The organism is Streptomyces sp. NPDC039430 (assembly GCF_055639435.1).
The window spans coordinates 778253-835250 of the sequence record NZ_JBVKAK010000001.1 but is presented as its reverse complement, the minus strand read 5'-3'; the positions used below and the strand labels follow the sequence as shown (position 1 = coordinate 835250).

At 71.4% G+C, this 56998-nt stretch carries 49 protein-coding genes and 1 tRNA gene (1 of these 50 only partly in view); 24 read left to right on the top strand and 26 right to left on the bottom strand.

Going from position 1 to position 56998, the window contains the following annotated elements; genetic code table 11:
• A protein-coding gene (locus tag ACZ7LS_RS03575) for an enoyl-CoA hydratase/isomerase family protein (protein WP_382521525.1) crosses the window boundary here: on the bottom strand, positions 1-330 show its start. It extends 531 nt beyond the left edge of the window; the window shows 330 of its 861 coding nt (coding positions 1-330); it begins with the start codon at positions 328-330; the stop codon falls past the left edge of the window.
• 155 nt (positions 331-485) lie between these two features.
• Here ACZ7LS_RS03575 and ACZ7LS_RS03570 point away from each other — a divergent pair, with 155 nt between their 5' ends.
• Positions 486-1103, top strand: coding sequence for a TetR/AcrR family transcriptional regulator (locus tag ACZ7LS_RS03570; RefSeq protein ID WP_385136320.1), 618 nt, complete (start codon positions 486-488; stop codon positions 1101-1103).
• A gap of 148 nt (positions 1104-1251) precedes the next feature.
• On the opposite strand, the gene ACZ7LS_RS03565 is transcribed toward ACZ7LS_RS03570, so the two are convergent.
• Entirely contained in the window at positions 1252-1962 is a 711-nt protein-coding gene (locus ACZ7LS_RS03565; protein WP_240045880.1) for a helix-turn-helix domain-containing protein, read from the bottom strand.
• A gap of 294 nt (positions 1963-2256) precedes the next feature.
• Between ACZ7LS_RS03565 and ACZ7LS_RS03560 the strand changes: the two genes are divergently transcribed.
• Positions 2257-2718 (top strand): anthrone oxygenase family protein, encoded by a 462-nt coding sequence (locus ACZ7LS_RS03560; RefSeq protein WP_382521533.1) that lies wholly within the window; start codon positions 2257-2259, stop codon positions 2716-2718.
• A 122-nt stretch (positions 2719-2840) separates the two neighbouring features.
• Here the strand turns inward: ACZ7LS_RS03560 and ACZ7LS_RS03555 are convergent, their stop codons facing one another.
• Positions 2841-3536 (bottom strand): ATP-binding protein, encoded by a 696-nt coding sequence (locus ACZ7LS_RS03555; protein WP_385136324.1) that lies wholly within the window; start codon positions 3534-3536, stop codon positions 2841-2843.
• Between the two features lie 136 nt (positions 3537-3672).
• Between ACZ7LS_RS03555 and ACZ7LS_RS03550 the strand changes: the two genes are divergently transcribed.
• The 3 genes from ACZ7LS_RS03550 to ACZ7LS_RS03540 all read left to right on the top strand — a co-directional run bounded on the left by ACZ7LS_RS03550 (position 3673) and on the right by ACZ7LS_RS03540 (position 5737).
• Positions 3673-4533, top strand: a complete 861-nt coding sequence (locus tag ACZ7LS_RS03550; protein ID WP_382521539.1) for a helix-turn-helix domain-containing protein — start codon at positions 3673-3675, stop codon at positions 4531-4533.
• A complete protein-coding gene (locus tag ACZ7LS_RS03545; protein ID WP_382521542.1) occupies positions 4533-4766 on the top strand; it encodes a DUF397 domain-containing protein in 234 nt (77 codons plus the stop codon). Before ACZ7LS_RS03550 ends, ACZ7LS_RS03545 begins: the two co-directional genes overlap by 1 nt.
• A gap of 152 nt (positions 4767-4918) precedes the next feature.
• The gene (locus ACZ7LS_RS03540; protein WP_385136327.1) at positions 4919-5737 is read left to right on the top strand and encodes an SAM-dependent methyltransferase; all 819 of its coding nucleotides are present in this window, start codon (positions 4919-4921) and stop codon (positions 5735-5737) included.
• Between the two features lie 73 nt (positions 5738-5810).
• Here the strand turns inward: ACZ7LS_RS03540 and ACZ7LS_RS03535 are convergent, their stop codons facing one another.
• Positions 5811-6827, bottom strand: a complete 1017-nt coding sequence (locus ACZ7LS_RS03535) for a phosphotransferase enzyme family protein (RefSeq protein ID WP_385136330.1) — start codon at positions 6825-6827, stop codon at positions 5811-5813.
• 387 nt (positions 6828-7214) lie between these two features.
• Here ACZ7LS_RS03535 and ACZ7LS_RS03530 point away from each other — a divergent pair, with 387 nt between their 5' ends.
• The gene (locus ACZ7LS_RS03530) at positions 7215-7703 is read left to right on the top strand and encodes a hypothetical protein (RefSeq protein WP_382666178.1); all 489 of its coding nucleotides are present in this window, start codon (positions 7215-7217) and stop codon (positions 7701-7703) included.
• A 122-nt stretch (positions 7704-7825) separates the two neighbouring features.
• Here ACZ7LS_RS03530 and ACZ7LS_RS03525 read toward each other — a convergent pair whose 3' ends face one another.
• Both ACZ7LS_RS03525 and ACZ7LS_RS03520 read right to left on the bottom strand, forming a co-directional pair.
• A complete protein-coding gene (locus tag ACZ7LS_RS03525; protein ID WP_382521551.1) occupies positions 7826-7996 on the bottom strand; it encodes a hydrophobic protein in 171 nt (56 codons plus the stop codon).
• Positions 7997-8146: 150 nt separating this feature from the next.
• Positions 8147-8557 carry a fasciclin domain-containing protein gene (locus ACZ7LS_RS03520; RefSeq protein ID WP_382521554.1) on the bottom strand — a complete coding sequence of 137 codons (411 nt, stop codon included), beginning with the start codon at positions 8555-8557 and terminating at the stop codon, positions 8147-8149.
• Between ACZ7LS_RS03520 and ACZ7LS_RS03515 the strand changes: the two genes are divergently transcribed.
• Entirely contained in the window at positions 8529-8879 is a 351-nt protein-coding gene (locus ACZ7LS_RS03515; RefSeq protein WP_385136333.1) for a hypothetical protein, read from the top strand. The two genes, ACZ7LS_RS03520 and ACZ7LS_RS03515, sit on opposite strands and share 29 nt — an antisense overlap.
• 234 nt (positions 8880-9113) lie before the next feature.
• Here the strand turns inward: ACZ7LS_RS03515 and ACZ7LS_RS03510 are convergent, their stop codons facing one another.
• Together ACZ7LS_RS03510 and ACZ7LS_RS03505 are read right to left on the bottom strand one after the other, a co-directional pair.
• Positions 9114-10271, bottom strand: a complete 1158-nt coding sequence (locus ACZ7LS_RS03510) for a lysylphosphatidylglycerol synthase transmembrane domain-containing protein (RefSeq protein ID WP_385136336.1) — start codon at positions 10269-10271, stop codon at positions 9114-9116.
• Between the two features lie 203 nt (positions 10272-10474).
• Entirely contained in the window at positions 10475-11464 is a 990-nt protein-coding gene (locus ACZ7LS_RS03505) for a DUF4158 domain-containing protein (protein ID WP_385136339.1), read from the bottom strand.
• A 186-nt stretch (positions 11465-11650) separates the two neighbouring features.
• On the opposite strand from ACZ7LS_RS03505, the gene ACZ7LS_RS03500 reads away from it, so the two are divergent.
• The 4 genes from ACZ7LS_RS03500 (at position 11651) to ACZ7LS_RS03485 (ending at position 15319) form a co-directional block, all read left to right on the top strand.
• Positions 11651-12178, top strand: a complete 528-nt coding sequence (locus ACZ7LS_RS03500) for a hypothetical protein (protein WP_385136340.1) — start codon at positions 11651-11653, stop codon at positions 12176-12178.
• Positions 12179-12555: 377 nt separating this feature from the next.
• Positions 12556-12885, top strand: a complete 330-nt coding sequence (locus ACZ7LS_RS03495) for a chaplin family protein (RefSeq protein WP_382970051.1) — start codon at positions 12556-12558, stop codon at positions 12883-12885.
• 21 nt (positions 12886-12906) lie between these two features.
• The gene (locus ACZ7LS_RS03490; protein WP_385136343.1) at positions 12907-14250 is read left to right on the top strand and encodes a tetratricopeptide repeat protein; all 1344 of its coding nucleotides are present in this window, start codon (positions 12907-12909) and stop codon (positions 14248-14250) included.
• Between the two features lie 34 nt (positions 14251-14284).
• Positions 14285-15319 carry a hypothetical protein gene (locus tag ACZ7LS_RS03485; protein ID WP_385136346.1) on the top strand — a complete coding sequence of 345 codons (1035 nt, stop codon included), beginning with the start codon at positions 14285-14287 and terminating at the stop codon, positions 15317-15319.
• 190 nt (positions 15320-15509) lie between these two features.
• On the opposite strand, the gene ACZ7LS_RS03480 is transcribed toward ACZ7LS_RS03485, so the two are convergent.
• Positions 15510-15582, bottom strand: a tRNA-Arg gene (locus tag ACZ7LS_RS03480).
• Positions 15583-15898: 316 nt separating this feature from the next.
• Here ACZ7LS_RS03480 and ACZ7LS_RS03475 point away from each other — a divergent pair.
• From ACZ7LS_RS03475 to ACZ7LS_RS03445, 7 genes are all read left to right on the top strand, one after another.
• Positions 15899-17500 (top strand): dynamin family protein, encoded by a 1602-nt coding sequence (locus tag ACZ7LS_RS03475; RefSeq protein ID WP_382666592.1) that lies wholly within the window; start codon positions 15899-15901, stop codon positions 17498-17500.
• 500 nt (positions 17501-18000) lie between these two features.
• Positions 18001-19629, top strand: coding sequence for a YfjP family GTPase (locus ACZ7LS_RS03470; RefSeq protein WP_469448787.1), 1629 nt, complete (start codon positions 18001-18003; stop codon positions 19627-19629).
• Between the two features lie 111 nt (positions 19630-19740).
• Positions 19741-20322: a single-stranded DNA-binding protein gene (locus ACZ7LS_RS03465; RefSeq protein WP_385136349.1), complete on the top strand. Its 582-nt coding sequence runs from the start codon at positions 19741-19743 to the stop codon at positions 20320-20322.
• Between the two features lie 223 nt (positions 20323-20545).
• A complete protein-coding gene (locus tag ACZ7LS_RS03460; RefSeq protein ID WP_385136352.1) occupies positions 20546-21970 on the top strand; it encodes a Cys-Gln thioester bond-forming surface protein in 1425 nt (474 codons plus the stop codon).
• A 210-nt stretch (positions 21971-22180) separates the two neighbouring features.
• Entirely contained in the window at positions 22181-23845 is a 1665-nt protein-coding gene (ettA, locus tag ACZ7LS_RS03455; protein ID WP_382521581.1) for an energy-dependent translational throttle protein EttA, read from the top strand.
• A gap of 1 nt (position 23846) precedes the next feature.
• Complete coding sequence (locus ACZ7LS_RS03450; protein WP_382521584.1) at positions 23847-24317, top strand: acyl-CoA thioesterase; 471 nt, start codon at positions 23847-23849, stop codon at positions 24315-24317.
• Entirely contained in the window at positions 24314-25012 is a 699-nt protein-coding gene (locus ACZ7LS_RS03445; protein ID WP_382521587.1) for a DUF8010 domain-containing protein, read from the top strand. The genes ACZ7LS_RS03450 and ACZ7LS_RS03445 overlap by 4 nt, the downstream gene beginning before the upstream one ends.
• 52 nt (positions 25013-25064) lie before the next feature.
• Here ACZ7LS_RS03445 and ACZ7LS_RS03440 read toward each other — a convergent pair whose 3' ends face one another.
• Complete coding sequence (locus ACZ7LS_RS03440; RefSeq protein ID WP_382521589.1) at positions 25065-25469, bottom strand: globin; 405 nt, start codon at positions 25467-25469, stop codon at positions 25065-25067.
• A gap of 140 nt (positions 25470-25609) precedes the next feature.
• On the opposite strand from ACZ7LS_RS03440, the gene ACZ7LS_RS03435 reads away from it, so the two are divergent.
• Positions 25610-26680, top strand: coding sequence for a methyltransferase domain-containing protein (locus ACZ7LS_RS03435; RefSeq protein WP_382521592.1), 1071 nt, complete (start codon positions 25610-25612; stop codon positions 26678-26680).
• Here ACZ7LS_RS03435 and ACZ7LS_RS03430 read toward each other — a convergent pair.
• The 14 genes from ACZ7LS_RS03430 to ACZ7LS_RS03365 all read right to left on the bottom strand — a co-directional run bounded on the left by ACZ7LS_RS03430 (position 26661) and on the right by ACZ7LS_RS03365 (position 46281).
• Positions 26661-27881 carry an FHA domain-containing protein gene (locus ACZ7LS_RS03430; protein WP_385136356.1) on the bottom strand — a complete coding sequence of 407 codons (1221 nt, stop codon included), beginning with the start codon at positions 27879-27881 and terminating at the stop codon, positions 26661-26663. The genes ACZ7LS_RS03435 and ACZ7LS_RS03430 overlap by 20 nt on opposite strands.
• Positions 27882-27999: 118 nt before the next feature.
• Positions 28000-29358 carry a vWA domain-containing protein gene (locus ACZ7LS_RS03425; protein ID WP_385136359.1) on the bottom strand — a complete coding sequence of 453 codons (1359 nt, stop codon included), beginning with the start codon at positions 29356-29358 and terminating at the stop codon, positions 28000-28002.
• Between the two features lie 127 nt (positions 29359-29485).
• The gene (locus tag ACZ7LS_RS03420; RefSeq protein ID WP_385136362.1) at positions 29486-31000 is read right to left on the bottom strand and encodes a PP2C family protein-serine/threonine phosphatase; all 1515 of its coding nucleotides are present in this window, start codon (positions 30998-31000) and stop codon (positions 29486-29488) included.
• 3 nt (positions 31001-31003) lie between these two features.
• Positions 31004-33787: a serine/threonine-protein kinase gene (locus ACZ7LS_RS03415; RefSeq protein WP_385136365.1), complete on the bottom strand. Its 2784-nt coding sequence runs from the start codon at positions 33785-33787 to the stop codon at positions 31004-31006.
• Positions 33788-33902: 115 nt separating this feature from the next.
• Entirely contained in the window at positions 33903-35237 is a 1335-nt protein-coding gene (locus ACZ7LS_RS03410; RefSeq protein ID WP_382521605.1) for a hypothetical protein, read from the bottom strand.
• A 134-nt stretch (positions 35238-35371) separates the two neighbouring features.
• On the bottom strand, positions 35372-36430 hold the full coding sequence (locus tag ACZ7LS_RS03405; RefSeq protein WP_385136368.1) for a glutamate ABC transporter substrate-binding protein: 1059 nt from the start codon (positions 36428-36430) through the stop codon (positions 35372-35374).
• Positions 36431-36441: 11 nt separating this feature from the next.
• Positions 36442-37878, bottom strand: a complete 1437-nt coding sequence (locus tag ACZ7LS_RS03400; RefSeq protein ID WP_385341578.1) for a hypothetical protein — start codon at positions 37876-37878, stop codon at positions 36442-36444.
• 295 nt (positions 37879-38173) lie between these two features.
• Positions 38174-39184 (bottom strand): N-acetylglucosamine kinase, encoded by a 1011-nt coding sequence (locus ACZ7LS_RS03395; protein WP_385341575.1) that lies wholly within the window; start codon positions 39182-39184, stop codon positions 38174-38176.
• A 2-nt stretch (positions 39185-39186) separates the two neighbouring features.
• Positions 39187-40452, bottom strand: coding sequence for a 6-phospho-beta-glucosidase (locus tag ACZ7LS_RS03390; protein ID WP_382521615.1), 1266 nt, complete (start codon positions 40450-40452; stop codon positions 39187-39189).
• Between the two features lie 5 nt (positions 40453-40457).
• Positions 40458-41369 (bottom strand): carbohydrate ABC transporter permease, encoded by a 912-nt coding sequence (locus ACZ7LS_RS03385; RefSeq protein WP_382521618.1) that lies wholly within the window; start codon positions 41367-41369, stop codon positions 40458-40460.
• Position 41370: 1 nt separating this feature from the next.
• Positions 41371-42312 carry a carbohydrate ABC transporter permease gene (locus ACZ7LS_RS03380; protein ID WP_382521620.1) on the bottom strand — a complete coding sequence of 314 codons (942 nt, stop codon included), beginning with the start codon at positions 42310-42312 and terminating at the stop codon, positions 41371-41373.
• Positions 42313-42330: 18 nt separating this feature from the next.
• Positions 42331-43665 (bottom strand): ABC transporter substrate-binding protein, encoded by a 1335-nt coding sequence (locus tag ACZ7LS_RS03375; protein ID WP_382521623.1) that lies wholly within the window; start codon positions 43663-43665, stop codon positions 42331-42333.
• A gap of 154 nt (positions 43666-43819) precedes the next feature.
• Positions 43820-44983: an ROK family transcriptional regulator gene (locus tag ACZ7LS_RS03370; RefSeq protein ID WP_382666586.1), complete on the bottom strand. Its 1164-nt coding sequence runs from the start codon at positions 44981-44983 to the stop codon at positions 43820-43822.
• A 230-nt stretch (positions 44984-45213) separates the two neighbouring features.
• Positions 45214-46281, bottom strand: a complete 1068-nt coding sequence (locus ACZ7LS_RS03365; protein ID WP_382521626.1) for a mechanosensitive ion channel family protein — start codon at positions 46279-46281, stop codon at positions 45214-45216.
• A gap of 284 nt (positions 46282-46565) precedes the next feature.
• Between ACZ7LS_RS03365 and ACZ7LS_RS03360 the strand changes: the two genes are divergently transcribed.
• Entirely contained in the window at positions 46566-47105 is a 540-nt protein-coding gene (locus tag ACZ7LS_RS03360) for an HNH endonuclease (protein WP_356508355.1), read from the top strand.
• Positions 47106-47420: 315 nt separating this feature from the next.
• Here the strand turns inward: ACZ7LS_RS03360 and ACZ7LS_RS03355 are convergent, their stop codons facing one another.
• Entirely contained in the window at positions 47421-50465 is a 3045-nt protein-coding gene (locus tag ACZ7LS_RS03355; protein ID WP_385137250.1) for a beta-N-acetylglucosaminidase domain-containing protein, read from the bottom strand.
• 288 nt (positions 50466-50753) lie between these two features.
• Between ACZ7LS_RS03355 and ACZ7LS_RS03350 the strand changes: the two genes are divergently transcribed.
• Genes ACZ7LS_RS03350 through ACZ7LS_RS03340 form a run of 3 tightly spaced genes read left to right on the top strand, consistent with a single transcriptional unit; the run spans position 50754 to position 53496 of the window.
• Complete coding sequence (locus tag ACZ7LS_RS03350) at positions 50754-50987, top strand: hypothetical protein (protein ID WP_129771146.1); 234 nt, start codon at positions 50754-50756, stop codon at positions 50985-50987.
• A gap of 19 nt (positions 50988-51006) precedes the next feature.
• A complete protein-coding gene (gene malQ / locus ACZ7LS_RS03345; protein WP_385137248.1) occupies positions 51007-53208 on the top strand; it encodes a 4-alpha-glucanotransferase in 2202 nt (733 codons plus the stop codon).
• Between the two features lie 57 nt (positions 53209-53265).
• Positions 53266-53496, top strand: coding sequence for a hypothetical protein (locus ACZ7LS_RS03340; RefSeq protein ID WP_129771144.1), 231 nt, complete (start codon positions 53266-53268; stop codon positions 53494-53496).
• Positions 53497-53656: 160 nt separating this feature from the next.
• On the opposite strand, the gene pepN is transcribed toward ACZ7LS_RS03340, so the two are convergent.
• Positions 53657-56233 (bottom strand): aminopeptidase N, encoded by a 2577-nt coding sequence (pepN, locus tag ACZ7LS_RS03335; RefSeq protein ID WP_385137246.1) that lies wholly within the window; start codon positions 56231-56233, stop codon positions 53657-53659.
• A 148-nt stretch (positions 56234-56381) separates the two neighbouring features.
• Between pepN and ACZ7LS_RS03330 the strand changes: the two genes are divergently transcribed.
• A complete protein-coding gene (locus ACZ7LS_RS03330) occupies positions 56382-56891 on the top strand; it encodes a DUF1203 domain-containing protein (protein WP_385137244.1) in 510 nt (169 codons plus the stop codon).
• Positions 56892-56998: the final 107 nt, after the last annotated feature.

The following is a 56998-nucleotide window of genomic DNA, read 5'->3' as shown; positions in this document are numbered from 1 at the left end:
GCGGACCTCCTCGCTCATCGCCTGGAGGATGTTCAGGCCTTCCGGGACGGTCGAGCCCGGCGCGGCCGCGATCGCGGCGCGAGTGGCTGCAGGCAGCGCGTCAGGGTCGGTGAGGTAGGCCATGTCACCGTGCGCAACGAAGAACTCCGGGTCAGCGCTCTCGAAGACAATGACGCGGACGTCGGCGTCGTCCCGCACACGCGCGACGAATGCCCGGAGTGACGGCAGGAGGACCGCGTCCATCAGATTGAGCGGCGGGTGATCGATGGTCACCGTCGCGACCCCGTCCGAGACGTCGATCGTCAGGGCGGGAAGGTCTTCGTAGCTCATGAGGTGGCTCCATATCGCGGTAAGGGGACGGCCCGTGACCGGGCAGCCGACTGGGGACAGTGTCGCGAATCTCAGCATCGTGACTGACACTGAGTATCAGATTAGAAACCTGTATCCGAAGAAGCAAACGAGTGTGTCGGAGTACACTCGTCCCCATGAGCGCAGCGCGAGTCGGTACCCGTGAGATCAGCCGCCACGCGGTGCGAGCAGAGCTGGCCCGCGTCGCGTTCAACCGGTTCTGCCTCACCGGCTTTAACCAGGTCACCTTCGCCGACCTCTCCGAAGCCGCCGGAGTGTCGCGGAGCACCTTCCTGCGCTACTTCGGCACCAAGGAAGACGTGGTCCTGTTCGTCTTCGACCCTGTCGGTGACGTCATCACTGACGCGCTCGATACCGAGCGGGCCAACCAGGACGACTGGAGCACACTGCGCAACGCCCTGGAGTCAGCCGTGAGGTTTCTCGTGCGCGACGTCCAGGAACTCGTGACGATCCTCGGCCTCATCGAGCAGACCCCAGCCCTGTGCGCACGCCTCCGCGAGAAGCAGGCTGAATGGCGACCAGAGATCGTCGCCCGACTGCAGAAGACAACCTCCCCGACCGACGGGTCATCGATCATCGCCAACGTTCGCGTAGCGGCGGCGCTCGAAATCTTGTGGATCGTCCTCGGGCAATGGAGTGCGAGCGACGGCCAGGAGGACCTCGGCAAACTGCTGGACGCCGCGTTCGCCGCCTTCTCGACTCCGGCATGCCAGGAGACGGACGCTCCGTTGTAAAGGGCCGAAGCGGACGGTGTCCACGCTCAGCCGTGCGGGGCCGCCGAGGCCCCCACAGCACCTATCTGCGCGACCTCTGAATCGTCCGGGTCCGCCCCCTCCACCTTCGTCCCCGTCCAGGTCCGCCCCCGTCCAGGTCCAATCCTCTCTAGATCCACCCCCGTCGAGCCGCTTCCGCACCCGCCCGGAAGCGGCTCGTCGTGCCGAGGGCGGTGAGCAGATCGCCCACCCGGCGGCTATACGTACGGCTCGACATGCCCAGCCGCGTCGCCGCCGTCTCGTCGGTCAGCCCGGCGAGCAGCGCCTCCAGAACGGGCCGCAGATGTCCCGGCAGGCCCCCGGGCGAGGGGACCGCGGCCGTCGGCAGTTCCTCGCCCGTGTCCCACCACGTCTGGTGCGTACGGACAAGGGCCTGCACGACCACCGGATCGCGGATCAACAGCAGCCCGTGGTAGTGGAGTTGGAGATCGAGCGGGACCGCGGCGACCGAGCGGTCCACCAGGATCATCTTGAACGGGATGGAGTCCGTCTGCCTGGCCCGGCCGGGCAGATCGCGGGGGAGTGGGTAGGAGAGCCCGGCGAGCCCGTGGCGCGGCACGATCCTGCGGACGCCGACCGCGCTCGACCTCCCCCGCGCTCTGCCTCCCGGGCCGCTGTCATGCCAGCTCTGCTCACCCGCCGCTCGCACACAGGCGCCGGCGAACTCAAGGAACTGCTCCGGGATGCACTGCCCCAGACAACTGCCCGGATCATCGAAGATCAACAACTCTCTGCGGGCGGAACGGACCAGGGCGGTCAGCGTCGCCGTCACCTCCCGCACTCCCTGGATCGGCCGGCCGGGCGGATGGGGCGTGTCCACCACGTCCTCCCGCGCTCCGCCCACCGGCAATGTCGACCTGTTGAGCACAGAACCCGAAACCTCTGCCACGGCTGACCACCCCCGCCATCCCCTCGGAGCCGTACGCCACTCCATGTACGCACATCATTGCTCACCGTGACAAGTGTCAGTACGGAGAGTGGCGACTCCATGCCAGAGCCTCCACAACCGGCCCATATTCGCGCAGTCTGGGTGATCGGCGGCGATCGATGGGTGTGATCGAGAACCGTTCAAGAACCGTGCCCTGTCAGCCATTCCGTGCGCCATGATGTGCGCATGGCCACTCTGCTGCTCGCTCTCGCCGCGATCTCCACCGGTCTGTTCGCGGGGTACTTCCTGATCTTCCAGACCGGCATCATGCCCGCCCTGGGCCGGCTGAGCGACGAGCAGTTCGTCGCGGCCATGCGCCGGGTGAATGAGTACGTGCCCCGCCCCGTCTTCCTGCTGACCTTCCTGGCCGTGGTGGCGTTCCCGGCCGCCGCGCTCGCCGTACCCGTCGACGGGCGCTCGGACACCCAGCGCTGGCTCCTGGTGGCCGGACTGGTCTGCGCCGTCCTCAACCATCTGGTCACCATCGGCGGCAACGTCCCGCTCAACAACGCGCTGGCATCCGCCACTTCCTCACCCGACAGTGTGGCGCGCGCCGCTTTTGAGTCCCGGTGGAACACGCTCCACCTCATCCGCACGCTCTTCTCCGTCGCGGCCTTCGCGCTGGTGGTCGCCGCCGCTCTGGCCTGACGGGCCCGCGCCGCTCTCGCGTGCGGGTCGGCCGAGCCGACCCGGGGTGGCTGAGCCGACCCGAACGGCAGACCCCTGTACTGCCGGTCGGGCCGGCGACAGCCCTCGGCCCGACCGGCCGTTCAGATGCCGGACCTGTGACCGAGCGGGAGCATCGCCCAAACCGTGCGCCCCACCCCGCCCTCGCGGGATCCGACGCCCCACGCCTCGGCCAGACTCTCCACCAGCAGCAGCCCGCGCCCGTTCTCCGCGCGGGAGTCGGGGTTGCGGGGGCTGGGCGCGCCGTCGCGCGCGCCCTGGTCGTGGACGTCGAGCCGTACGTGCTCGGTCAGGAGCCGCACCTCACAGCTGACCAGAGCGCTGGCCGTGTGGAGCACGGCGTTGGTGAACAGCTCGGAGAGGACGAGGACCGCGACATCGCACAGGTCCGTGTGCAGTCTCCATCGCTGAAGCTCATCACGGAGCCAGTGCCGCGCTCTGGCGACGGAGTCCCGTCTGCTGGGAAGCGTGAAAGCGCTTCTGTGCGCGACGTACCGGCCGTGATCGCGTACGTCGTGATCGCGTACGTCGTGCCCGTGCGCGTCGTGTGCGTACGCGTCGCGTCCGTAGGGCTCGCGCCCGCACGTCTCGTGTCCGTACGCGTCATGACCATTGCTGTCGTGACAGTGCGTACGTGCGCGGAGGCCGGAGTCGGTTTCTTCGTCCAGTCGGCCGACCGAGGCACACCAGGCGCCCCAGGGGTGCCGAGCACGCGCCTGTAACTCCCCGGCGAGGGGCTGGGGTTGCTTGTGTGCACGGTGATCCGTGATGTGAGTCACGCGTTCACTATGAGCGCTGACGCTGACAGGCCGCAACTGATCGTTCTGATAATTTCACAATGCTCCACATCTCTCTGGATAGACCGCCGGTCACCTGTCAGACTTTGTGAGATGAGTCGACGTCAGGAGACCCCGCATGAGTGAGGCTCGTCCGGGTACCGCGCCCACCGTCCTGCGTATCGTTCTGGGCAAGCGGCTCGGGGCGCTTCGCGAGAAGGCGGGGGTGTCCCGGGAGGCGGCGGCGAAAGTCCTGGACGTCGCTCCGCTGACCATTCGGCGTATGGAGAATTCCGAGGTCAGCCTCAAACTCCCCTACGTCCTGCTGCTGTTGCAGGCGTACGGCGTCACGGAGAGCGAGGCCGAGGAGTTCACCGAGCTGGTCAAGGTCGCCAACAAGCCCGGCTGGTGGCATCGCTATCGCGACGCGCTGCCCGGCTGGTTCAGCGCGTACATCAGCCTGGAGGACCAGGCGAGCCTGATCAGGACGTACGAACCCCACTACGTGCCGGGCCTGTTGCAGACCGAGGAGTACGCACGCGGCGTGCTGCGGGTGGGCGCACACCGCAACGCCGAGGAGCTGGAACGGCGCGTCGCGCTGCGCATCAAGCGTCAGCAACTGCTCACCAAGGCCGACGCGCCTTTTCTGTGGATCCTGATGGAAGAAGCGGTCCTGCGCAGACCCGTCGGCGATCCGGAGGTGATGCGGGCGCAGGTCGACCGGCTGCTGGAAGCCACCGCGTTCCCCAACCTCACCCTGCAGATCATGCCGTTCGCGATCGGGCCGCATCTCGGGGCATTCGGACCGTTCCATCTCTTCCGCTTCGACATGCCCGAACTGCCCGATGTCGTCTATACCGAGAATCTCACCGGCGCCGTCTATATGGATCAGCGCCCCGATATCGCCGCCTATCTGGAAGTCCTGGACAATATGTCTGCCCGGGCGGCGCCCGTTGACGAAACCAGAGCTTTTCTCCAAGGGATACGCAAGGAGCTCTAATGCGGGAGATTTTCAACGGTATGCCGGCCGACGAACTGGGGACCGACGGCTGGGAGAAGCCATGGAGCGGTCCCAACGGCGGCAGTTGCGTCGAGACGAAGAAGGTCGACGGAGAGCGGGTCGCGATCCGTCAGTCCGCGGACCCGTCGGGGCCGACCCTGATCTGCACCGCGGCCGCGATGGCCGACTTCGTCGCCGGCGCCAAGAACGGCCTCGCCGACTTCCTCCTGTAGCCACCGCCTCTGTAGCCACCGCCCTCCGCCGTAGCCCCCCGCCGTAGCCACCGCCCCCTGTGGCCACCACCTCCCTCCGGACCCCCCCGACCCCCCTTCGGACACCCAGCCCCCCGATAAACCCCCCACGAGCAAGAAATGGACGGCCCCGCATGACGGACCTCGACCACCCGTCGGTAGACGAGATCGACACCAGCAAGCCCCACCCCGCCCGGATGTACGACTTCTACCTCAATGGCAAGGACTACTACGAGGCCGACCAAGCGGCCGCGGCCTCCGTCGAGTCGGTCTTCCCCACGGTCAAGATCTGCGCGCAGACGAATCGTCACTTCATGCACCGGGCGACCCGCTGGCTCGCGTCCGAGGCCGGCATCCGGCAGTTCCTGGACATCGGTACGGGTATCCCGACCCGGCCCAATCTCCACCAGATAGCGCAGGCGGCCGCCCCGGACTCCCGTGTCGTCTATGTCGACAACGACCCGATCGTCCTCCGGCACGCCGAGGCCCTGATGCGCAGCACGCCCGAGGGCCGTACCGCGTACATCCAGGCCGATGTCCGGGACCCGAAGACCATCATCGAGTCGGAGCGGCTGCGGCAGACGATCGATCTGACGCGCCCGGTCGCGCTGTCCCTCAACGCGCTGCTGCACTTCGTGCCGGACGAGTTCCGTCCGTACGAGACCGTCGGGTTTCTGCTGGACGCGCTGCCCTCCGGGAGCCACCTGGTCCTCTCCCACTGCACTCCGGACTTCGCCCCGGAGATGTGGGAGCGGGTGATCGGTGTCTACCACCGCGGTGGTATCCCCGCGCAGGTGCGCTCCCGGAGTGAAGTCCTCCGTTTCTTTGAGGGGCTGGATCTCGTCGAGCCCGGCCTCGCGGTGCCGCACCACTGGCGCCCGGACGGCGACCCGGAGGAGGGCGTCACCGACGAGGCGGTCTCGATCTACGCGGGCGTGGCGCGCAAGCCGTAGCGGTGGCGGGCGCCATGTGCCCGCGGTCGGGCCGTACGCGCGCGCCGTCCAGCCGTACATGCGCGCCGTCCGGTCATACGAATGTCCCCCAGGCGCTGTTCTCCAGGCGGGCCAGCGTACGGAGCCCCCGGGCCGTGACGTCGTGTTCGCCGTGGTCCGGGCCGTACGCGAGACAGCTCGCGGCGTCGAGCGCCGCCAGACATGGCAGCGCCTGGCGCTCCGCGTCGGTCAGCGGGCGGCCGTACCCGTGGAAGAACGCGGCGCGCAGATCGCCGCGGTCCTGCCAGGGGCCACAGGCCAGCCGGACGAAGTCCTGTACGGCGGGGGCGTAACGGGAGCGCTCGAAGTCGATGACCGCCAGCTGTCCCGATGGCAGCTGTCCCGATGCCGGCCGTGGCGCCTGCCGTCCCGACGCCTGTTGCCCCGATGTCCGCTGTTCCAGGGGCCGTTGCCCCGGAGTCCGCTGTTCCGGTAGCGCCTGGCCGGTCCACAGGGCGTTGCGCTCCTGGGCGTCGCCGTGGATATGGGCGGGGGCGAGCAGATCGGTCAGTTTCCGTACGTGGCCGGCCGCGCGGCGGACGAGCGCGCGCCGGCTCTCGGACATCAGGTCGGTGGCGCGCGCGAGATGGGTCTCGGCGTCGTCGGCCAGCCCCTCCAGCGCGGCCCTGGCCTCGCGCCGTCCGGCGCCCGGCATCTTGTCCGTGCCGTGCAGACGGCGCAGCAGGGCCCCGAACTGCCGGTGCGCGGAGCGGTGTGCCGGTCCGGGGAGAGTGAGTCGCGACACAGGGGTGCCCGGTACGGCGGTCAGCAGCAGGGCGAGCTGCCGGGCGTCGGTCTCGACGAGCCGCGGGGCGCGGCCGAACCCGAGGGCGGGCACCGCGGACTGGTATCCGAAGGTCTCCCGTTCGTAGAACGAGGCGCTCGCCGACTGCTTGATGAAGAAGCGCAGGCCGCGACTGTCGGTGACATCCCAGACGCGTGAGGACGCGCGCGGATGTGACGCGTCCTGTACGGCGGAGAGTGGCCCGACGACGCGTTCCGCCCATTCCCGCAGCGACGGCGGCAGGGGCTTGACGTGACCGTGACTCATGCGCCCCACCTCGGTGACGGTCGTGATGACAGGTCCGCGGGGGCCACAAAGGGAAGGACGGGAAGGACGGGAAGCGTGGGGAGGGCGGGAAGCACGGGGGGCGCGGGAAGAGGGACAGGAGCGAGGCGGGCGGGGGCGGGAACAGGTCGCATGATTCCTCCGGAGCGCAGGGCGTTGGGATGGGCGCCCGGACAACGGCCCTGATCAAGGGCGTGTAACGGGGTGCGCCGGGGGAATCATAGAACAGGCGTTCGACCTGGCGCGGACCGCCACGCGGCTTGATCTGCGCCGTTGACGGCCCGGGGGCGAAACGGGAGGCTCGGCGCGACAGCGTCCGGCGAGGGCCAATTCGGACCTCGGGTCGGCTGCAGGGGAGAGGCGGAGAAGATGGTTGAGCGAAGATTGTCCCGGTGGACGTCGGCGGTGGCGTTGCTCGCCGCCGGGGCGGTCCTGGCCGTCGGTACGGCGGGAGCGGCCCACGCGGCGGCAGGGACGGCCGAGGCACCGGCCGCGCGAGTCGTGACGTCGGGGAGCGTCACGTTCAGCAGCGATCCCACGCCGGAAGAGCAGGAGCGGCTCCGGCAGATCGCCGGCGCCATCTGGAATGACTCGCTGGCGGCCGGCTGGAACATGAACAGCGAGGTGGCGGAGATCCTCTCGACGGCCACCGGCGAGATCCTGAAGTGCTCCGAGGCCTTCGCTCTCGTTCCCCGGCCCGCGGGGTTCATTCCGGGTCTTGGCTATCTCGTCAACTACTGGAAGAACCTGCGCGACTACTTCCTCGTGGTCACCAAGGACCGGACGTACGGCGCCTGCGTGAAGGCGACCGCGCTGAATTACCGCTCCGCGATCGAAATGGCCTCGGCCGGAATCTGACGCACCTTCAACACAGTGGATGGGCGGGCCCGTTCTCCGGGCCCGCCCATTTCCGTTACACGACTCCGTCGCGCGATTCCGTCACGTATTTCCGTGCCGAGTCGAACGCCGTCGCCGTCTGTCTACCACCGGTACCAGCGGCCACGCTTTCCTCCTGCTGCCGTGGGGCGCACCAGGAATCCCAGCAGCCAGACGACCAGCACGATGACGGCGATCCACCACAGTGCCTTGAGCGCGAAACCGGCACCGAAAAGGATCAGGGCGAGCAGAAGAACGAGTATCAGGGGAACCATATCTATCAACCTCCAAGCAGCCGTCTTCCCCCAGTAATTCCGACCATGCGTGAAAAGGGGAACGGTTCTTCACGCCACCCCCTCACCGGTGTGGAAAGGGGGTGGCGTGGAGTGGAGGTCCGGGACGTGCGTACGGCCAGGCCGGAGGCCCTACTTCGGCGTCAGCACGGTGTCGATGGTGTACACCGTGGCGTTCTCCGTTTTGATGTTGCCGCACAGGATCTTCGCCGTGTCGTTCACCTTGAACGTACGGTCGGACCCCGAGGTGGAGAGGGTGGTGCCCTCCCAGGTCGAGAAGACGCCGTTGGGGAGCAGGTCGGTGGCGACCTTCTTCTCCGCCACGTGGTACTTCACGACCTTCCTGAGCTGCGCCTCGTTGTTCTTGATCTGGTCGAGTTGCGCCGTCGAGAGCTTCTTGAACGCCTCGTTGGTCGGCACGAAGACCGTGATGTCGTTCGCGGTGTTCAGCCTGTCGGTCAGCCCTGCCTTCTTCGCCAGGGAGTAGAACGTGCTGAAGTCCGGGTTGTGGGAAATGGCCGTCGCCACCTTCTCCGTGGCCATCTGGGCGAGGCTGCCGGTGCCGGTCTTCGGGATCGACGAGCAGCCGGGACCGAACGGGACGGCCGGGTTGGGCACCGCCGTCCTGCTCGGCGAGGTCGAGGGGCTGGGCGAGGCGGACGTGCTCGGCGACGTCGACTCGCTCGGCGACGCGGAGGCGCTGGGCGAGGTGGACTCGCCGGGCGACGTGGGTGTGCTGGGTGTCACAGGCGCGCTCGGCGGTGTGGGGGTGCCGGGCGCGGCGGGGTCGGCGAAGGCCTGGGGTGCCATGAGACCCAGGGAGACCGGGAGGGCCATCACGGCGGCAGCGGACACGACGGTGTGACGGATGCGGGAGGACTTCATGTTTCGATTCCTCTTCCTGTGGGAGGAGGGCCCCGGCTCGGGCCCGGGAGGCGTCGATGGCGGCCGGGGCGGCCGATCCTGCCGGTGGCGCGGGATGCCGGACGGGGCGTTGTCACCGGTCCGGCCTGTCATTCGGTCAAGCCACCGCATAAAGCGTAGCCACACCGGGTGGATTTGAGCATCTTGAGCCCCGTGACCAGGTCGGATGCCCGGATCAGGCGCGGCTGCCGGGGTCGGATTCGCCATCGGGCCCCTTGCCAGGGTCAGGCCCGCCGTCGGGGTCGGCTCCGGGACCGGCCTCGCCAACGGTTTCGGGACCGGCTCCGGCGTGGCCGCGACTCAGTGTCAGTGCGAGCCCGCTCGCCCAGCCGACCGGCTGGAGCGCCCAGTAACTCAGCACCCGGTACAGGATGGTGACGGCGATCGCCTGCTCGGCGCTCAGTCCGTACAGCACGAGCAGCGCCGTGAGACTCGTCTCGACCACGCCGAGACCGCCAGGCGTGAGCCGCAGACTTCCCGCGAACTGTGTCAGCGCGTAGACCGCGAGAACGCCGTGCCACGGTATGCCGATCCCGAGACTCCACACGCACGCGACCAGACACGCGAGGTCGAAACCCCAGTTGAGTACGGCGAGTGACGACGGCCACAGCCACGGGCGGATCCCCGGCCTGGTGGTACGGATCTGACGGCCCAGATGTGACAGTGCGCGCTCGATGTCCCACAGCCGCCGGGAACGCAGTCCGATCCGCTGCCACAGCCGCCGGGCCCGGCGCCTTACCCGGGGAAACCGGAACAGGGCGGCCGCCAAGCCCGCCACCAGAACCCCCACCACGGCGAGCCCGATGACCACGGGCCGCACCGCGGCCACCGGGCCCGAGGAGCCGGCCACCAGCACACCGGCCATCAACAGTACGAAGAGGCTCAGCCCGGACAGCAGCCCCGCGATCACCAGTACGGTCCCGGCGAGGACCTGCCCCGCGCCCCGGCGCCGGAACTGCCGGAACACCCACGCCGCCGCGAACGCCGCCCCACCGGGCAGCGCCCCCGCGATGGCGTTGGCCGCCAGCACGATGGCGCCGACGACCCGGAGCCGGATCCGCGCACCGCCCGCGCGCAGCAGCCAGTGCTGCACAGCCGCCAGGCAGGCCAGGGAAGCGGCCTCGAACCCGGCGGCGACCAGCAGCCGGGGCAGTCGGACGTCATCGATGAGATGGACGGCGGTGACCAGTTCGTGGCGCCGGGTGAGGGCGACGACCACGGCGGCCGCCACCAGCAGGGCGGAGACGGCCCACCAGAGCGGGCGTACCGACGCGAGTGCGGCGACCGGGGCGTGTCGCGAGGCCCCCTCGTGCCCCCCGGGGCGGCCCGCCACGTTTCCACGATACGACCGGGCCGACTCCCCGGCCCCGCCCGTACGCGCCGTCACCGGGGGAGGGGCTCGGGCGGCGGGACGGGCCCGGGCGCCCACGGGCGTCGCTCCGTAGAAAACGGCAGAAACGGCAGAAACGGCAGAAACGCCGAAGGCGCTGGAGACACCGGAGATACCGGAATCACCGGAATCACCGGAATCGCCGATCAGTCTGTTCTCGGCGTGCTCTTCTGACCCGGTCCGCGCCCCGATATGGAGATCAGCAGCTCCACCAGCGAGTCGGCGATCTCCCGTTCGCGCTGGTGCAGCAGAGCGGCCAGCAGCGTCACGCGCAGTGGCAAGGGGTGCGTCCGCAGGTGGGCGGGGGACTCCGCCTCGGCCCGCGCCCGCCATCCGGCCAGTACAGCGGGCGCGATGTCGCGGAACAGGTCCGGCGGCAGCCCTATCGCCCGGATCGCGAGGAGCTTGTCGATCTCCGCGAGCATCGTCCGCTGGTTGAGATCGCCCGGAGCCGGAGCAGGCCCAGGAGCGGCTTTGATCTCTCTCAGCCTGATCTCCCTCGGTCCGGTCTCTCCCAACGGCGGCGATTCGTTCCTGCTGTCCGCCGTCTCGCCCTCGCCCCCCTCGTCGCCCGCCTCGCCCTCGCCCACCAGAGAAACGATCCGCCTGATACCCGCCTCGGTCAGTCGCGAGGAGATCCTCGCCGTCAGGGACTCCTCGGCCGCCCGCAGAGCGGCTTTGACGATCCGGTCGCACCGGCCGGGCGTGGGCGGCTCGACGTTCTGGCCGCGTAAGCGCGTCAGTAGTTCCTCCCGCACCCGCTCCGGACGGCGTTCCTCGCGCGCGACATGCTCGGCGAGGTACGCCGTCAGCTCCTCCGCGTCCGCGACGGTGCATTCCCGAAAGCCGAAGTGCCGCCGGATCTGGGCGCGGTGGTACTCGATCGTGCGGCCCGTCCAGTCGTACGCGTCCAGCTCGGCGGCGGGTACCCGTACCTGCCGGGCGAGGAAGTCCACCGCCCGGTCGGGCAGTTCGGACCGGCCGCGGGGAAACCGGCCGTAGCACGCATGGAATTTGAGCAGCACGGCGAACCCCAGCCGCGTCGGGCCGCGTTTGCCGGAGACGAGTTTGCGCTCGTCCTCCAACAGCATCCAGTTTTCGGTTAGTTCATGAACATTCAACGAGGTACGGTCCACGATCGCCGATCATCCCTGCGGGCGTTCCGCGCACGCAATCGAACGACGCCACTCGTCCGGGGGGTGCGTGACGGTTTGCGGCTGGTGGCGGATTTTTAGGGGCAGTCTGTGCGGGCAGGCCGAAACCGGCCTTCGTGTGACAGCTCAGCCAACGTTCCAGCGCACTTGATCATGAGGAGTTTTCCCATGTCACAGCCGACGCCCGGCTACTACCCTCCCCAGCAGCCGCCGCCGGCCGGGTACTACCCGCCGCAGCCCCCGCCGCCCGGCTACTACCAGCCGCAGCCCGGGTACTACCCGCCCCAGCAGCCGCCGCCCGGCTACTACCAGCCGCAGCCGGGGTACTACCCCCCGCAGCAGCCGGTCGACCCCGAGGCCCCGCGGCCGAAGAAGTCCACGTTCCTCGAAGCGCACACGGTGAAGGGCAGCGCGCTCCAGGGCAAGGCGAGGGCGAAGGTCGAAGCGATCCTCACCGACGGCGACGGCCAGGGAATCCCGGATCAGCTGATCCACTTCTATGTCGCCACCGGCGGACAGGAGCTCGGCTCCGCGCGGACCAACGACCAGGGCAAGGCGTCGTTCGACAGCGGCACGCAGATCAGCGACCCCCAACTCATGGCCACCGCGATGGCGTCCGGCTACATCGCCGAGTTCAAGGGCAGCCGCGTCTACTACTCCACCGAGGCCAAGGGGAGCTTCAACGTCAGTCTCTAGTGGCCCCCGGCCGCTGAGTCTCTGAGCCGCTGAGTCTCTGACGGCCTCCGGCAGTGCGTGAGTCCGACTCCCCCCACCCACCGTCGGCTCGGCGCACTGGACCGTTCCTCGTAGCCCGCTGTCAGCCGGACAGCGGGCTACGGGCTGTGGTCGCGCCGGAGGGCGGGCGGGGCGCGGGGCCTGGCGAGTTCTGGAGGGGCCTCTTCCGCTACGTCCTGTGCATCCTGAGCGTCCTCAGCCGAGACGTGTCCGTACGTGCCCTGATGGAGGGGACATCGTTTACCGGGAAAGGCCCGGTTGACCCCCGGGTGTGATCTGAGCGGGCGTCGGCCATGGCCGCGCGCTGCTAGCGAGGACGGAGCGCCGTGCATACGCGATTGACAGAAGAACGTCCGGTGAACGAGGGCGCGGGGGACGGAAACGGCGGTGCTCGTCGCGTGGGACGGCGGGCGGCCGCGGTGGGAGCGGTGCTGGGGGCCGCGCTGGTGCCGGCCGGGGCGGCGCACGCCAACGTGATCGGTATCGGGAACGCGACGTTCGGCAATACGTGCGCCAACCAGGGCGGCGGCGCGCACACGGCCGGCGGCACGGTGGCCGGGAGCGGTGCGGTGAGCGGGAATCACGCCGCTCTTCCGCTGCATCTGCCGCGTAATCACTGCGGTAACAGCGGCATCATCTGCATCGCTGTGCTCCCGGCAGCCGACTGACTCCTGACCGAATGAGGAGGGATGCGTGTGAGGCGTTCGGTGGCAGGTGTGTCGATGCGGGACGTTCCGGTGCGGGAGCTGGCGGCGCTCAGCGGGCGCGCGGTGCCGTCGCTGAGGCAGTGGGTGGCCGAACGCCCTCGGCTCGGTGTGGCACGGGCGTTGCTGGTGCTGGCCACCGCCGACGCGCTGAGCGACACGGAGCTGCGGGACGAACTGACGGTCGCCCACCAGGACGCGCGGAGTGCGGACGCGCGGTCGATGAGTCTGGTGTACGGCGTGTTCCTCCACACGCATCGCCAGTACCGGTTGACGGCCGATCACCTGCTCACGCACTTCGCGCGATGGCCGGGTGACGAGGTGGCCGGTCTGATGCTCGACGCCTTCCACGCCTGTGGCGAGGCCGGCTACCGGGAGCGGGGCGATGCCCTGGCCGAGGAGCAGTACGCGCTGTCAGGCCCGGAGAGTTGGACGTGGACGAGCCGGCTGGCCTGGGTACGGGCGGAGCAGGGCCGTGCCGAGGAATCCCATGAGCTCGCGGGCCGGGCGCTGGCCCTGTTCCCGCGCTCGGGGCTGGCGGCCCATGCCCGCGCCCACGCCGAACACGAACAGGGCGCCGGCCCCGCCTCCACCGCTTTCCTCGACACATGGCTCGCGGCCGATCCGGAGGCCGTTCAGTTCAAGCACCTCAACTGGCATGCCGCGCTGCAGTCGCTGGCCTGCGGCGATTTCGCGGACGCGCGCCGTCGGGCGGACGAGGTGCTGGGCCGCGCTGACGTGGGCATGCGCGCGGCTGCCAACTGGCGGCTGCTGCTGGCCGGGCAGACCCCGGCCGGCCGCTGCGACCTCACGCACGTGCGGGAGTTGCTGGCGGCTCCTGGCGGGATGGCCGAGGTCTTCCATACGTTCAACCTCGCCCTGGCGCTGGCGGTCGAGGCGGCCACCGACGATCTGCGCGCCCTGGCCCACCGGGCGGCGCGCGACGAACGGCCGGACTACCGGCACGTATTGGCCCCGGTCGTCCAGGCGCTGGCCGAGATCACCGCCGGCCGGACGGCGGCGGCCGTGGATCTCCTGACCGGCCTGACCGGCCCGACCGGCCTGAGCGCGCGGACGGAACGGCTCGGTGGTGTCCGGGTGGAGCGCGAGATCGTTCAGGACACTCTCGCCCGCGCCCTCGTGGACGCCGGCGAGCACGCCCGCGCCGCCGCGCTCCTGCACCCTCGTATCAGCTCGCGGGCCCACCACACCTACGAGGACCTCCTGCTCGCTCCCAAGGCACCCACGGCCACGCCCACGGCCGTGCTCCCGGCCGCACCCACCGCCGCACCCACCGCCGCACCCGCGGCCGTGCTCCCGGTCGTCTGAGACTTCCGCCCCCGTCCCTCCCCGGAGATGTTCCATGGCCGCGCCCCAACTGATCGTCGTCTCGCCGCGTGGCAGTGGTACTCCACTGCTGACGGAGTTCACGACCGCCCTCGGCTACGCCCCCTACGGGACGATGAGCGAGGTCCGGCCCGCAGGCGATGAGCGCCCCGGCTCCGGCACTGGCCCTCGCCCCGGTACGGGTGCCGGTCCCGGTCCCGGCGAGGTCTACCCCCTGCTGGTGGCCTCCTACGGACAGGACCGGGCCGTACGGCTGCTGCGTCGGCGGGACGAGGAGCGGGACGACGAGCGGGACGAACTGAGGTCGGCCTTCCAGGAAGCGGTCAGCGCCCTGTGGCGGGTGTGGTGGACGCGCCTGGGCCAGCCGGTCACCCTCACCTCACCCCTGGATCCGGATCTCGAAGGGCGTCTGGCCCGGGTGCCGGACAGCGAACTGCACCGTCTTCTGCCGGGCCGGGGCTGCTGGTACGTCACGGGCCTCGACCTCCAGCGGGCCGAGGCCGGCTTCCTGCGCGCCTGGCACGCGGAGGGGCAGCCGCCGGTCATCTTTCATGACCGCGATGTACGGGACCGGATCATCAGCCAGATCCAGCTGCTCTCCGGACCCGCGGAGCGCGTCGGATCCCTGCCCGACCACCTCATCTACCGGGACATCGTCAGGGCCCTGCCCACCATGGACGCCAGAATCACCCTGGCCCTGACCGATCCCGCCTTCCCCGGCATGGAGGAGACCCGCCGCTGCCAATGGCTGGCGCGCCACCCGGCGGTGACCGTGATCACCCATGAGGAACTCGCGGGCCCCGCCCACGGCGGAACCACCGAGGCCCGCGAAGAGGCCGTGACGCGCCTGCTGCGCGCCACCGGACACCCCTCGCTCGCCCTGGACCTGCCCTCTCCCTCCCCGGACCTGCCCTCCCCGCGCGCCGGCGGCGACGACCTGGAGGTGGGGGTCTGGCGCCGGCACTTCACCCCGGCCCACGAACGGATCCTCGCCCGGCTCCACAGCGACCTGCTGACCGGGCCAAGCGCCCTGCCCGCCGGGAGCAATTGACCATGGCCACCGGGAGCGCCTGACCACCGAGCGTCACTCGCCCCACGCGCCCGTGTCCCCACGAGGCGTCCCCCGTGCCCCGCGCGGGAGCCTCGGCGTTTACGGCGCCGCTACAGCGTGCCCGCTACATTTGCGCTGACCTGCGCAAAGGCCCTCCCTGAGGGAGGGCCGTGCACCGCGCGTAGAAAAGCGCCCCCGGCAGGACTCGAACCTGCGGCCAAGTGCTTAGAAGGCACCTGCTCTATCCACTGAGCTACGGGGGCCGGGTGGTGGCCTCGGTGACCTGGAGCCCCGGTTGGGTAGTTCCACGACCTTGCCGGGACAAGGATAGGGCTCCGATCCCCTTGACCCGGTTGCTTCACGCCCGTGGCACGTTGTGGAGGTTCAGTGAAGCGAACCGATAATCGCAGGCAGGTGCGATTCACGCATCGCTTTTGGCCCTCGGCGCCCCGGGTGTTGTGCAGTCGTTATGCCTGCGCCCCACTCGTCCCGTCTGTCCCGAGTATGTGATCGGCGCGCAGGGATGTCCATACGCTTCAAAAAGGCTCCAAAATTGGGCATTCTTCGCATGTGGTGACCTTGGACGTACGGCCCCAGCTGCTCGACGCACTTACCGCACTGCGCGACCGTGTCGCCGCCGTGCGTCTTCCACTGCCTCTCACCGGGGCGCCGCGTGCCCGGCAGACCAGGGCCGAGCTGCTCGCGCAGCTCGACGACTATCTGCTGCCCAGGCTCAGGGACCCCGAAGCACCCCTGCTCGTGGTCGTCGGGGGGTCCACAGGCGCCGGGAAGTCCACGCTCGTCAACTCCCTTGTGGGGCGGCGGGTCAGTGAGGCGGGGGTGCTGCGGCCCACCACACGTACCCCCGTACTGGTCTGCCACCCCGAGGACCACCACTGGTTCGCCGGGATGCGGGTGTTGCCGCATCTGACGCGCGTATGGCTGCCGCAGCAGGAGGACGACGCGGGGGCCGGCGCGGACGGGACGGTGCCCGTGGAGCAGAGCGCGCTGCGTATCGACACGGCCGCGGCTCTGCCCCGCGGGCTCGCGCTGCTCGACGCGCCCGACATCGACTCGCTCGTGGTGGACAACCGGCTGCTGGCCGCCGAGTTGATCTGCGCCGCGGACGTGTGGGTCATGGTGACCACCGCCTCCCGGTACGCGGACGCCGTGCCCTGGCATCTGCTTCGTACCGCGAAGGAGTACGACGCGTCGCTGGTGACCGTCCTCGATCGGGTGCCGCACCAGGTGATCGACGAGGTGTCACGGCAGTACGCGGCGCTGCTGACCCGGGCGGGGCTCGGTGACGTACCGCGGTTCACCATCCCCGAACTGCCCGAGTCCGCGGGCGCCGGGCGGGGCCTGCTGCCCACCACCGCCGTCGCGCCGCTGCTCGCCTGGCTCGCGCACCGGGTGCAGGACCCGGCGGCCCGTCAGCAGGCCCTGGTGCGTACGGCGGCCGGGGTCATCGACTCCCTGAACGCGCGTATGCCCGAGCTGGCGGGGGCGGTGGCCGCGCAGTACGCCGCCGCCGTGCGGCTGACGGGCGCGGTGGAGGACGCCTACGCGGCCGAGGGCGAGCGGGTGCGCAGGCAACTCCAGCGCGGGGCCGTGCTCGCCGGGGACGCGCGCACCCGCTGGCGCGGCTATCCCCGGGACAGCTCGGCGCGTGAGCTGCTCGACTCGCTGGTGGAGAGCCTGGGCGCCCTCCTCCAGTGCGCGGTCGCCGCCGCCGAGGAGCGGGTGGAGGAGGCGTGGCAGCGCGAGCCGGCCGCCGGGGCGCTGCCCATGCCGGGCCCGGACGGGGAGGCGGCGGAACGGGTCGGCATGGCCGTACGCCGCTGGCGCCGCGTCCTTGAGGAACTGGCCGAGGAGGAAGTGCGCCAGCTCGAACGGACCCCCGCGCCCGACGCCGAGACCGTCGCGGCGCTGCTCGCGGCGGCCCTGCTGGGCGGCAGACGGGCCCGGCTCGCGGGGGAACGGCTCGCGGAACGGGTCGGGGCGCACGCGGCGCTGCGGCTGCGCGACCGGGGCGGCGAGCTGGTGACGACATACATCGATCGCGTACTGCACGGGGAGCGCGACCGGCGGCTGGCGCCCCTCGACGCGCTTGAGGTGACCCCGGAGCCGCAGGCCGAGCTGATCGCCGCGCTGTCCGTACTCCAGAGGGAAAAAAGGTGAGCGAGGTGGCTCAAGTGACTGGTGTTGCTGGTGAGGGTAGTGAAGCCGATGAGGTTGATGAGGCCGAAAGGGCCGCTAAGGCCGATAAGGCTGCCGCGGCTCCTGAGAATGGAGGGGAGGGAGCCGAGAAAGCCACCGACTCCGGGAAGTCCGCGAAGCTCGCGAAATTCATGAAGCCTGTGAAATTCATGAAATCAGGTAAATCGATGGAATCCGGCGAATCTGGCGAATCCATTGAATCTGGCCAATCGGCTGAATCGGCTGAATCGGACCAATCCGAGGGGCCCGATGAGGCCGCCGCGTCCGCCGCCTCCGAGCCGGATGCCTTCGCGTCCGACGAGTTCGCGTCCGGAGAGTTCGTGTCCGTCCCCGACGAGACCGGCACCTCCGCCGGCAGCTGGGACGACGGGCTGATCGCCCGCCGTGCCACCGAGAAGGGGTCTCCGGACGGCCTCGGCGGCCTGGACGGCTTCAGCGGGCTGGACGGCCTCGACGGCACGCTGGGCGCCGGTTCCGACGACGCCGAGGCCCACACACCCATCGGGGGCGCGTACGGCGGCTCTCTGCGGGTACGTCTCGACGCCCTGGGCGAGCTGCTCGGCCTGTCGAGGACCCGGCTCGAAGGGTCCGTACTCGCCGAGGCCGGACGTGTCCTGGACGAGGCGTCCGCCCGTCAGCGGCTCTCCTCGCGCCATACCGTCGTCGCCATCGCGGGAGCGACGGGCAGCGGCAAATCGACGCTGTTCAACGCCCTGGCCGAGGTGCCGATCTCGGAGACGGGCCTGCGCAGGCCCACCACCTCCGCCCCCATCGCCTGCGTCTGGTCCGACGGCGCCGCGGGGCTGCTCGACCGGCTGGCCATCCCGGGGCGGCTGCGGCGCAAGCCGCTGGCGGGCGGGGACGGCGACGAGGAACTGCACGGCCTGGTCCTCGTCGACCTCCCGGACCACGACTCGGCCGTCGTCCGCCACCGTGAGCAGGTGGACCGGGTGCTCGCGCTCGTGGACGCGGTGATCTGGGTCGTCGATCCCGAGAAGTACGCGGACGCCGCGCTGCACGAGCGCTATCTGCGGCCGCTCGCCGGCCACGCGGAGATCACCTTCGTCGTGCTCAACCAGATCGACCGGCTCCCCGGCGACGCGGCCGACCAGGTGCTCGACGATCTGCGCCGGCTGCTCGACGAGGACGGGATGGCCCTCGGCGAACACGGCGAGCCCGGCGCCACGGTCCTCGCGGTCTCCGCGCTCAGCGGGCACGGCGTGGGCGAACTGCGCGAGCTGCTGGGGCGGTTCGTGCAGGAGCGGACCGCGGCGGAACGGCGGCTCTCCGCCGACGTGGACGCGGCGGCGTGGCGGCTGCGCTCCGCGTATGTCGCCGAGGGGCGGGCCGGGCTCGGCGAGCGTTCCCGTGAGCAGTTCGCCGACCGGCTGGCCTGGGCGGTCGGCGCGGTGGCCGCGGGCGAGGCGGCGGAGCGCGCCTGGCGCAGGAACGCGGGGCGCGCGTGCGGGACGCCCTGGCTGCGGCTGTGGCGGTGGTACGAGTCCACGCGGATGCCCGGCGGCCAGACGCCGCGGCCCCCGGCGGTCGTGGAGGAGGAGCTGACGGCACGGCAGCGGGTCGAGCAGGCCGTACGCACGGTGGCGGAGGAGGCGTCCGCCGGGCTGCCCGCGCCCTGGGCGCACTCCGTGCGCGAGGCCGCGGCGCGGGGTGCGGAGGGGCTGCCGGAGGCGCTGGACGAGCTGGCGGTGACGGCGGCGACCCCGAGCAGCAGGCCGCCGCGGCCCGCCTGGTGGCCCGCGGCCGTGCTGGCACAGGCGTCCATGACGCTGCTTCAGATCTTCGGCGCGCTGTGGCTGGTGGGGCAGATCGTCGGCGTACTGGAACCGGGACTGCTGCCGCCCGTGCTGGTGATGCTCGCCGGGATCATCGGCGGGCCGTTCGTGGAGTGGGCGTGCGGGGCGGCCGCGATGGGGCCGGCGCGGCGGTACGGGCAGGACGCCGAGCGGCGGCTGCGCGAGGCGGCGGCGGCCTGCGGGAGGGCGAGGGTGCTGGACCCGATCTCGGGGGAGCTGATGCGCTACCGGGAGGTGCGGGAGCAGTACGTGACCGTGTCGCGCACGGGCGGATGAGGCGAGTGACGGGGTTTTCCACAACTGACGGGTAATCCACAGCCGACAGCGCATTCTTTCCATCCGGTCCAGCATGGGATCAGTCAATGCAGCCGGACGGGGAGGGCCGTTATGAACGACACCGTGGTAACCGTGGTGGGGAACGTCGCGACAGGTGTGGAATTCAGGGAGTCGGCCACGGGCGGGGTGGCCCGGTTCCGATTCGCGGTGACCGGGCGCCGCTGGGACCGGCAGAAGAACAGCTGGGCGGACGGGCCCACGAGCTTCTACACGGTATGGGCGTGGCGGACGCTGGGAGCGAATCTGGCCGCCTCGGTCTCCGTCGGTGAGCCGCTCGTCGTGCACGGCCGACTGCGGGTGCGGGAGGACGAACGGGAAGGGCAGCGCCGGACGTCCGTGGAGATCGACGCGTTGGCGGTCGGTCACGATCTGACGCGTGGGACCGCCGCGTTCAGACGTGTGACCAGGGCGACTCCCTCCCTGACGGAGCGTCACCAGCCGTCGACGGAGGGGGAGGAGCGGGAGCGGACGCGGCTTCAGGGGCCGGAGCAGGGGCGGTTTCCCGCGCCGGAGCCGGCACGGGACGGGGCGCCGGGCGCGGCGCCGGGCGGGACGGCGGGCGCGGGACCCGCACGCACGGCGGGCTCGGGACCCGCCCGTACGCTCGTCGCGGCCTCGACTGCCGTTCCCTGAGCGTGGGTTGTGGAGACATGTCGATATACTCGTGCGCATTGCATAGTTCTGCCGGAGTGTCGATAACGATTCCGATTCGGAACGGTTATCAGAGTGCTTGAGTGGACACCGGCGGTTCGCGCCGTCCATAGGATTCGCGAGTACCCACGGGGCACTTGAGTCTGCTGGCGAGGCATCCCCCCACGCGTTCAACGCGGAAGAATCTCGCCCGAAGGGGAATTCTGTGTTTTCTGCGATATCAGCGTCATCCGTACGGAAGCGGGGCGCCGCCCGTCTCGCCGCCGCGGTGCTCGTCTCGGGACTGGTGGCCATGGGCTCGGTGGCCGGCGCGGGCGCGGCCGCCGCCGACGAGGTCCCCCCGCACCAGGGCGGCGCCGCGGCCACCCTCGACGGACTGAAGACCTACGACGGCGCCGTGCTCCACAGCGACGGCAAGGACCAGCAACTCCCCGCCGGGCTGTTCGAGATGACCGTGGACGGCGGCGGCAAGCTCAAGACGTACTGCATCGATATCCACAACCCCACACAGGACCAGGCGAAATACCTGGAGACCCCCTGGAACCAGACCTCGCTGGGCGCCAACAAGAACGCCGGCAAGATCCGCTGGATCCTGGAGCACTCCTACCCGCAGATAGACGACCTCTCGGCACTCGCCAAGAGCGCGGAGACCGGGCCCCTCACCGAGAAGACGGCGGCGGCGGGCACCCAGGTCGCGATCTGGCGCTACTCGGACAGCGCCGATGTCGACGCCAGCGACCCGGCGGCCGAGAAGCTCGCCGACTGGCTGGAGAAGAGCGCCCAGGACGCCCCCGAGCCCAAGGCGTCCCTGACGCTTGAGCCCGGCGCGGTCTCCGGCAAGGCCGGTGAGAAGCTCGGCCCGATCACCCTCCGCACCGACGCCGCCGGTGTCACCGTCACGCCGCCCGCCGACGCCGCCGCCAGCGGCGTCAGGATCACCGACAAGGACGGCGCCCCGGTCACCACCGCCGCCAACGGGACGCAGCTGTACTTCGACGTCCCGTCCGACGCCGCCGACGGCACCGCCTCGCTCGGTGTGCAGGCCACCACCTCCGTACCGGTCGGCCGCGCGTTCGCCGGGGTGACCAAGAGCCAGACGCAGATCCTGGCCGGGTCCAGCGAGTCCACGGTCTCGGCGACGGCGACCGCGACCTGGGCCGAGCAGGGCGCGATCCCCGCCGTCGCCGCTCAGAAGAACTGCGCGGAGGGCGGCGTCGACATCACCGCCGCCAACAAGGGTGACGAACCGTTCGTCTTCGAGCTCAAGGGCACCGAGTACGCGGTCCCGGCGGGCGAGTCCAAGACCGTCACCGTCCCGGTCGGCGAGGACGAGGCGTACGACTTCACCATCACCGGACCCGCGGGGTTCACGCAGAACTTCAAGGGCGTCCTGGACTGCCTGACCACCGGCGACTCGGGCCCCGTGACCCAGCAGGAGTCCTCGCAGCCGCTCCCGGCCTCGGCCGGCGGCTCCTCGGCGGCCGCCACGGACAACCTCGCGGCGACCGGCTCCTCCAGCGCGACCCCGGTCATCGCGGGCATCGCGATCGCGCTCGTGGTGCTCGGCGGCGGCGCCGTGTTCCTTCTCCGTAAGAAGAACGCCGCCACATCGTCGACTCCCGGAGAGTGACGGACATCTCGCGCTGAGTGAGACCTCGCAGCCCGTGGCCCCCGGCACGCACCCGCGTGCCAGGGGCCACGGCCGTGAGAACGGCGTGAGAGCGGTCCGGGGAGCGGTACTGGTTTCCATCGGGGGATGGACATGCGGCAAGATGGCGTGTATCTGCCCTCACGCGGCGGAGCCGCACATTGGCCCTTCTCGATTGCCGGACGGTTTCTCTTGGCTGAGTACATCTACACGATGCGCAAGACGCGTAAGGCGCACGGCGACAAGGTCATCCTCGATGACGTGACGCTGAGCTTCCTGCCGGGCGCGAAGATCGGTGTGGTGGGTCCGAACGGCGCCGGTAAGTCCACCGTGCTGAAGATCATGGCGGGTCTGGAGCAGCCGTCCAACGGCGACGCGTTCCTCTCCCCCGGATACACCGTCGGCATGCTCCTCCAGGAGCCGCCGCTGGACGAGTCCAAGACCGTGCTGCAGAACGTCCAGGACGGCGCCGCCGAGATCATGGGCAAGCTCAACCGCTTCAACGAAGTGGCCGAGCTGATGGCGACCGACTACTCCGACGCGCTGATGGAGGAGATGGGCAAGCTCCAGGAGGACCTCGACCACGCCAACGCGTGGGACCTGGACACCCAGCTCGAACAGGCCATGGACGCGCTCGGCTGCCCGCCCGGCGACTGGCCCGTCACCAACCTCTCCGGTGGTGAGCGCCGTCGCGTAGCGCTCTGCAAGCTGCTGCTCGAAGCCCCCGACCTGCTGCTGCTCGACGAGCCCACCAACCACCTGGACGCCGAGTCCGTGCAGTGGCTGGAGCAGCACCTCGCCAAGTACCCCGGCACCGTCGTCGCCGTCACCCACGACCGGTACTTCCTCGACAACGTCGCCGGATGGATCTGCGAGGTCGACCGCGGCCGTCTCCACGGCTACGAGGGCAACTACTCCAAGTACCTGGAGACCAAGCAGGCCCGTCTCAAGGTCGAGGGCCAGAAGGACGCCAAGCGCGCCAAGCGGCTCAAGGACGAGCTGGAGTGGGTGCGGTCGAACGCCAAGGGGCGTCAGGCCAAGTCCAAGGCGCGACTGGCCCGTTACGAGGAAATGGCCGCCGAGGCCGACAAGATGCGGAAGCTGGACTTCGAGGAGATCCAGATCCCGCCGGGCCCCCGGCTCGGCAGCGTCGTCGTCGAGGTGGAGAACCTCTCCAAGGCGTTCGGCGAGAAGGTCCTGATCGACGACCTGTCGTTCTCGCTCCCGCGCAATGGCATCGTCGGGGTCATCGGCCCGAACGGCGCCGGCAAGACCACGCTCTTCAAGATGATCCAGGGCTTGGAGGAGCCGGACTCCGGCACCATCAAGGTCGGCGACACCGTCAAGATCAGCTACGCCGACCAGGGCCGCGACAACATCGACCCGAAGAAGACGCTGTGGGCGGTCGTCTCCGACGAACTGGACTACATCAACGTCGGCCAGGTCGAGATGCCCTCGCGCGCCTATGTCTCCGCGTTCGGCTTCAAGGGCCCGGACCAGCAGAAGCCGGCCGGTGTGCTCTCCGGCGGTGAGCGCAACCGGCTCAACCTGGCGCTGACCCTCAAGCAGGGCGGCAACCTGCTGCTCCTCGACGAGCCGACGAACGACCTGGACGTCGAGACGCTGTCCTCGCTGGAGAACGCGCTGCTGGAGTTCCCGGGCGCGGCCGTGGTCGTCTCCCACGACCGGTGGTTCCTGGACAGGGTCGCCACGCACATCCTGGCGTACGAGGGCGAGTCCAAGTGGTTCTGGTTCGAGGGCAACTTCGAGTCGTACGAGAAGAACAAGGTCGAGCGGCTCGGCGCTGACGCCGCCCGTCCGCACCGCGCCACCTACAAGAAGCTGACGCGAGGCTGAGATGGCCCGCCACTACTACAACTGCCCGCTGCGCTGGTCGGACATGGACGCCTTCGGGCATGTCAACAACGCGGTCTTCATCAGTTATCTGGAAGAGGCCCGTATCGACTTCATGTTCCGGCTGGCGCCGGGGGACGGCTCGCCGTCCTTCTCCGGCGGGTCCGTGGTGGCCCGGCACGAGATCGACTACAAGCGGCCGCTGGTCCACCGGCACGAGCCGGTGACCATCGAGTCATGGGTGACGAAGATCAACGCCGCGTCGCTGACGATCGCGTACGAGATCAAGGACGAGGGCCAGGTGTACGTACGGGCCTCCACGGTCGTCGTGCCGTACGACCTGGCGGCCGGGCGGCCCCGGCGGATCACCGAGGAGGAGAAGATGTATCTCCGGAAGTACCTCGACGACGAGGCCGCCACCGACAGGGGCGAGAGCGCGCGGGACGCCGAGGACAAGGACGCGCTCGCGGCATGACGGCGCCCGAGCAGACAGTGGAGTTCGCCGACGCGCGGGAGGCGGCCGACCTCGGCGCCTTCCTCGCGCGGCTGATCCACTACGACCGCGCCGCCGCGGTACGGCTCCAGGCCGGGGGCGGCGCCCTCGCCGTGTTCGGCCGGCCGGCGTCGTTCGAGGTGCTCGCCATCCGTACGGCCCGGCTCGCCGCGCCGTACACGCTCGACGTCACCGTCTCCGCCGGGGAATTCCTTGAGGCGATCGACGAGGCGGCGGGCAGCGCGGTCGTCCCGGCGGCCGTCACCGGCCCGCCGTGGGCCGGGGTGCTGCCACCGCGCGGCGGCTGGCGACAGGTGCCGGGGCTGCCGGGCACGGACGCCATGCGCGGTGCGCTGGGCGTCGCGGTCGCCGAATTCCGTTCCCGCGACGAGCGGTTGACGCCCGGCGACAGGACCCGTACGGAACGCGACCGGATAGGCCGGGAGATCTGGTCCAGGACCCTCGGAGACACGCCTCTGCCGCTGCGGGCCGTGCACGCCGCGCAGTCACTGGGGTTCCTGCGGCCGGTCCGCGCCATGGTGCCGGCCGCCGCGCCCGCCGGGGAACAGCCGGTGGCGCTGCTGGAGTCGGGCAGCTGGCTCCGGCTCCGTACGCCGTACGGCTCGATCGCGGTACGGCGCGCGGGGATCGGCGGTCTCACGGTCACCCCGGTCTGAAGGTCCGAAGACCGGACACGACCGGGCCGGGGGCCAGGGACAGGGGAAGAGGTCAGCCCGCCGTGTTCACCATGGAGGCGGCGGCGTAGGTGAGGTAGTCCCACAGCTGCCGCTGGTGCGCCTCGGAGAGACCCAGCTCCTCGACGGCCACCCGCATGTGCGTGAGCCAGGCGTCGTGCGCGGCGCGGTCCACCGTGAACGGAGCGTGGCGCATCCGCAGCCGGGGGTGGCCCCGGTTGTCGCTGTAGGTGCGCGGACCGCCCCAGTACTGCATCAGGAAGAGCACGAGGCGCTCCTCGGCGGGGCCCAGATCCTCCTCCGGATACATCGGCCGCAGCAGCGGATCCTCGGCCACCCCCTGGTAGAACCGGTGGACCAGGCGCCGGAAGGTCTCCTCGCCGCCGACCTGCTCGTAGAAGGTCTGCTCCTGAAGCGTGCCCCGCGGAATCTCGTTCACCTGTCCATGGTCTCAGACGGACCGGCCGAGGACCTCGGGCCTAGGACCACCCAACACTCCCGCATCCGGCCTGTCCGATTGTGGCGTGCAGATGCCAAGGCCCACTCGCTTCCCGGCCGCTCACCCAGGACAGTGGAGGGATGGGCGCACACCGGGAGGACGTGTACGGGCCGGACGAGGCGGACGTCGCCGACGCACGCGCCGGGCTGATCCGGGAGATCGCGATGACCGGGGCGCTCGACGACCCGGCCTGGCGCGAGGCGTTCGAGGCGGTACCGCGCCATCTCTTCGTGCCGTACTACTTCGTCGGCCGCCCCGGTGGCTACGACCGGCTGTGGAGCGGCGACCCGGACCCGGTGCGGCGCCGGCGCTGGCTGCGCGGGGCGTATGTGGACGGGCCCCTCGCGACCCGGGTGCGCGACGGTGAGCTGATCTCGTCCAGCAGCCAGCCCTCGCTGATGGCCCGGATGCTGGTGGAGCTGGACGTACGGGACGGTGACCGCGTCCTGGAGATCGGCGCGGGCAGCGGCTACAACGCGGCCCTGCTCTGTCACCGGCTGGGCGACGAACTCGTCACCACCGTCGATGTCGATCCGGAGATCACCGAGTCCGCCCGCAGTCATCTCGCCGCGGCCGGCTACCGGCCCGCCGTCATCACCGGCGACGGCGGGCGCGGCTGCCCGGAGCGCGCTCCGTTCGACCGGATCATCGCGACCTGCACCCTGCCGTCGGTGCCGACGACCTGGCTGTCGCAGTGCCGGCCGGGGGCACGGATCCTGGCGCCGCTCGCCACCGGGCTGATCAACCTCCGCGTCGGGCGGGCGGCTCACGGGAACGGCGCACCGGACGGCGGGAGAGGGCGTGGCGAGGGAGAGCGCGGCACTTGCGCGGAGGGGCACTTCCTGGACACCGCCGCCTACTTCGTACCGCTGCGGGGCGTGCCGGGGAGCACGGCCCTGGCACGCCGGCCCCTCGGCGGACTGCCGAGGCGCGCGAGCGAGAACGAACTCTTCCGCTTCCTGCTGACCCTGACCGCGGGCAGCCTGGACCCGCACGAGGCGCTCTCCCTCTGGGAGCGTGAGCGCCACCCGGAGCGGGAACGGTTCGGCGTCACCCTCACCGGCGGCCGCCAGTGGGCCTGGCTGGACGACCCGGCGGGGCCGTACGTATGGCCCCTCAGCCCCGGTGGGGTCAGCCCCGGCGGATCGTGATCGTCGTCCAGGCGCCGACATGCACGCGGTCGCCGTCCTTGAGCGGGACGGGGACATAGGGCTGTATCGGATCCTCCGCGCCGTTGAGCGTCGTGCCGTTGGTCGAGTTCTGGTCGACCACGGCCCAGCTGCCGTCCGGCTGGTGGACCAGGACCGCGTGCTGGTGCGAGACGCCCGGGTCCTCCGGCGGGACGGACAGGTCGATCTCGGGCGACTCGCCGGTGGAGTGCCTGCGGCGGCCGATCGAGACCTGGTTCCCGGCCAGCGGCAGACGCTGCTCGGGGGAGTAGGCGGGCAGATTCAGCCCGGTGGCCTCGGGGCCGCTGCGCTGCATCATCGCCATGAAGTACTCACGGTCGGGGCCGATGACGGCCGTCCAGGTCGCCGGGGCCTGCTGGTACTGCCGCATCGGGTCGTGCTGCTGGGGCACCTGCGCCGGTGCGTGCGGCTGCGACTGCTGTGACGAATGCGACTGCTGCTGCGACTGCGGGGCCTGCGGGGCATGGGGGGACTGCGGGGCATGGGGCTGAGCCGGGGCCGACATACCCGAGGGCGGCGGCAGCATCCAGTCGTCGTCACCGGCCGGCCGCGCGGGCGAGGGCGACCGCGGGGCGGCGGACTGCTGCTGGAAGGCGGACGGAGGCGGGGGTCCCTGCTGCTGATACGACGGCGGGGGCGGCGGGCCCTGCTGGTGCGGGCTCTGCGGCGAGGGCGACGGAGGCGGCGGTGGCGAGTGCGGCGACGGCTGCTCGGGCGACAGCGGCTCGGCGGGCCGGTTCAGCTGCGAGGGCCGCGAGCTCTGGTACTCGTACGGATCGTGCGGCCGCGGCGGCTGCTGGGCCTGGAAGCCCGGTGGCAGGTTCAGCCCGGGAATGGGGCTGCTGGTGCCGCCGAGGCCGCCGGGGCCCGGCTGCGGGGCCAGCGGGGTGTAGGACGTCGCCGTGTTCGTCAGGAAGTTCCAGCGGCACTCCTCGCAGAACGGAGCCATCGGCTCGCGTGGAGTGCGGCACTGCGGGCACAGCTCGGCCTGGGCGGTGGCACCGGGCCCGGGGCCCGGCGGATAGCCGTAGCCGGGCGCGGGCGGCGGGGGAGGTGGTGGTGGTACGGCACCCGTGGGAGCGCCAGGACCGGCCATGCGATGGCCGCAGACCTCGCACCAGTCGTCGGAACCCGACTGGTGTCCGTTCGGGCAGGTCGGCATGTCGGCGCCTCCCCCTCTCCTCGTCCGGCCCGCAGGCCGCCGTTCTCTGTATCTCCGTGCGGCGGACTCTTCGCTACGCGGATGCTTCGTGATGTGATGCCGGTACTTCGTTACGCGGTTATCTCTTGACGCGAACGGTCTTGGTGGAGCGCGTTTCGAGGGTCATCTCGTCCGCGTCCGCGACCTTCGCCTTCAGTCGCACAGTACCTGTCGCCGCGTCGACGACGTCCACCACCTTCGAAAGCAATTTCGCGGTATCGGCGTTCCCCGACGACGCGGCGAGCTGCACCGCACGTCCCAGTTTCGCGGTCGCGCCGTCGAAATCGCCCGACTTACGCGCATCCAGACCCTGTTGGATGACTTGCGCCAGTTCGGCTTGACCCGTGTAGTGCGCGACCTGGGGGTTTATCGAGGTGGAGGCCGCCATGTCGTCCGTCCACACCGCCCGTACCAGCCCCTGCGACAGCACCTCGGGAGCTCCGCCGCCCGGCGTGGGGAGGATCAGCGAGACCCGCGCGGCCAGCATCTCCTGGCCGATGCCGGCCTCCGGAACCCGTACAGACACGTGGTAATCGCGCGATTCGTCGCCCCAGGACCCGGTCGGATAGTCCCCGGCCCGCGGCCCCGCCTCCGTGCGCCGGCCGGTCAAGTCCTCGACCGTGGGCGCCACCTGCTTGACGAACGCGATCTCCACGCCGACGGGTGTCCACATCCGCAGCGCCACATCCGCGACCTCCTTGCCCATCGCGTTCTCCATCATGGCGGTGAAGTCCGCGGCCAGCCCGGCCGGATCGGCGACGATATCGGCGCTCCCGAGCAGCGCGGAGGCGATGCCCGTGACCTCCTTGACCTCCCAGTCCGTGCCGACACCGCGGGCGTCACAGGTGAACCGTCCCGCGCAGGAGTCGAGCGCGGCCCGCAGATCCTCCGGCGCCTCGTGCTCGTTACGGCCGTCGGTGAGCAGGATGCCGTGCCGGATGGGGACATCGGCCGTGGCCAGCAGCCGGTCGGCGAGCCGGAGCCAGGTGCCGATGGCCGTACCGCCGCCCGCGCTCAGCCGGCGCAGCGCCTCCTTGGCCTGGGCTCTGGTCTGTCTGTCGGCGACCGCGAGTCTTCCGTTGCCCGGGTAGACCTCCTTCGCCACATGCGTACCGCCGACGATCGCGAAGGCGACGCCGTCGCGCAGGGTGTCGACGGCCGCGGCCGTGGCGTCGCGCGCGTTGCGCATCTTCGTCGGCGGGTAGTCCATGGACCCCGAACAGTCGACCATGATCACCACGGCCGCGTTCGGGCTGTGCCCGGGAAGGGCGGAGGGTGTGGACGAGGCTCCCGCCAGTGGCACTCCGCCGGTGGTGCCGCCCCCTGTGGAGGTGACCGTGACGATCGCGCTGACCTCGCGCCCGCCTTCCGGCAGGTATTCGTTCTGGTACACGTCGACGGAGAACTGCGGCACGTTCGACTTGGAGAAGTTCGCCATCTGTATCGGCTCCTTGACGCTCCACACAGCAGAGACAAGTCAGTGAAAGGGGCAGTAAAAGGTCTTCAATTGATCAGTGATCAGTCAGTTCAGGGGCATGCGTGATCGAGCGTGGGCAGAGCGGGAATCACGCCGAGTTGTAGGCGGATCCTGCCCCTTGGGGTGGCAGGGCGAACGGCAGCACCGCCACTGTTACGTTGTCGTGGCCCCCGCCGTCGAGCGCGTGCCCGACCAGTACCTGGGCGGCGTGCAGCGGCCTTCGCGCCGCGTCGGCCGGCAGGGCCCTGGCCATCTCGTCGGCGCCCTCCGCGTAGTTCCACAGACCGTCCGTGCAGACCACCACCACACCGGGGCGGTCCGGCTTGAACGACGCGGTGTGCGGCTCCAGTTCGTACGCGTCGGCGCCGAGCCAGCCGGTGATGGCGTGGGCGCGGGCGTCCGCGTACGCCTCCGCCTCGTTCATCAGCCCCGCCGCGACCATCTGCGCGGCCCAGGAGTCGTCCTCGGTGAGCCGGGCCGGCGGGCCGCCGCGGTCGTCCGGGATCCAGTACGCCCTGCTGTCGCCGATCCAGCCGACGACCAGCAGGCCGCCCGCGACCACCGCGCCGACGATGGTGCACGCGGGGGCGTTCTGGTGGCGGTGCGGGTCGTGCCCCATCCCGCCGCCCGGGGCCGTGGCGAGGGCGTTGACCGCCTCGGCCGCGACCACGATCGCGTCGTGCATCGACTGCTGCGGATGCGTACCGCGCTCCAGCGCGGCCAGCAGGGACTCGTTCGCCGAGGAGGCCGCCGCGGCCGAGGCCTCGTCGGGGCGGGTCGCGGACGACACGCCGTCGCAGACGACCGCGACCACGGCGGGGGAGCCGTCCGGCAGGGCGGCCGACGACACGGCGAACGCGTCCTCGTTGCGGTGATGGCGCAGCCCGCGGTCGCTGACGGCCGCCACCGCGCCCAACTCCTGCTCCACATGGTCGCGTTCGCGCGGCTGGGCGTGTCCGCAGTTCTCGCAGTAGCCGTCCGTGTCGACCCGTCCGGCCCGGCAGGCGACACAGAGCTTGCCGCCGGGCGGGAGCGCGGCGCCGGGGTCCACCGTGCGCGGATCGGCGGCGTCCGGGTTCGGCCTCTCCGGGCCCGCGCTCCCTCGGTGCGCGCTCTCCTGGCCCGTGCTCTCCTGGCCCGTGCTCTCCCGCGTCGCGTAGTCGCGTGCCGAGCTGTCCCGGACCACGGCGGCGGGCGCGGCGGGCGCGGGCAGCTCGAAGTCATCCGGGTGGGCCGGCAGTCGTGAGCCGCTCGACTCCAGCCCGAGCAGTTCCTCCGGCAGATGCATCGGCGCGGGTGTGCCGGAACTGTCGGTCCCGGTGACCGTCGGCCACTCCACACCGGCCACCGGAGCACCGGCCGCCGTGGCGTCGGGCACTGGGGCGTCGGGCACGGTGCCGTCGGGTACCCGGGCGCCGGGTACCCGGGCTTCGGGCTCCGCCGGTCCCATGCCCTTCATCACGAGGGTGGGTCTGTCGTCCGGGCGCGGCGGCACGACCGACAGGTCGTAACCGCACGCGCCGCAGAACAGGTCGCCGGACTCCAGCGGCTCCTCGCAGCTGGGGCAGGTCGGCAGCTGCGCCGACTTGGGCTTCTGGGACATCAATCACACCCACGTCCGGGGGCGGAAACGGTTGGCCCGCTCCACCAGTTCGATCCTCTCCTCGCCGCGCTGAGCGAGCCGGGCGAGTACCCGGTAGGAGCGTTCCAGTCCGAAACGCAGCCCACGTTCGTCCAGTTCGCTGCCGAGCAGTACGGCCCGCACCGGACGGGAGCCGGGACTACCGGAGAGTACCCAGTCCAGGGCCGTCCCCAGTACCTCTGTCGACAACCGCTCGCGCCGCACCGCGTCCAGACCGAACTGCTGGAGCGCGGACACCTGATGGGCGGCCGCCGTCAGATCGTCGATCAGCGGCCGCTCCTGGCCGGGACCGGCGACCGCCGCCGTCTGCGCTCCGCGCTGCCGCAGCCTGGCCCGTACGGCCGCGACCCGCGCCGCCGTGTAGTGGATCGACGCCTCGGGCACGGACTCCAGGGACCGTACGGCACCGGCCCGGTCACCGGCGGCCAGCTGCACCCGGGCCAGACCGAACGCCGCGCTGACATAGCTCGGGTCGGTCGTCCAGACGAGACGGTAGTACTCGGCGGCGTTGTCCAGCTGACCGAGCACCTCGGCGCAGACGCCCAGCGCCAGCTTCGGGGCCGGCTCGCCGGGGAACGCGTCGTATATCGCGTCGAACGAGAGCGCCGCGGTCTCGTGGTCGCCCGTGGAGAGCGAGGCGACGCCCCGGTACCAGACGACCCGCCAGTCATCCGGACGCCGCTCCTCCAGGGCGGCCAAGGACACGGCGGCCGTGGCCAGTTCACCCATCTCCAGCCGGGCGCGCAGCTCGCGCAGTCCGCGCTCCACGGAGTCGGCGGGGGCGGCGGCCAGCGCGGTGATCAGCTCGGCGGGGGCCGAGGCCAGCAGACCGGCGAGGAATCCGGCGTTCGGATCGTTCGGATCGACTCTCGGTACGGGCAGCGCCAGCGCGATCGCGCGGGTGTCGAGCGGCGCGAGCCGAGGCACGCCGGGGCCCGGGGCGCCCGTCGTTCCCGGGACGCTCGTCCCCGAGGCGCCCGTACCCAGGACGCCCGCCGTCGCGCCCGGGGCCGCCTCGGCGCGGGGCGCCGGCAGATACGGCGGGGCCGCCGGGGCGAGTCCACCGGCTCCAGGAACGCCGGGCCGTGCGCCCGGCGCGGGAAGGGCGACCGCGCCGGCTCCGGTGCCCGGCGGCAGGACCGGCGCGGCGCCCGTCCCCTCGCCGCCCGCGAGCGCGGGCCCCGCCCCCGTCCCTCTGGCGCGCCGGCCGAACAGACCGCCGCCCCGGGCCCGTTCGGGACGCGCCCCCAGCTGTGAGACCTCCTCGGTCAGCTCCGCGAACAGCTCCGTGTCCGTGACCCGCAGCTCGGGACCGAACAGCGTCGACAGCGAAGGACGCGGACGCCCCGTCTGCAGCGCCACCACCTCACGCAGCACGCCCGTCAGCTGCTCCGCCATCTCCTGCGCCGACGAGAAACGGCGCGCCGGATCCGGGTCCGTCGCGCGGACCAGCAGCCGGTAGAAGGACTCGTACGTCCGGAAGACCTCGATGTTGTCCGGGTCCGGAAGCGAGTCCGCGAACACGTTGGTGTAGCCCTGGAAATCGAAGGTCAGCACCGCCAGCGTGCGGGCGACCGTATAGAGATCGGACGCCACCGACGGGCCGACCTCCGCGACCTCGGGCGCCTGGTAGCCGACGGTGCCGTAGATCGCCGACTCGTTGTCGTCCGCCCTGCGGACCGCGCCCATGTCGATGAGCTTGAGCTGGTCCTCGGTCTGGATCGCGTTGTCGACCTTGAAGTCGCAGTAGAGCAGATTGCGGCTGTGCAGATGGCCGAGCGCCTCCAGCGCCTCGATGCCGTACGCGCACGCCTGCTCCACCGGCAGCGGATCACGCCTGCCCGCGGCGGTGCGGCGATCGTTGGCGATCTCCTTCAGCGACTTGCCGCCCACGTACTCCATGACTATGTAGCCGTCCATGGAGCCGGTCCGCTGGTCGAGATGTTCCACGAAGTTGTAGATACGGACGATGTTGGAGTGCTCGATCTCCGCGAGGAACCGGCGCTCGGAGATCGCCGCCTCCATGGCGTCCTGGTCGCCGGTGTCCAGCAGGCCCTTGAGCACCACCCAGCGGTCCGAGACCGCGCGGTCGATCGCGAGATAGACCCAGCCGAGACCGCCGTGGGCCAGACACCCCACCACCTCGTACTGGCCGTGCACGATATTGCCCTCGTGCAGCTTCGGCACGAACGAGTACGGGTGCCCGCACTTGGTGCAGAACCCCTCCGTACGGCCCGGCCGGTCCCCGCGCGCACGGCCCACCGGCGCACCGCAGTCCGAGCGCGAGCAGAACCGCTTGCGCTCGGGTACCTCCGGATGCTCCATCACCGCGGAGCGCGGGTCGGGGCGCGGCACGTCCGGTACGGAGACGAGGCCCGCGCCGAGGCGGTTACGGCCCGACGCGGCCGTGGACGAGCCGGAGCTGCGTACCGACACCGACTGGGTCGACAGCCGCCCGGACAGCGTGCGCGAGAGGCGGCCCGAGACCGAGCGCCGGGACGTGGACGAGCGTGAGGAACTCCGCGACGAGGCCCGTGCGGAGGAGCCGGACGACGAGCGCGAGGACGCGCCACGGCCGGAGCCGCTGCTCCGGCCGCCGCCCGTGATGCCGGTGGGCGGCGAGGACAGCGAGCCGTTGGGCGAGACGACGGGCGCCAGCCCGCAGGTGTCGCAGTACAGCTCACCGCCGCCCATGTCCTCGTACGAACCCTCGCAGCCGGGGCGCTGGCATGCGTTCGTCCCGCTCATCTGTCCCCCCGTTGACCCGTTGACGCCGGCGTGCCTGTCGCGTCCCGCTCCGTCGTCCGTCCGCCAGGCCGTGTCCGGTGTCCGGACCTGCGGCCCGCCACCGCGTACCGCTCCGTCATGTGTCCCCCCTGTGGCCGTCGGCGGAGCCGGGCCCGCGGGGGACCAGCACGTCCGCCGCCGCCCGCTGATAGCGCAGCACCGCCTCCTCGGCCACGCGCAGATCGCAGGGCGCGCTCCACAGCATCCGGCGCGCCGCGTCGTACCGCTCGATCAGCACCGGGTCCTCGGCCAGTCCGTGCCGGGCGACCTTCGCCTTGTACGCGTCCAGCCGGCCGCGCAGCTCGGCGCGGACCGCCAGCGGCGCCGTGACCGCGGTCAAGGACTCGCGGGCCCGCAGCAGTTCGTCCTCGGCGTCGCGCTCCAGCGACTCCAGGAGCGGCGAGAGCCGGTGCCACTGCGCGTGCCTGCGGTACTCGGCGGCGGTCGAGAGCCGTTCCTGAAGGGCCGTCGGCGGACCGCTCACCGCGGGCACCTCGGAGGCGGCGATCTTCGCCAGCACCTCCCCACGGGCCGACCGGGCCTCGGTGAGCGTACGGTCCGCGCGCGACAGTACGTCCCGCAGCCGCATCAGCCGCTCCTCGGAGTCCTGGCGCACCCGCAGGACGGCCTCGATCTCGCGCCGTACGTCCTCCAGCGCGCGGGCGGCACGGTCGTAGCGCTCGGTGTCGGGACGGCCGCCGCCGGGCGCCGAACTCCCGGGGCCCGGCCGCCAGAACGCCAGCGGATCGGAGATCACCTGCTCGCGCAGCGTGCTCAGTTCCCGCGTGATCGACTCCAGGTCGTCGCCGGCCGGATGCTCGCCGGGCCGTACGCCGACGGAGTGCGCGAGCGAGCGGGTGCGCCGCAGCTCCGCGGAGAGCAGATCGATGCGTGCGGGCAGCGCGGACCACACCGAGTCCGCGGCCACGACCATGTCCAGGGACGCCGCGTACAGCTCGTTCATCCTGGCCACCAGCTCCGCGAGCGTGAAGCGCTCGGAGAGCTTCGCCGGGCCGGCGAGGGACGCGGGCGGCTGTCCCGCGGCGCCCGCGACCACGACAGCGCGGCCGCGCAGCGTCTCCGTCAGCTCCAGCAGGTCGTCGCGGTTGGGCCAGCGCCGTCTGGCGCGTGCCTCACGGGCCCTGTTCAGCGCCGCGGTGTAGCTGTCGAAGTACGTCCACAGGAGCGTGATCGACAGTTCGGCGGCGGCCCAGCGGTCCTTGGTGACGCCGGTCAGGTCGGCGCCTTCGAGGAGTCTGCGGCCCGCGTGGTCCTGGAGGGCGAGCAGCGAGGTCTCGATCGCCTCGTACTCCGCTTCGAGGCGTGACAGGGCGCGGTCCGCCTCGTCCCGGTCCATCACCGGTCCCGGTGGCCTCCCCGTCGAGTCGGGGAAGGAACCCGTGACGCCCATCGCTCACCTCTCCGCTCGTCTCGTCGGCCCTGGCCGGAACGCCGGCCGGCGCACCGCGTGCCGCCGGTCACCGGCCTTGATCCTCGGCCCTCCGTTGCCCGGCCCTTGGTTGCCGGCCCTTGGTTGCCGGCCCGTCAGTCCTTGTACGTGGCCGTGGGCGGCTTCGTGATGCCCGGCAGCCCCGCCGCCAGCCACCGTGTGTACGACTTCATCCAGGGGCTGTTGGGCCCGCCCGCGCGGTACTCCTCCAGCACGTGGTTCACCCGGCGCACCAGGTCGTCGTTGCCGAGCTTGGCGGCGACACCGTAGTACTCCGGCTTGAGCGGCTTCCCGCGCAGCTCGACCGCCGGGTCCTGGGCCGCCTGGCCGGCCGCGAGGGCGTTGTCCGTCATCAGCGCGTCGACCTCGCCCAACTGGAGCCTGACCAGGCAGTCGAGCTGGTTGGGCACCGTCAACTGGTCCTTGTCCGAAGGCTTCCCCTCATTCGCGTCCTCGTATATCGCGCCGAACGATTCACTCTTCAGTGTCTCGTTCGCGATCGAACCCTCGGCCGTGCAGACCCGCTTTCCGGCCAGGGACTCGTCGTATCCCTTGATGGCCGACCCCTTGGGGACCAGTATCTGCTGGCCCGTCTGGAAGTAGGCGGTGGAGAAGGAGACGTCCTTGAGCCGCTCGCAGGTGATCGTCATCGTCCGGACGACCAGGTCCACCGTGCCACTCTTCAGCGCTTCGGTGCGCTGGTTGGTGGGGATGGTACGGAAGACGATGGCGTCCGGACTGCCCAGTATGTCCGCCGCTATCGCCTTCGCCAGATCGATGTCGAAGCCCTCCAGATCGCCGGTGTCCGGGTTGCGGGCACCCCAGCGGTAGCTGTTCTGGTCGACTCCGACGATCAGCTTGCGGTCGTCACCCGTACGGTCTCTGATCGCCTTGACGCCGGGGGCGTTGTCGTCGTCGGCGGGCCGGAGACTGGCCTCGGGGGAGGGGCAGTCGGCCGCCTTCGCGGGCAGGGCCGTGGCGATGCGCTCCTCGGAGGGCTCCGCTCCCTCCGAGGTCGTACGGGCCAGCGGCAGCAGGGTGACCGCGGCCGTCAGTACACAGGCGCCCGCCATGGCCGAGACACCGCCCCAGCCGCGGAGCCGCCGGAACGGGCCGGGGCCGCGGGACCGGCGCGGCCTGTCCGTCGAGGTCATCCCTCCCCCTCTCACCGGTACTCCGAAAGCCTGCGGCCGATCCCCAGGACCGCGCCCGTCGCGGCCACCAGCGCCAGCGCGCCTGCCCCGATCGCCAGACCGTTCAGCGCGCCGAGACCGTCCGAGGCGTAGGTGTCGAACTCCTTCTGCTCCAGCTCGATCGCCAGCTTCAGCGACGAGTCGACCTGGCGGAAGGACTCGCCGGTGGAGCCCTTCGACCCGGTCGCCACCGGGTCCTTCGCCCCGATCACCAGCGCCAGCGCGGTCTTGTAGTCACCGGTCTTGTCGGCCTTGCTGGCCAGGGCGTGGCGCTCGCGCCACTCGGCGACCGAGGCGATCGCGTCCTTCACCGGTGTACGGCCGTCGCTGTTGTCGGCGAGCCCCTCGGCCCTGCCGAGCGCGACGCTGAGCTTGTCCATGCCCGTGGTGTAATCCGTCTCGTACTTGTCCTTGTTGTCCTCGTTGAGGACGGCGCCCCTCGCGACCAGGGTGAGGTTCTCATTCGCGCGGGCCTTGAGCGAGTTGATCCGCGCGTCGTTGAGGACCTCCAGCGACGCCTGGCCGTGCTTCTTCGCGTTGTCCAGCTCCGCGCGCGCGACGGTCTGCGCGGCGGCCAGCCAGAGCAGCAGGACCGTCGCGGCGGCGGTGGCGGCGAGCAGGCCGTGGTTGAACACGCGGTTCGTCCGCAGGTAGTTGCGCCGCTGCGCCCAGAAGAGACCGCCGAACGCCAGCACCCCCAGCGCCGTCGAGACGAACGGCCACAGCCGCGCGTCGTCGTTGTCCGTCGCGAGCCGCGCGGTCTCCGCCGCGTACAGCTTCTCGGCGGCGGGCAGCAGTTCGTCGCTCATCAGCTGGTTCGCGTACCGCAGATAGGCGCCGCCCAGCGGCAGCCCCTGCCGGTTGTAGGCGCGGGCCTGCTCGATCAGGCCGGTGTAGCGCGGCAGTCCCTCGTTGAGCGTGGCGATCTGGCGGCCCGACTCGCTGGCGCTGTCCGTGTGCGTGGCGGCCGTGATCAGCAGCCCCGACGCCGTCGTGATGTCCGTGCTGTACGTCTTGCGCACATCCGCGGGCTCCGGCGCGCCCGCCAGGAAGCCGCTCGCCGCGGCCGTGTCCGCGTCGGCCAGCGAGCGGTAGATGTCCGCCGCGTCCACGCTCAGCGGCTGACTGCGGTTCACCACGTCATCGGCGGCGGTGAACCGGTCCGACGCCTCCCAGGCCGTCACCGCCCCGAAGGCCATGACCAGCAGGGCCAGGGCCGCGCCGATGATCCGCAGCCGGCCGGGCTCGGTCGTCGCGGCCGCGCGCAGCCGCTCGGTGGTCTCGGCCCACGCCGCCCGGCGCGCGGGCGCCTGGCCGGCCGGCGGAGCCGACGGCGGCATCGGCGGCCGCGCGGGCGCGTGCGGCGGAGCCGGCGGTGGCGCGGAGGGCGCATTCGACGGATTTGTCACGTGACCTCCCCCTTGGTCATGGACGACGGCGGCCCGCCCCCTGCGGGCCGGGGGACAACTCCAGGTCAGCAGTATGGCCGGAGGTACTGACAACTACACCAGGATTGACTGGATCTTGTCCTTCTCGCGCCGGCCGCGACCGGCCGCTCCCCCCGGCCCGGCCCCCGCTGTCTTCCTGTCGTCTCCCTCATGAATACGCCGGAGCCCCGTGAGCGGTTCCCGTTCACGGGGCTTTCGTACGCGCGTGAAGGCCCGGAACGCGCGTGGCCGTCCGGGCCTCGGATGGCGGCCCGGGTCAGGCGTAATGCGCCCCGAGCCTGGCGTGCGCCTCCGCGCCCGCCCCCACCTGGTCGAGACCGAGCAGCGCGGCCCCCAGCACCGGCGGCGCCGTCACCACACCGATGACCGCCTTGGGCGCCCTGGCCGCCAGCAACTCCGCGATCCGGTCGTCCAGCTGCGGATGACGGGCCGCCAGGACACTCCCGCCCAGCAGCACCGGCACCTCCTCGTCGAGCAGCCCGAGCTTGCCGAGCGCCACCGCGGCCAGGACGACGACCTCCTCGGCCAGCCGGTCGACCACGGAATGGGCCACCGCGTCGCCCGCCGCGCTCGTCGCGAACAGCACCGGCGTCAGCTCATGCCTGCGGGCGAACGGGATATGCCCCAGATGCAGCGCCTCGATCAGCTCGTACATCGAGCCGAGCCCGAAATGGCCGGGCAGCGTCCGTACCAGCTCCGTCGGCTCGCCGCGGCCGTCCTCGGCCCGCGCCGCGAACCACAGGGCCTCCTCCGCGAGGCCCGAACCGCCGCCCCAGTCACCGGAGATCCGCCCGATCGCGGGGAAGCGCGCGGTACGGCCGTCCGGCAGCATCCCCACGCAGTTGATGCCCGCGCCGCAGACGACGGCCACGCCCCGCGGCTCCGCGCCGCTCGGCAGCCCGGCGCGCAGTATCGCGAAGGTGTCGTTGCGCACCTCTGTCGTACGCCCCCAGCCGCGCGCCTGTACGGCCTCGGCCAACTCCCGCTCCTCGACCGGGAGATCGGCGTTGGCGAGACAGGCCGACACATGGCCGACGAGATCGCGCTCCGGCAGTCCGGCCGCCGAGGCGGCCTCGGCGACCGTCACCGCCAGCGCGTCGACCGCCGCGTCGATCCCCACGACCGGCGGCTGGAAGCCGCCCCCGCGGGCCGTGCCGAGCACCGAGCCGTCGGCGCCGATCACGGCCACATCGGTCTTGCTGTTCCCGGCGTCGACGGCCAGGACGCTCGCGCGCCCCACCGTCTCGCCGGCTGTGCTCACCGCCACGCTCACACCCACGCGAGATGCTCCCGGTTGTGGGCGATCAGCTGGTCGGTGAGCGCCTCGGCGTACTCGTACTGCCCGATCAGCGGATGCGCGAGCAGCGCCTTGAAGACCCGGTCCCGGCCGCCGCGCAGCGCGGCCTCCAGCGCCAGGTCCTCGTACGCCGTGACATTCGCGATCAGGCCCGCGTACAGCGGATCCAGCTCGGACACCGGGAGCGGCGCCGCGCCCGACGTGTCCACCCGCGCCTGGACCTCGATCACCGCGTCGTCCGCCAGGAACGGCAGCGTGCCGTTGTTGTACGTGTTCACCACCTGGACGGGGCTCCCGCCGCCGCGCAGCAGCGAGGCGGCCAGATCCACCGCCGCCTCCGAGTAGAAGGCGCCGCCGCGCTTGGACAGCAGCTCGGGCTTCTCGTCCAGCGTGGGATCGCCGTACATCTCCAGCAGCTGCTTCTCCATCTCGGCCACCTCGGCGGCCCGGGACGGCTTGGTCCGCAGCTCCCGTACGACCTCGTCGTGCGCGTAGAAGTAGCGCAGATAGTACGAGGGCACGACGCCGAGCCGGTCGAGCACCGCGCGCGGCAGCCGCAGATCGGCCGCGAGCGAGTCGCCGTGCTCCGCCAGCAGCTTGGGCAGCAGATCGGCGCCGTCGGGGCCGCCGAGCCGTACCCCGCGCTCCCAGGTCAGATGGTTCAGCCCCACATGCTCCAGGTAGACGTCGGAGGGCGCGACGTCGAGCAGCTTCGCGAACCTGCGCTGGAAACCGATCGCCACATTGCACAGCCCCACGGCCTTGTGGCCGGCCTGGAGCAGCGCCCGGGTCACGATCCCCACCGGATTCGTGAAGTCGATGATCCACGCGTCGGGGTTGGCGCGCCGCACCCGCTCGGCGATGTCGAGTACCACCGGCACCGTGCGCAGCGCCTTGGCGAGACCGCCCGCGCCGGTCGTCTCCTGTCCGACACAGCCGCACTCCAGCGGCCAGGTCTCGTCCTGGTTGCGCGCGGCCTGTCCGCCGACCCGCAGCTGGAGCAGCACCGCGTCGGCGCCGGCGACGCCCGCGTCCACGTCCGAGGTGGTGGTGATACGGCCGGGATGGCCCTGTTTGGCGAAGATGCGCCGGGCCAGCCCCCCGACCAGTTCGAGACGGTCGGCCGCGGGGTCGACCAGTACGAGTTCCTCGATCGGCAGGGTGTCCCTCAACCGAGAGAATCCGTCGATGAGTTCGGGTGTGTAGGTCGATCCTCCGCCTACCACGGCGAGCTTCATGGTTCTCAGCCCTTCACTCCGGTCAGTGTGACTCCCTCGACGAACGCCTTCTGGGCGAAGAAGAACACGAGGATCACAGGGGCCATGACCAGTACGGTCGCGGCCATGGTCAGATTCCAGTCGGTATGGTGCGCGCCCTTGAAGGACTCCAGGCCGTAACTGAGCGTCCAGGCGGCCGGGTTCTCCGAGGCGTAGATCTGCGGGCCGAAGTAGTCGTTCCAGGCGTAGAAGAACTGGAACAGCGCGACGGCCGCGATCCCGGGCCTGGCCATCGGCAGGACGACCCTGATCAGGGTACGGAACTCGCCGCAGCCGTCGACCTTCGCCGCGTCCAGGTACTCGTTGGGGATCGTCAGCAGGAACTGGCGCAGCAGGAAGATCGAGAACGCGTCACCGAACGCCATCGGGATGATCAGCGGCCAGAGGGAGCCCGACAGATCGAGCTGCTTCGCCCAGAACAGATACATCGGAATGATGATCACCTGAGGCGGCAGCATCATCATCGAGATGACGAGCATCAGCGACAACTGCCGCCCGCGGAAGCGGAACTTCGCGAGCGCGTACGCCACCGGGATCGAGGAGAGCACCGACAGGACGGTGCCGAGCCCCGCGTACAGCAGGGTGTTCTTCCACCAGGTCAGAAAGCCCGGGGTGTCGAACACCTTCGCGTAGTTGCCCCACTCCCAGGAGTTGGGGGTCAGATCGCGGGTGAGCGCCTGGTGGTCGCTCATCACCGAGGTCAGGAAGAGGAAGACGAACGGCAGCACGAAGAAGAGCGCGGCCGCGACCCCCAGCGAGTGCACGGCGATCCAGTGCAGCAGCGCCTTGCGGCGCGCGGTGCGGGCGGCGGGCGTACGGTCGGCCGCGCCGGGCGCGGCCGTCGTCGGCGAGCCGGGCCGGCCGAGGAGTTGGGTCATCTCAGTCACCCGATCCGATCAGTCCGCCGCGCCGCCGCATCAGCAGCGCCGTGAAGGCCATGGCCAGCGCGAACAGCACGAGCGCGACCACGCACGCGGCGCCGTAGTCGAAGCGCTGGAAGCCCAGGTTGTAGACCAGCTGCGGCAGGGTCAGCGTGGACTTGTCCGGGTACCCGGGCTCGAACTGCTGCCCGGATCCTCCGATGACGCCGGAGGCGACCTTGCCCGCGACCAGCGGCTGCGAGTAGTACTGCATCGCCGAGATGACGCCGGTGACCACGGCGAACATCACGATCGGCGAGATGTTCGGCAGGGTCACGTACCGGAAGCGGTGCCAGGCCGACGCGCCGTCCAGCTCGGCCGCCTCGTACTGCTCCTTCGGTACGTCGAGCAGCGCGGCCATGAAGATCACCATCAGGTCGCCGATGCCCCAGACGGCCAGCAGGGTGAGCGCGGGCTTGGACCAGCCGGGGTCGTTGAACCACCCGGGGGTCGGCAGGCCGAGGTCCCCGAGAATCGTGTTGACCGGCCCCGTACCCGGGTTGAGCAGAAAGACGAACGCGAGCGTCGCGGCGACCGGCGGCGCCAGATACGGCAGATAGAAGAGGGTGCGGAAGATTCCCGTACCCGTCTTGATCTTGGTGATCAGCAGGCCGATGCCGAGTCCGAAGACCACCCGGCACGTCACCATGATCACGACGAGCCAGAGGGTGTTGCGCAGGGACGGCCAGAACATCGGGTAGTCGTCGAAGACGTACGACCAGTTCCCCAGACCGTTCCAGACGGGCGAGTTGAAGCCGTCGTACTTCATGAAGGAGAAGTAGACGGTCGAGATCAGCGGATACGCGAAGAAGACGGTGAAGCCGATCAACCAGGGCGACATGAACGCCGCCGTCCGAAGCGCCGACCTGCGGCGCTTCGAACGGAGCGTGTGCGTGGACATCGGTGGCGTCCCGGCCCGCTACTTGGCCTGCTCGATGTCACGGTCGATCTGCCGGGCGGTCTTCTCCAGACCCGCCTGCAGATCCTTCACCTTGCCCTGCTCGTACTGGTACCCGAAGTCCTGGAGCGTCTGCTGGTACGTCGAGCCGTTGACGGCGGCGGGCGGCGTGCTGGACTTCGGGTGCTGCGCGATGTCGAGGAAGGTCTTGAACCGCGGGTCGAACGTCAGGCCCGGGGACTTCAGCGCCTCCAGCGTCGAGGGCACATTGCGGATGCCGTTGGCGAACTGGACGACCGCCTCGGTGTCGGTCGTCATGTACTTCACCAGCTCCCACGCGGCGTTCTGCTTCTTGCTCTGCGGGGCGATCCCCATGATCGTGCCGGAGAGGAAGCCCTTGCCGTAGCTGTCCGCCTCGTCGTCCGCCACCGGCATCGGCGCGACACCGATCTCGAACGGCACCTTGGCGTCCTCGGCCATGCCGAGCCGCCACTCGCCGTCCAGCTGCATGGCGACCTGGCCGGTGTGGAACGGGTGCTTGGCGCCCCACTCGTCACCGAACGTGGAGCGGAACTTCTCCAGCTTCGGGTAGCCGCCGAGGTCCTCGACCAGCTTCTTCTGGTACGTGAACATCTTGGCGAAGGCCGGGTCCTTGGCGATGCTGGACTTGCCGTCCTGGTCGAAGTACGCGTGGTCCCAGCTCGACATGTAGTGGTCGACGACCGTCTCGTAGCCGTGGTAGGTCGGCATCAGACCGACCTGCTCGTAGCTGTCGCCCTTGGTCTTCGTCAGCTTCTTGGCGACGGCGGCCAGCTCCGACATCGTCTTCGGCGGGGAGGCGATCCCGGCCTTCTCGAAGGCGTCCTTGTTGTAGTAGAGCCCGTACGCGTCGCTGAGCAGCGGCAGCGCGCAGCGCTTGCCCTCGAACTGCGTGTACTCCAGCAGCACCTTGGGGAACGTCTTCTCCAGGTCCAGCTTGGACTTCTGGATGAACGGGTCGAGATCGGCGAAGGCGCCCGACGAGCAGAACTTGCCGACGTTCGAGGTGGTGAAGGAGGACACCACGTCCGGTCCCTTGGAACCGCCCGCGCGCAGCGCCTGGTTGAGCTTGTCGTCGTTGATGTTGCCGACGACGTTCACCGTGATGTTCGGATGGTCCTTCTCGAACCGGTCGATGTTCGCCTGGATGGCCTTCACCTCGGCGGGCGCGCTCCAACCGTGCCAGAAGGTGATGGAGGTCTTGGCGTTCGGATCGTCGGACGCGTCGGCGCCGGACTGTCCGGTACACGAGGTGGCGAGAACGGATATCGCGGCCACCGCGACGGCGGAGACGGCGAGACGACGGTTTCTGAGCATGGCGGTACTCCCGGTGATGGGTACGGGGGTCGGAAGGGAGATACGGAGGGTGCGGGGGCGGCGGAAGGGAACGGGGGGCGGTGAACGGCGGTCGGTCTTCGGCGGGCGGTGAACAGCGGGCGGTGAACAGCGGGCGGCGCTCCGCGGTCGGCGCTCAGCGGGCGGTGTCGAAGACCTCGTCGCGCGTGGTCGACAAGGCGCTCTCCAGCGCGCCGCGCAGGACGGGACGGTGCTGGACCTCACCGATGAGGAGCCGGGGGCGGGACGCGGCCAGTTCGGCCAGCTCCGCCTGGACGAGGGCGCGCAGCGGCTCGCCGCCGGCGGCGGTCACCCCGCCCGCGAGGACGATCAGCTCGGGGTCGAGCACGGCGGTCACCGAAGCGAGACCGGTGGCGAGCCGCTGGGCGTACAGCCGCAGCAGCTCGGCCAGCCGCTCGTCCCGCTCGTGCCCGGCGGCGGCCCGGGTCAGCAGCCCGGCCGCGACCTCGGCGTACGGCGTCTCCGGGGTGTCGATGCCGAGGGATTTCGCGAGCCGCGGCACGGACTGGGCGCCCGCCAGCTCCTGGAAACCACCGCTGTTCGCCCGGACCACCTGGCGTACCAGCGGGGTGCCGGGGACCGGCAGGAAGCCGACCTCGCCGGCGCCGCCGGTGAAGCCGCGGTGCAGCCGCCCGCCGATGAACAGGGCGGCGCCGAGGCCGTCCTCGTTCCACAGCAGGACGAAGTCCTCGTCGCCGCGGGCCACCCCGAGGCGCTGCTCGGCGACCGCCGCGAGGTTCACGTCGTTCTCGTACCCGACGGGCATCGGCAGGGCCGCGGCCAGCTCGTCGAGGAGCGTGGTGGAGTGCCAGCCGGGCAGATGGGACGCGTAGCGCAGCCGGCCGGTGGACGGATCGAACGCGCCGGGCGTACCGATCACCACCCGGCGCACGTCGGCGACGGCGAGACCGGCCGCCTTCACGGCCCCCTCCAGCGCGTCCGTGACCTGACGGACCACACTGTCGGCGCGGCGCCCGGGGGTGGGCAGTTCGAACTCCCCGACGGTCGTTCCGGTGAGGTCGGCGACGGCGGCCAGGATCCGCCGCGGACTCACATCGAGCCCGGCGGCGTACGCGGCGCGCGCGTTGACCGCGTACAGCTGGGCGTTGGGCCCCGGCCGTCCCTCGGTCGTCCCGGTGGCGACGACCAGGCCGGCCGCTTCGAGACGGGCGAGCAGCTGGGAGGCGGTCGGCTTCGAGAGGCCGGTGAGCTTGCCTATCCGGGTCCGCGAGAGCGGGCCGTGGGCCAGCAGCAGATCGAGCGCGGCCCGGTCGTTCATGGCCCGCAGCACACGGGGTGTCCCCGGTGACGGAGTGGGTGATCCGGTCACATCGGTCACGGACTCGACACCTGCCCTTCCCCTGCTCACTCCCGACACTGTTAGGAAAGTTTCCTATCGGGTGGGAGGAAAGTAGGCCGGAAGCCTCGAAGGCGTCAATACTCTCCGGCACAACACACCCCCGCGGCAACCAAAGCGTTACCTGCGGGGGCGGTGGGAAAAGGGCCGTGCTACTTCGCGAGGTTCGCGGGCGGCGTGATCGGGGCCGCGGCCAGGGACTGCGGGGACGTCGGGCTCGCCAGCGCCGAGGGAGCGGAGACCCCGGCCGCGGGGTCCGCCGTCGCCGCGGGGGCCTCCACCGCCGGGAGCAGCCCGCCGACGATCTGGATGCCCGCCTCGTCGAACGCGCGCTTGATCCGCCAGCGCAGCTCGCGCTCCACCCCCAGCGCCTGGCCCGGCATCGTCTTCGCCGAGAGCCGCACCGTCATCGAGTCCAGCAGGACGGCGTCCAGCCCCAGCACCTCGACCGGGCCCCACAGCCGCTCGTTCCACGGGTCGTCCTTGGCCATCTTCTCCGCGACCCCCGCGATGACCGTACGGACGTTCTCCAGGTCCTCCGTCGGCCGCACCATCACATCGACACCCGCCGTCGCCCAGCCCTGGCTGAGGTTGCCGATCCGCTTCACCTCACCGTTGCGCACGTACCAGATCTCGCCGTTGTCGCCCCGCAGCTTGGTGACCCGCAGACCGACCTCGATCACCTCGCCGGACGCCACCCCCGCGTCGATGGTGTCCCCGACGCCGTACTGGTCCTCCAGGATCATGAAGACCCCCGACAGGAAGTCCGTCACAAGATTGCGCGCACCGAACCCCAGGGCCACGCCCGCGACGCCCGCGGAGGCCAGCAGCGGGGCCAGATTGATATTGAGCGCGCCCAGCATCATCAGCGCCGCCGTGCCCAGGATCAGGAACGACGTGACCGAGCGGAGCACCGACCCGATCGCCTCGGAACGCTGCCGGCGCCGCTCCGCGTTCACCAGCAGCCCGCCGAGCGCGCTGCCCTCCACCGCCTGCACACTGCGGTTCATGCGGTCTATCAGCTTGGTCAGCGCCCGGCGGATCACATGGCGCAGCACGAGCGCGATGACCAGGATGAGCACGATCCGCAACCCGGTGCTCAGCCAGATGGCCCAGTTCTCCTGCACCCAGCTCGCGGCGTTGTTGGCGTGGTCCGCGGCCTCGTCGAGCGTGACGGAGTCGGACGACGGGCCGGCGGCCAACGGGGCGGACCAGGACACGGCGGAAACCTCCAGGTGTTGCCGGGGCGGTCCCACCACACTAACGGGGCAGTCCGGCCAGGCCGCCGCTCGAAGCGGCCGGAGAGACGCGCCTCACGTATGCCGCCCACGGCCCGTCCAGGGCCCCCGCGCGGGCCTGTGCGCGGGGCGCGGGGCGTCTTGTGGTCGAAAACACTCATAGCCCGTTACCTGCACGTGGTGGCGTTTCGACCAGGCATGAGGAGAGACTGAGAACAGATCGTCCCGGCGCGAGCCACGTGCCGCCGGCGTACAAGGAGGCATCCGTGCCGCATGTCCTGGTCCTCAACGCGTCGTACGAGCCGCTCGGCGTCGTACCGCTCCGCCGCGCGCTCGTCCTCGTCCTGGAGAACAAGGCACTCTGCCTCGAGGAATCCGGCGCCTTCATGCACAGCGAGACCCGTGTCATCCCGGCCCCCAGCGTCGTACGGCTGAAGCGTTTCGTGCGGGTCCCCTACCGGGGGCCCGTTCCGCTGACCCGCCGGGCCCTCTTCGCCCGTGACGGCGGTCGCTGTATGTACTGCGGTGGCGTCGCAACCAGCGTCGACCACGTCATCCCGCGCAGCCGCGGCGGGCAGCACCGGTGGGACAACGTGGTGGCGGCCTGCCGCCGCTGCAACCACGTCAAGGCGGACCGGCACCTGCGGGAACTGGGCTGGCGCCTCAACCACCAGCCCGCCCCGCCGTCGGGCCTGGCCTGGCGCATCATCGGCACCGGCCACCGCGACCCGCGCTGGATGCCGTACCTCCAGCCGTACGGCGCGGAGGACGCGGTGGCCCGCATCGACGCGCCGCGGGTTTCTTAGGGAAGGCGCGCGTCCGGTGCCGGTGCCTCCGGTGGTCGGTACGGGGTGCGGGCTGGAATGGGATGCCGCGCTGTTCCGGGTGCGCACGACCGCCGGCGAGTGAGCCGAAGGGCGCGCCGCTGTCGAAAGGGAGAGCGCGCGGAGGTTCCCGAGGAACGAGGGAATCGAGCACGGTCGACCGTCGACAGTGGCATAAAGCGCCCGGAGGCGAACCGAGCCCTCCCCTCGAAAAGAGAGGCCGCGCGGCGGTGCGCGAACGTAGGCGCTCAGGTCTGTCCTGAGCACCCCGGCCCGTGCCCGGAGGCGAACCAGCCCTCAAGAAAGGGCCGCCACCGCGTAGACCTCCACCGCGAACAGCGAGTACCCGAACCGCGTCGCCCGTCCCTCCCCCCGCACCCGCACGAACCGCGCGTCCTTCGCGTCCATCCCGAGCGCCTCCCGTCCGCCCCCGCCGTCCGTCACCGTCGCCGCCGTCCGCCAGGTGCGCCCGTCCGCCGAGACCTGGACGCGGTAGCGGGCCGCGTACGCCTCCTGCCAGTGCAGTACCACCTGTCCCACCCTGGCCGGCCGCGCCAGCTCCACCTGCCACCACGCGCCGTCCTCCGCGGGCGAGGACCAGCGGCTGGCCGGATCGCCGTCGGCCGCGGCGGCGGCCGGGAAGTCGGGGGTCTCGTCCCCGGACGACGAGGCCGTGCCCGTACGCGCCAGATCCGGGCCGCCGGTGACGGGCGAGGCACGTACCGTGAGCGTCCGCTCCTCGCCCGCGAAGGCGAGCGGCACCTCGTACCGGCCGGCCGGGGTGCCCTCGGGGACGCTCACCTCGATGGGGACCTTCGTACGGGAGCCGCGCGGCACCGTCGTCTCCTTGGGCACCGTCACCCGAATGCCGGAAGGCGGCCTCGCCGTGAGCGCGCCCCGCACCTCGCCCGGCCGCTGCGCGGCGATACGCGCCTCGACGGTCTTCGGCTCCCCGCCGATCTGGGCGTTCGCCTCGCCGCGCGGCAGGTCGAGGCTGGCCCGCGGCTCGTCGGCGAACCAGGGCACGACATGCCGTATGGACGGCGTGGACCCACTGGGTCCGCCGGGCCCGGCGGCCGCACCGGACCAGGCGATCCGTACCGCGTCGACCCGCTGCCCGGCCAGCCCCTTCGCGTCCGACTCGGTCCAGCCGCTCGTCGAGAGGGGCCCCAGGGCGCGCCAGCCCTGGCCGGGGATCCGGGCCTCGACGGTCGCGCCGGCGCCCGTGCCGGGCTCGGCCATCGTGTTGACCGCCTCCAGGGGCCTGGCCCGCCCCAGCTCGACGGTGTAGGTCCGCGCGTCCTGGGCGACGGCGTCGCCCGTACCACCGGCGGACTCCGTGCGTCCCGCCGCGCGATCCGCTCCCGTCCAGGCCGACGACTCCTTGGCCGCCCGCGCCAGGAACGGCCCCAGCACGCCCTCGCCGACCGTCACCCGGCTCGCCTCCGCGGCCTCGCGCAGCGGCTCCAGCTCCACCGAGGCCCGCCACGCCGCCGCGCCGTCGCCGCGGTCCTGGGCCCGGAGCATGTCGACGGCCAGTTCGCCCGCGGCGCCGTACCGCGCGAGCTGGTCGAGCCAGGGCCGCACCTCGTCGTCCAGCCGTCCGTCGGCGGTCCCCGACAGCCGCCGCGGGGCCTCGCGCATCGCCGAGAACGCGGCCCTCAGCCTGTCCGCCGCGGCGGTCCTGGCCGCCGTGTCCGTGGTCGTACGGGACCGCCAGAACGCGTCCAGCAGCGGCTTCAGATACGCCGACTCCGACGGGCTGAGGATCGACGAGGCGTCATTGCCCGCGAGCACGCCCAGCGCCTCGCGGGCTCCCTCGTCCCCGCCCGCGAGATCGTCGATCGCGGCACGCCAGGACTCCTGCGGCTGGTAGCCACGCGGGTTCCAGGCGTAGTCGGCCGCCGTGAACAGCGGGATACGGGACGCCGACGCCTGCTCCATCGCGTTGGCGAGCAGCCCGACGGAACCGCCCGCCACGGCGGGCTCCCGGCCGGTGTACGGGCCGAGGAAGAGCCGGCCCTGCTCGTAGTCGTTGACCGGATAGTTGTCCATGGTGACCAGCGGGTGCTTGAACGCCGCGCGGGCGCCCATCAGTTCGCGTCCCGTGATCGTGCGCGGCACGACCCCGACGCCCGTCCACGCCACCCGCACCCGCGCGTCGAGCGCGCCGGCCAGCGCCGTGCGGTAGTCCGTGGCGCCGTCCTGGTAGTACTCGGTCGGCATGACCGTGAGCGGTTCCGCGCCGCCGTAGCGGGCCGCCAGATGTCCGGCCACCGCGTTCGCGACCCGGGCCTGTGCCTCGGCCGCGGCGCCCGGTCCCGAGCCGAAGGTCTCCGCGTCCTGGCCGCAGTGCCACTCGCTGTAGCTGACGTCCTGGAACTGGAGCTGGAAGGCGCGCACGCCCAGCGCCCACATCGCGTCGATCTTGCGGATGAGCGCCTTGAGGTCCGCGTCCGAGGTCATGCACATCGACTGGGCGGGGGAGACGGCCCAGGCGAGCGTCACGTGGTTGCGCCGGGCGCGCTCCGCCAGCTCGCGGAACTCCGCGCGCTGCGCCGCCGGATAGGGATCACGCCAGCGCGCCTGGCGGTACGGGTCGTCGCCCGGCGCGTAGAGGTACCGGTTCTGCTTGGTGCGCCCCATGAAGTCGAGCTGCGCCAGCCGCTGCCGGTGGTCCCAGGGCTGCCCGTAGAACCCTTCCGTCGTGCCGCGTAAGGCGGTGCCCGGCCAGTCGCGTACGACCACGCCGGGCACGGCGGGACGGTCCGCCGTCCGGCGCACGATCAACTGACGCAGGGTCTGCGCGGCGTGGAAGAGACCGTCCTCGCCGACGCCGTCCAGAGCGACCGTCGCGCGGCCCGCGACGGTGCCCACGGCGATCCGGTAGCCACCGGACGGCAGGTCGGCGCGTTCGGGCGCGCGGAGGGCGCGCAGCGCGTCCCGCGCGCCGCCGCCCCCGGCGAGCACCACGGGCCCGCGGCCGGCGGGCGGCCCTCCCGAGGGCCCGGCGGACGCGTCGGACGAGGTGGTGCGCACGGTTCGGACACCGGCCGCGCGCAGCAGATCCGCCACTGCCTGTACGGCGTAGGTGTCGGCTTCCGGGCCGGCGACGACGGTCACCTCGTCCCCGAGCGTGACCGCGCTCCCGGCCGCCCTGATCGTCTGGGGCCGCGGCCAGACCGCGGGCACCGCCGTCCCGGCCTCGGGTTCCGGGGTGGCGGCCGCGGGTGATCCGGGGTCCTGAGGGGCGGCGAGCGCGCTCGGCGCGGTGCCGAGGAGTCCGCCGATCACGGCGACCGTGACCGCGGTCGCGGTCCGCTTCCTGCGCCCGAGCTGCATGCCTCGTCCCCTCATGCTCACTGGTTTCGCTTCTTGGCACCGCCCACGTCCCGCCGGAGTCCCGACAAGCGAGCCGTCGAGCGGCATCGAGCCCACCACCCCGTGGTGAAGGTGTCAATGCGCGTGGCCGTTGTGTCGCAAATGCCCGTTTGTGATAGGCAGGACCTTCAACTGCCGCACGGGGAACGGATCGTGACTCGACACACGTTTACGGGGCGTACACGTCTGCGGCTCCGCCCGCTGGGTAGGGCTGCTATGACCTGTTCCCTGTTCCTTGGAGGCGCCGCCATGGCCGCATCCGCACAGCTTCTGCTCTCCGCCCTCTCCAAACAGGCGGAGCCCGCCCCGCTGACCAGCGAGCCCCCGCTCGGCGGCGTCGGCGCGGGACCTCTGACGAGCGAGCCCCCGCTCGCCGACGCGGCACCCCTCACCAGCGAGCCCCCGCTCGCCGGCGCCGCCCCGCTGACCAGCGAGCCGACCGCTCCCGGCACGGCGGGTGGCACGGAGTACCCAGGAGTCTGACCTTCCGAACGGAGTGCGTATGGGTCTGGCCAGGCTCGCCGAGCTGCACGGTGTCGCCACCGCGTACTCACCTTCCCCGGGCGTCACCGTCGCGGTCCCCGACGAGACCGTGGTCTCGGTGCTCGCCGCGCTGGGCGTCGACGCGGCCACGCCCGAGGCCGTGGACGACGCGCTCGGCGACGCCGAGTCCGCCGAGGCGAGGCGGCTGCTGCCCGCGACGCTGGTGCTGTGGACCACCCGGGACGATTCCCCGAGCAGCCCGGACGCCCCGAGCGCCCCGGACGTCCCGAGCGCCCCGGACGCCCCCGGCGTCCTCGGCGAGTCCGCGAGCCCCCTTCAGGACACGGCCCCGCCGCCCCCCGAGCTGCCGCCCGCCCTGACCGCGCTTCCGCACGGCTCGGTGCTCCGGGTGGAGACGGAGGAGGGCGAATCGGTGGAGCTGCCGCACTCCGCCCCCCAGGAGCCCGCCGCCTGGGCGGGGCTCCCGCTCGGGGTGCACCGGCTGGCCGTCGAGGCCCCCGACGGGCGTACGGCCTGGGTGGTGCTGATCGTCGCGCCCGCGCTGGTGCCGCGCCCGCCCGCCCGTACCCACGGCTTCCTGGTGCAGCTCTACTCCCTGCTCTCCGCCCGCTCGTGGGGCATGGGCGACCTGGGCGACCTCGCCGAGCTGGCCGGCTGGTCGGGCCGGACCCTGGGGGCCGGATTCGTCCAGATCAACCCGCTGCACGCCGCCGTACCGGGCGATCCGACCGACCCCTCCCCGTACCGCCCCTCCTCGCGCCGCTTCCCGGACCCGGTGCATCTGCGGATCGAGGACGTCCCGGAGTACGCGTATGTGCGGGGATCCGACCGCGCGCGCCTCGACGCGCTGGTGGAACGGGCCGCGGCCCTGCGGGAGTCCGTCCTCGACAAGACCCCGGGCAAGGGCGCGCTGATCGACCGCGACGCCGTGTGGGCGCTCAAGCGCGCGGCCCTGGACATCCTGGACACGGTCCCGCTCGGCCCCGGGCGGCGCGCCGCCTACTGGGACTTCCTGGCCGCGCAGGGCGGCGCCCTGGAGGACCACGCCACCTGGTCCGCCCTCGCCGAGGTGCACGGCCCGGAGTGGCACGACTGGCCGGAGGCGCTGCGGGATCCGCGCTCCGCCGAGACGGCCGCCGCCCGCCGGGAACTGCTCGACCGGATCGACTACCACTGCCGGCTGGCCTGGCTGACGGACGAGCAGCTGGCGGCCGCCTCCCAGGCCGCGGCGGACGCCGGCATGTCCGTGGGGATCGTCCATGACCTCGCCGTCGGGGTGCACCCGGGCGGCGCCGACGCCTGGGCCCAGCAGGACGCCTTCGCCGCGGGCATCTCGATCGGCGCGCCGCCGGACGCCTTCAACGCGCTCGGCCAGGACTGGGGCCTGCCGCCCTGGCGCCCCGATGTGCTGGCCGCGTCCGGGTACGCCCCGTTCCGCGGACTGCTCCAGGGCCTGCTGCGGCACGCGGGGGCGTTGCGGATCGACCATGTGATGGGGCTGTTCCGGCTCTGGTGGGTGCCCCGGGGCCAGGACCCCACCCGGGGAACGTACGTCCGTTACGACGCGGAGGCGATGCTCGCGGTCCTCGCCCTGGAGGCCCACCGCGCGGGCGCCGTCGTCATAGGGGAGGACCTGGGCACGGTCGAGCCCGGCGTACGCGAGGCGCTCCGGCGGCGCGGGGTGCTCGGCACGTCCGTGCTCTGGTTCGAGCGCGACTGGGAGGGCACGGGACGGCCGCTGCCGCCCGGGAGCTGGCGCGAGGGCTGTGTGGCCACGGTCACCACCCACGATCTGCCGCCCACGGCGGCCCGGCTCACCGGTGAGTACGCGGAGCTGCGCCACCGCCTCGGTCTGCTCACCCGCACGCTGGAGCAGGAGCGGTCGGAGGAGCAGGCGGAGATCGCGGAGTGGCTCGGCGCGCTCGCGCGCCTGGGGCTCCTGCCCGGGGGCGACGGGGACGAGGAGGAGGAGATCCGCGCCTTCTACCGCTTCCTGACGCTCACACCGGCGCGGATGATCGGCGTCTGGCTGCCGGACGCGGTCGGCGACCGCAGGCCGCAGAACCTGCCGGGCACCTGGAGCCAGTACCCGAACTGGCGGCTGCCGGTGGCCGACGCCGGGGGCCGCCCGATGAGCCTGGAGGAACTGGCCGCCTCGCCCCGGCTGCACGGGCTGATGGAGGCCCTGCGCGACCACTGAGCTGTTGTACGGCACCCCGGGCGCGCGGCCCGCGCACGGGTTCGCTACGTTTGCACCGTGGACAAGAAGAACGCTCTGCGCGCCGGCGCCCTGGCGACCGGTACGACGCTGATGATGCTGCTCATGTCGTCCCCGGCGCTCGCGCTGACCCGGGACGACGGCGACGACCCGGGCCCCGGCCTGAGTGTGGGCGAGACCCTCGGCCTGTTCGTGGTCGCCCCGCTGGTGATCTTCGGCATCATCGCCGGTCTGGTGATGGTGCTCGACAAGTCGCGCAAGCAGGCCTGACCCACCGGGACTCTCCGGGCGTCGTCCGGCACCTCGGGTGCCGGGCGGCGCTTCTGCGCGTGGCGCGGCCGGCCGGTCTCCGAAGGGGACGGACGGAGACGGGCGGGCCGGGGAACGGCCCCGCGAGGCCGCCCCGGCCCGCCCGTCTCCGGACAGACAGCTATGCGACGGCAGCCGCCGCGTCCGCCTCCTGCGCCTTCAGCGCGCGCTCGACGCCCGACCTCGACTCCGAGACCAGCCGGTGCAGCGCCGCGTTCGGGCCCGCCGAGGCGAGCCAGGCGTCCGTCGCGTCCAGCGTGGCGCGGGAGACCTGGAGCGCCGGGTACAGACCGACCGCGATCTGCTGGGCCATCTCGTGCGAGCGCGACTCCCAGACCTCGCCGACCACCGCGAAGAACTTCTCCGTGTACGGGGCCAGCAGTTCACGCTGGTCGGTCTGGACGAAGCCGCTGATCACCGCCTCCTGGAGGGCGTTCGGCAGCTTGTCGCTCTCCACCACCGACGCCCATGCCTCCGCCTTCGCCTCGGCCAGCGGACGCGCCGAACGGGCCGCGGCCGCGTGGCGTTCGCCCGCCGCCGTCCGGTCGCGGTCGTACTCCGCCGAGATCTCCTCCTCGTCGTGCAGCCCCACCGCCGCGAGCCGCTGGACGAACGCCCAGCGCAGCTCGGTGTCGACGGCCAGGCCCTCGATCGACTCCGTACCGTCGAGCAGGCCCTGCAGCAGATCCAGCTGCTGCGGCGTACGCGCCGTCGCGGCGAAGGCCCGTGCCCACGCCAGCTGGTGGTCGCTGCCCGGCTCGGCCGCCCGCAGATGCGCCAGCGTGGCGTCCGTCCACCGGGTCAGCCCCGCCTCGCGCCACGCGGGCGCCGCGTACAGGTCCAGCGCCAGCTTCACCTGGCGGTGCAGCGACTGCACCACCCCGATGTCCGACTCCTTCGTGATACCCGAGAGCACCAGCTCCAGATAGTCGCGCGTGGCCAGCTCGCCGTCGCGCGTCATGTCCCAGGCCGACGCCCAGCACAGCGCGCGCGGCAGCGACTCCGCGAAGTCGCCGAGGTGTTCGGTGACGACGCGCAGCGACTCCTCGTCGAGACGGACCTTCGCGTACGACAGGTCGTCGTCGTTGAGCAGGATGACGGCCGGACGCGGCGTGTCCGCCGGGAACGGCACCTCCGTGCGCTCGCCCTCCACGTCCAGCTCGATCCGGCTCGTACGGACCAGCTTGCCGTTCCCGTCGAGGTCGTAGCAGCCGATCGCGATCCGGTGCGGGCGCAGCACCGGCTCGCCCTTGGCCCCGGCCGGCAGCACCGGCGCCTCCTGCCGTACGGCGAGCGAGGTCACATGGCCCGAGGCGTCCAGCTCGATCTCCGGGCGGAGCACATTGATGCCGGCCGTCTCCAGCCACGCCGTCGACCAGGTCTTCAGATCGCGCCCGGAGGTCTCCTCCAGCGCGCCCAGCAGGTCGGACAGCCGGGTGTTCCCGAACGCGTGCGCCTTGAAGTACGCCTGCACGCCGCTGAAGAACTCGTCCTGGCCGACGTACGCGACCAGTTGCTTCAGCACGGACGCGCCCTTGGCGTACGTGATGCCGTCGAAGTTGACCAGCACATCGTCCAGATCACGGATGTCCGCCATGATCGGGTGCGTGGAGGGCAGCTGGTCCTGCCGGTAGGCCCAGGTCTTCATGGAGTTGGCGAACGTGGTCCAGGAGTGCGGCCACTTCGAGCCCGGCGCGTACGCCTGGCAGGCGATCGAGGTGTACGTGGCGAACGACTCGTTCAGCCACAGATCGTTCCACCACTCCATGGTGACCAGATCGCCGAACCACATGTGCGCCAGCTCGTGCAGGATCGTCTCGGCCCGCGTCTCGTACGCCGCGTCCGTCACCTTCGAACGGAAGACGTACTGGTCGCGGATGGTCACCGCGCCCGCGTTCTCCATCGCGCCCGCGTTGAACTCCGGCACGAACAGCTGGTCGTACTTGGCGAAGGGGTAGTCGTAGGCGAACTTCTCCTGGAACCAGTCGAAGCCCTGCCGGGTGACCTCGAAGATCGCGTCCGAGTCCAGATACTCGGCGAGCGAGGGCCGGCAGTAGATGCCCAGCGGCACGGACTGCCCGTCCTTCTCGTACGAGCTGTGCACCGAGTGGTACGGACCCACGATCAGCGCGGTGATGTACGACGAGATGCGCGGCGTCGGCTCGAAGACCCAGGTGTGGTCCCTGGGCTCCGGCGTCGGCGAGTTGGAGACGACGGTCCAGCCCTCGGGCGCCTTCACGGTGAACTGGAAGGTCGCCTTCAGGTCGGGCTGCTCGAAGGAGGCGAACACCCGCCGCGCGTCCGGCACCTCGAACTGCGTGTACAGGTAAGCCTGTTCGTCGACCGGGTCGACGAAGCGGTGCAGCCCCTCGCCGGTGTTGGTGTAGGCGCAGTCCGCGACGACCGTCAGCTCGTTGGGGCCCTCGTGCAGATGCGTCAGCGCGATCCGCGAGTCCCGGAAGACGGCGGCGACGTCCAGGGAGGTGCCGTTCAGCACGACCTCGTGCACCGCGGGCGCCACCAGGTCGATGAAGGTCTCCGCCCCGGCCTCCGCGCTCCGGAAGCGCACCGTGGTCACGGACCGGTAGGTGCCGCCCTCCTGTGCGCCGCTGAGATCGAGATCGATCTCGTACGAGTCCACGGTGAGGAGGCGTGCGCGCAGCTGCGCCTCTTCGCGGGTCAGATTTGTGCCAGGCACCCGGGTCATCTCCTCGGTTCGTGACGTTTGGGCCCATCTTTCCACGCGGACGGGGCTCGACGCCCGGCGGTAACCGCTGTACGCGGCGGGTCAGCGCGAGGTCCGGAAACCGCCGGTCACGGGCGGATGGCCGCGCGACGCTGAACCCATGACGAACCATCTCGCACGCCCCATCACCCCCGCCGCGCTCAAGGAACTGCGCGACACCGACGACTCGGGCCACACCCGTGCCCCGTTCACCGACGACGAGGGCGGCGCGCCGCTGCGCTGCTGTCTGCGGCCGAGCCGGGTCGGTGAGCGGCTGCTGCTCGTCTCGTACGCCCCGCTGCGCCGCTGGGCCGCCGAGAACTGGGCCCAGCCGGGCGCGTACGACGAACAGGGGCCGGTCTTCATCCACGCCGAGGAGTGCGGGGGACCGGCCGAAGGGGGCGGCTACCCGCACACCAGGCCCGGCGCGCTGCGCACCGTGCGGCGCTACAGCTCCGAGGGCCGGATCCTCGGTGGCCGGCTCCTGGAGCTTCCGGAGAACGCCGACGCGGGGTTCGACGAGGCATTCGACACGGCATTCGCCGAAGCCTTCGCCGATCCCGAGGTCGCGCTGGTGCACGTACGCGCGGTGGAGTTCGGCTGCTTCCAGTTCGAGGTGCGCCGCGGCTGACCGGCCGGACCGGTGAAGAGGCGGGGGGGGGGGGGGGAGGGGGGGGGGGGGGGAGGGGGGGGGGGGGGGGGGGGGGGGGGGGGGGAAAGAGGGGCGCGGTGGGCTGG

Excerpts from the sequence above, each read along its gene's own strand:
- ACZ7LS_RS03570 (WP_385136320.1), top strand. The coding sequence starts at position 486 with ATGAGCGCAGCGCGAGTCGGTACCCGTGAGATCAGCCGCCACGCGGTG.
- ACZ7LS_RS03560 (WP_382521533.1), top strand. The coding sequence starts at position 2,257 with ATGGCCACTCTGCTGCTCGCTCTCGCCGCGATCTCCACCGGTCTGTTC.
- ACZ7LS_RS03550 (WP_382521539.1), top strand. The coding sequence starts at position 3,673 with ATGAGTGAGGCTCGTCCGGGTACCGCGCCCACCGTCCTGCGTATCGTT.
- ACZ7LS_RS03545 (WP_382521542.1), top strand. The coding sequence starts at position 4,533 with ATGCGGGAGATTTTCAACGGTATGCCGGCCGACGAACTGGGGACCGAC.
- ACZ7LS_RS03540 (WP_385136327.1), top strand. The coding sequence starts at position 4,919 with ATGACGGACCTCGACCACCCGTCGGTAGACGAGATCGACACCAGCAAG.
- ACZ7LS_RS03535 (WP_385136330.1), bottom strand. The coding sequence starts at position 6,827 with ATGAGTCACGGTCACGTCAAGCCCCTGCCGCCGTCGCTGCGGGAATGG.
- ACZ7LS_RS03530 (WP_382666178.1), top strand. The coding sequence starts at position 7,215 with ATGGTTGAGCGAAGATTGTCCCGGTGGACGTCGGCGGTGGCGTTGCTC.
- ACZ7LS_RS03525 (WP_382521551.1), bottom strand. The coding sequence starts at position 7,996 with ATGGTTCCCCTGATACTCGTTCTTCTGCTCGCCCTGATCCTTTTCGGT.
- ACZ7LS_RS03515 (WP_385136333.1), top strand. The coding sequence starts at position 8,529 with ATGGCCGTCGCCACCTTCTCCGTGGCCATCTGGGCGAGGCTGCCGGTG.
- ACZ7LS_RS03520 (WP_382521554.1), bottom strand. The coding sequence starts at position 8,557 with ATGGCCACGGAGAAGGTGGCGACGGCCATTTCCCACAACCCGGACTTC.
- ACZ7LS_RS03500 (WP_385136340.1), top strand. The coding sequence starts at position 11,651 with ATGTCACAGCCGACGCCCGGCTACTACCCTCCCCAGCAGCCGCCGCCG.
- ACZ7LS_RS03490 (WP_385136343.1), top strand. The coding sequence starts at position 12,907 with ATGCGTGTGAGGCGTTCGGTGGCAGGTGTGTCGATGCGGGACGTTCCG.
- ACZ7LS_RS03485 (WP_385136346.1), top strand. The coding sequence starts at position 14,285 with ATGGCCGCGCCCCAACTGATCGTCGTCTCGCCGCGTGGCAGTGGTACT.
- ACZ7LS_RS03465 (WP_385136349.1), top strand. The coding sequence starts at position 19,741 with ATGAACGACACCGTGGTAACCGTGGTGGGGAACGTCGCGACAGGTGTG.
- ACZ7LS_RS03450 (WP_382521584.1), top strand. The coding sequence starts at position 23,847 with ATGGCCCGCCACTACTACAACTGCCCGCTGCGCTGGTCGGACATGGAC.
- ACZ7LS_RS03445 (WP_382521587.1), top strand. The coding sequence starts at position 24,314 with ATGACGGCGCCCGAGCAGACAGTGGAGTTCGCCGACGCGCGGGAGGCG.
- ACZ7LS_RS03435 (WP_382521592.1), top strand. The coding sequence starts at position 25,610 with ATGGGCGCACACCGGGAGGACGTGTACGGGCCGGACGAGGCGGACGTC.
- ACZ7LS_RS03430 (WP_385136356.1), bottom strand. The coding sequence starts at position 27,881 with ATGCCGACCTGCCCGAACGGACACCAGTCGGGTTCCGACGACTGGTGC.
- ACZ7LS_RS03425 (WP_385136359.1), bottom strand. The coding sequence starts at position 29,358 with ATGGCGAACTTCTCCAAGTCGAACGTGCCGCAGTTCTCCGTCGACGTG.
- ACZ7LS_RS03420 (WP_385136362.1), bottom strand. The coding sequence starts at position 31,000 with ATGTCCCAGAAGCCCAAGTCGGCGCAGCTGCCGACCTGCCCCAGCTGC.
- ACZ7LS_RS03415 (WP_385136365.1), bottom strand. The coding sequence starts at position 33,787 with ATGAGCGGGACGAACGCATGCCAGCGCCCCGGCTGCGAGGGTTCGTAC.
- ACZ7LS_RS03410 (WP_382521605.1), bottom strand. The coding sequence starts at position 35,237 with ATGGGCGTCACGGGTTCCTTCCCCGACTCGACGGGGAGGCCACCGGGA.
- ACZ7LS_RS03405 (WP_385136368.1), bottom strand. The coding sequence starts at position 36,430 with ATGACCTCGACGGACAGGCCGCGCCGGTCCCGCGGCCCCGGCCCGTTC.
- ACZ7LS_RS03390 (WP_382521615.1), bottom strand. The coding sequence starts at position 40,452 with ATGAAGCTCGCCGTGGTAGGCGGAGGATCGACCTACACACCCGAACTC.
- ACZ7LS_RS03385 (WP_382521618.1), bottom strand. The coding sequence starts at position 41,369 with ATGACCCAACTCCTCGGCCGGCCCGGCTCGCCGACGACGGCCGCGCCC.
- ACZ7LS_RS03380 (WP_382521620.1), bottom strand. The coding sequence starts at position 42,312 with ATGTCCACGCACACGCTCCGTTCGAAGCGCCGCAGGTCGGCGCTTCGG.
- ACZ7LS_RS03375 (WP_382521623.1), bottom strand. The coding sequence starts at position 43,665 with ATGCTCAGAAACCGTCGTCTCGCCGTCTCCGCCGTCGCGGTGGCCGCG.
- ACZ7LS_RS03370 (WP_382666586.1), bottom strand. The coding sequence starts at position 44,983 with ATGAACGACCGGGCCGCGCTCGATCTGCTGCTGGCCCACGGCCCGCTC.
- ACZ7LS_RS03355 (WP_385137250.1), bottom strand. The coding sequence starts at position 50,465 with ATGCAGCTCGGGCGCAGGAAGCGGACCGCGACCGCGGTCACGGTCGCC.
- ACZ7LS_RS03350 (WP_129771146.1), top strand. The coding sequence starts at position 50,754 with ATGGCCGCATCCGCACAGCTTCTGCTCTCCGCCCTCTCCAAACAGGCG.
- malQ (WP_385137248.1), top strand. The coding sequence starts at position 51,007 with ATGGGTCTGGCCAGGCTCGCCGAGCTGCACGGTGTCGCCACCGCGTAC.
- ACZ7LS_RS03330 (WP_385137244.1), top strand. The coding sequence starts at position 56,382 with ATGACGAACCATCTCGCACGCCCCATCACCCCCGCCGCGCTCAAGGAA.